Genomic DNA, 57,671 nt, shown 5'->3' with positions numbered 1-57,671 from the left:
TCGATAATGCTCTCCGCCTTCTCCGCTTGGGCCAGCGCGGCAAGGATTCGGCCGAGGCCCACGCCGGTGAAGTATTGGCCCAAGCGTTTGCGGCGCCCCATATCTGGCGCTTGGCCAGCAGGCAGTGGCTGATGAGCTTGCTTCATCGGTCTGCGGAGCTCCTGCGGGCCGAACTGACCTCTGCGCGCGCAAGGGCATAGAAGGCCTTGGCGTCCATCTCGACTTCACGGCCAAGCTGCAAGCACTTTCCGACGAATTGCGAATAGAGCAATTGCAGATCAAGCATCGAGCTTTTGCCTGCATCTCGAATCACTTCCGCTGCGATCTTGGAACTCGTCTTGCCACCTGCCCGATCAAGAGAGCGCTTCGACAGCAACAGCAATGGATCGCCTTTGACCGAAACGGTGGAGACGACCTGTTTGAAGCTCGCTTGAATCTTGTCCAAGACGCTCGTGGCTTCGACGGTGAAGCCAGCAGCCACGTAGGCCTGCGCGAGCGCCCGCCATACCTCCGAATGAGCGGAGTGAAATACTACCGTCGCCAAGCCCTCTGGTTTAAGAGCGCGCGAGATTTCCTTGAAGACGCTCGCCATCATGGCTCCATACTCCGAAACGCCTTTGGACTGCGAGGCACTTACGATCACTTCGCGTGCGCGGTCAGTAGTCTTGCCAAGCCAATGTTCATTGATCTGATTGAGTTCCGCATAGGGGATGTAGGCACCAAAAGGTGGGTCCGTAAAAACATAGTCCACTGAATGAGGTTCTAGCGACATGCTTTCACTGGTACCGTTGTGGACGACAACCGTGCTTCTGCTGCCATGGAGCATGTGGAAGGAATCGATGAACGCTTTGGACTTGCGCCGCACGCCTTCGAGAATATTCTTCTCCACCGGCAGTCCGCTTATGTAGAGCACGCCGCTCTGCGATCCCGTGAGCACGAAGTCGTTCTGCCCCTTTTTAAGGACCACGCGGGTCATGAGCGTTGAGTGGCTCGAGTTGTAGCTCAGGACCAGGAGTCGCAATGCGTCACGCACGTCTTCCGGAAAATCGGCGACGAGATCCAAAAGACCCGCCATCGCGATGAAGTTTCGCTTCGTGTAGAAGTGATGAAGCTTCTCTATGCCTACGTGATAGCCCGTGCGGCGCAGCTCGCCCCAAATGAGATCGGCGTTGGGAGCGGACTTCGGCGGACTCGCTTTGGCGATTCGCGCCAGGACTTCATGGTCTTCGGGCGTGGGTGGTCGTTGCCATTTGGTCGATCCAGTTCGGCCATGCACCCGCGCGATCACGCGCTTCTTTGTAAGTTGCTTACGCCCAAACGCGTCTAGGGATGATTCAAGCGCTCGCTCGCAATCTCCGACCGCGACCTGCTTTCGGCAGCTCTCGCAGCGAAACGTATTCGACATGCTCAGTGGCTTTGTTTTAACGCTCGCATCCCACAACGAGACTTCGTTGCCGCAATTCGGGCAAACGAGCACTTCGGACCAGATCATGTGGCGCAGCATTCCGGGAGAGCCACTCGCATCCTTCGCTTCATATAGCCAGGAGAGCGTTTCTTCGGCGCGCCGGTACAGCTCATTGACCGCCGCTTCGAATGTCTCTGGCTCTGGGGGATGGCAGAGAGTTTCTGAGACGAACGAGCCCAAAGTACCGATCTCGAAAAGATGGGCGTTGCGCGGCCCCCACTTTGGCTCGATTCCAAGCGCGTTGGCCATGCGCCGCATCTCATCGGTGGGACGATCGCATAGTAGTGTCGCGAGCCCTGTGGTTCCACTTCCTGCGAATGCGTCGAGAACAGTCTCGCCCGGCTTTGTATGTGCCGCAATAAAGACGGCGATCACCTCGGGCGAGATTTTCGTTGGATAGGAAAAGGCGTTGTAAAGCGGGCCCGTGCGCGTGGATGGCAACGGAGTACTGTAAAGCTCAGCGATCTTCGCCACAGGTGACTGATTTTCTTGGTTGTCGACCTCTTGCGGGTCCGAATGGACGCAGGTCGTTTTTCGCTCGAGGCTCATGGCAGTTCAGGCCACGGCTTTGACGTGCAGTTTTTTGTCGGCTCTCGTTTGAGTCGCACGCTCGGCAGGAACGGAGATATTCCTGGATTCGCAGAAAGCCGCGAGCAGAACTTCCAACATGTTCACCATACTTCGTTGCTCATGGTCGGCTGCAGCTTTCAAAGCACGTTTGAAGCTGGGCGACACCCTCAAATTAAGCGTATCGCTCTTAACGTCGTCAAATCTCATGGCGCCCCGCAGATGTCTGTGCATTTGCGTTATGGTATCAGAACTATGACGCAGGGCGCAGAGTTCTGCACACCAAATGCTCGACTGCAAAGCTGGTTATGCTGGACTGCCTGCGCCAGTTCAACCCTAAGCGACTGCTGGAGCCGACCAGGCATGTTCTGCCAGCGTAGGCCGACGCTATTCACTATCGGCAACAGGCGGATCAGGCCAAGGCGACCTGGCTCAATCAAAGGGCCTCCAGGAAGACGGGGCGATTTGCATCGTGAATCGCCCTCAGCTGGCCTAGAATCAACTTGATGCAGTTGCGACCCGCGTCATTTCGTCATACTGTTTCCTATCAACCCAATCCATCCACTGGAAGGTTCTTTCGATGACATTATTAGTTTGACCCGCCAAGCTTTCGATCGACTCATCGGTTATTTCAATAACATCTATAAATTTCCTCATTAAGCTCTGGCGATGTAATGACGCAACCCTTAAATCCAGCCTCCATTAGCTGACGAATATCGCCTCTCCGCTTTTGATACTTGAATGTGAGAAAAGTTTCAATCAGCTTGCGAGATAGGTTCGCGGTGAAAAGGGCTTCATCTCTAAGGCTCGTATGTTCTTTACATCCATAGAGCCTCTTGAAGATGTAGTGGCACTCCGAACTGTAATTCTTCAGAGAGTCGTTGGCACCCACAAGCAGGGATTGACTGGGCAGCCAGGTGGTGCGATGCAGAACGCCACCCGACCTTGCCAGATGAAAAAGCCAAAAGCCCGCAGTTTCGCGGGCTTCAGGGCATTTTTTGCTATATCGTGCTGCACATTGCCAGGCGTGGAATCACTCCCACTCGATCGTCGCCGGCGGCTTCCCCGAGATGTCATAGACAACCCGCGACACCCCCCGCAGCTCATTGATGATCCGGTTGCTCACCGTCCCCAGGAACTCATACGGCAGATGTGCCCAATGCGCCGTCATGAAGTCGATCGTCTCCACGGCCCTTAGCGCAATCACCCACTCATACGCCCGCGCATCACCCACCACGCCCACCGACTTCACAGGCAGGAACACGGCAAACGCCTGGCTGGTCTTGTCATACAGATCCGCCTTGCGCAGCTCATCAATGAAGATGGCATCGGCCTTGGCCAGCAGCTCGGCGTACTCGCGCTTCACTTCACCCAGGATACGCACGCCCAGGCCCGGGCCCGGGAACGGATGGCGGTAGACCATGCTGCGCGGCAGGCCCAGCTCAACGCCCAAGCGGCGCACTTCGTCCTTGAACAGCTCGCGCAGCGGCTCCACCAGGCCCAGCTTCATGTGCTCCGGCAGGCCGCCCACGTTGTGGTGGCTCTTGATCACATGCGCCTTGCCGGTCTTGCTGCCGGCCGACTCGATCACGTCCGGGTAGATGGTGCCCTGCGCCAGCCACTTGGCGTTCTTCAGCTTGTTGGACTCTTCATCGAAGATGTCCACGAACAGGTTACCGATGATCTTGCGCTTGGCTTCCGGGTCGCTCACGCCTTCCAGCTTGGCGAAGTAGCGGTCGGCGGCATTCACGCGGATCACCTTGACGCCCATGTGCTCGGCGAACATCGCCATCACCTGGTCGCCTTCCTGCCAGCGCAGCAGGCCGGTGTCGACGAACACGCAGGTCAGCTTGTCGCCGATCGCCTTGTGCAGCAGCGCGGCCACGACCGACGAATCGACGCCGCCGGACAGGCCCAGGATCACTTCGTCATCGCCCACCAGCCCGCGCACGCGGGCGATCTGGTCGTCGATGATGTTGGCGGCGGTCCACAGGGTTTCGCAACCACACACGTCCACCACGAAGCGGCGCAGCAGCGCCTGGCCCTGCAGGGTGTGGGTCACTTCCGGGTGGAACTGCACGCCGTACCAGCGCTTCTCTTCGTTGGCCATCGCGGCCACCGGGATGCGATCGGTCACGGCCGTCACGGTGAAGCCCGGCGGGGCGACGGAGACGTGGTCGCCGTGGCTCATCCAGACATTCAACTTCGGCTCGCCGCCGTGATCGCTCAGGCCCTTGAACAGCGCATCGGGGTGCACGACGTTGACTTCGGCATGGCCGAATTCACGCTGGTCGGCCGCTTCGGTGGCGCCACCGAGCTGCGCGGCCAGGGTCTGCATGCCGTAGCAGATGCCGAAGATCGGCAGGCCGCTGTCGAACACTTCCTGCGGCGCGGCAGGCGCGCCCGGCAGCGTGGTCGATTCCGGGCCACCGGACAGGATGATGCCCTTGGCGCCGAAGGCGGCAATCTCGGCCGGGTTGTGGTCCCACGCCCAGATTTCGCAGTACACGCCGAGCTCGCGGATGCGGCGCGCGATCAGCTGGGTGTACTGGGCACCGAAATCGAGGATGAGGATCTTGTCGTTATGGATGTTGGTCATGGTGCCCTGGGCGATGCAGGAAAGAAAACAGGAAACGAATACGAAAACCGGCGGCCGATAGAGAAAGAGGAACGGGAATCAGCTTCCTCGTTCCTCTTTGCTCATGCCGCATCAGGCGCGGTAGTTCGGCGGCTCTTTGGTGATCTGCACGTCGTGGACGTGGCTCTCACGCTGGCCGGCGCCGCTGATCTTGACGAACTTCGGCTTGCTGCGCATGTCTTCGACGGTGCCGCAGCCCACGTAACCCATGGTGGCGCGCAGGCCGCCCATCAGCTGGTGGATGATGCCGCCCACCGGGCCGCGATACGGCACGCGGCCTTCGATGCCTTCGGGCACCAGCTTGTCGGCGCTGGAGGCGTCCTGGAAGTAGCGGTCCTTGGACCCCTTCTCCATCGCGGCCAGGGAACCCATGCCGCGGTAGCTCTTGTAGGAACGGCCCTGGAACAGCTCGGTTTCGCCGGGCGATTCTTCGGTACCGGCCAGCAGGCCACCGATCATGATGGTGGAGGCACCGGCGGCCAGCGCCTTGCCGATGTCGCCGGAGTAGCGGATGCCACCGTCGGCGATCAGCGGGATGCGGTCCTGCAGCGCTTCGGCCACCAGGTCGATCGCGGTGATCTGCGGCACGCCGACACCGGCGACCACGCGGGTGGTGCAGATCGAGCCCGGACCGATGCCGACCTTGACCGCGTCCGCGCCGCAGTCCAGCAGCGCCAGCGCGGCTTCGCCGGTGCAGATGTTGCCACCCACGACCTGCACGTTCGGGAAGTTCTTCTTGACCCAGCGCACGCGGTCCAGCACGCCCTGCGAATGGCCGTGCGCGGTGTCCACCACCAGCACGTCCACGCCGGCGGCGACCAGCGCTTCGACGCGGCGGTCGGTGTCGCCGCCGACGCCTACCGCAGCACCCACCAGCAGACGCGTGGCGGTGTCCTTGGCGGCGTTGGGATAGTCGGTGTTCTTCTGGATGTCCTTGACGGTGATCAGGCCACGCAGGGCGAAATCATCGTTGACCACCAGGATCTTTTCGATGCGGTTGCGGTGCAGCAGCTGCAGCACTTCTTCCGACGCGGCGCCTTCCTTGACCGTGATCAGGCGATCCTTCTTGGTCATGATGTGGCGGACCGGATCGTCCAGCTCGGTCTCGAAGCGCATGTCACGGTGGGTGACGATGCCGACCAGCTGGCCGCCGCCGTCCACCACCGGCACGCCGGAGATGTTGCGCGCCTGGGTCAGGGCCAGCACGTCGCGGATGGTGGTTTCCGGGCCGACCGTGATCGGGTCGCGGATGACGCCGGCCTCGAACTTCTTGACCTGGGCCACTTCGGCGGCCTGCTGCTCCACGGTCAGGTTCTTGTGGATGATGCCCATGCCACCGAGCTGGGCCATGGCGATGGCCAGGCGTGCTTCGGTGACCGTATCCATGGCCGCGGAGAGGATCGGAAGCTTCAGCCGCAGGTCGCGGGTCAGCCGGGTTTCCAGGCTGACATCCTTGGGCAGGATCGTGGAGTGTGCGGGGACGAGCGAGACGTCGTCGTAGGTGAGAGCTTCAGCCTGGATGCGCAGCATCGGCATACCCGAGATGTGGGGAAGCGCGACATTTTACCCTGATTCGGCCCGCTTGGGCAGGGGGCCGGTGCGACGCTGTGTCGCGCCAACGAGCGGGTAGAGCCGACCGTTGGTCGGCTGCTGGATCCGGTAGAGCCGACCGTTGGTCGGCTGGACATTGAACGATGGGCCACCACGCCACCGCGACGATGGCAGCCGACCAACGGTCGGCTCTACCGGAGATGGCGGGCGCGGTGGGTGCGGACCGTTGGTCGGCACGGGGCGCGCGCCGCTTTGGCGTCCGGGCAATGTGCCGACCGAGGGTCGGCACAAGGCGGTCAGATCGCCGCTTCAGCCGCTTCCAAGGTGTTCTGCATCAGCGTGGCCACGGTCATCGGCCCTACCCCGCCCGGCACCGGGGTGATCCAGCTGGCGCGCTGGGCGGCAGCCTCGAAGCCGACGTCGCCGACCAGGCGGCCGTCATCCAGGCGGTTGATGCCCACGTCGATCACCACCGCGCCCGGCTTCACCCATTCACCCGGCACGATGCCCGGGCGACCCACCGCCACCACCAGGATGTCCGCGTCGCGCACGCTGCGCTCCAGCACATCGCGCGGGGTGAACTTGTGGCAGCTGGTCACGGTGCAGCCGGCGATCAGCAGCTCCAGGCCCATCGGACGCCCCACGTGGTTGCTCACCCCCACGATGGTGGCGTTGCGGCCGCGCACCGGCTGGTCGGTATGGCCCAGCAGGGTGACGATGCCGCGCGGGGTGCACGGGCGCAGGCCGAACTCGCGCAGGGCCAGGTGGCCCACGTTCTCGGGGTGGAAACCGTCCACGTCCTTGCGCGGGTCGATGCGGTGGATCAGCCGGCTGGCATCGGGAATGCCCGGCAGCGGCAGCTGCACCAGAATGCCGTGGATCTTGGGGTCGGCGTTGAGCTGGTCGATCAGCTCCAGCAGCTGGGCCTCGTTGGTGCCCGCTGGCAGATCGTAATCGAAGGCCTCGATGCCCACCTTCTCGGCGGCACGGCGCTTGTTGCGCACGTACACGGTCGAGGCCGGATCACCTCCCACCAGCACCACGGCCAGGCCCGGGCGGCTGCCACCGGCGGCCAGGCGGGCATCGACCCGGACCTTCAGGCTGTCCAGCAGGTCTTCGGCGATGCGGCGCCCATCCAGAATACGGGCGGGAACGGCGGGTGCGGGGGTCGGTGAGCTCATCGAGGGCGGCAGGCGGGGGCGGCGGGGACGCCATTGTCCCCGATTAGGCCCGCCCCGCCCACCGGCGCGTCATTCCTCTTCCGGCACTTCGTCGGCGTTGAGCGTGCGCGCCTTGCGCTTGGGCGCGGTGAACGGCGTGGGCGTGGGCACGCCTGGCAGCGCCGTACCGAACACCATGTGCGCCCCGGCGCGCAGGCTGCCGCCGGCCATTTCCAGCTCGAAGCGCTCGGCGTCGCGCTCGCGGATCTGCTCGGCGATCTCGCGCGCATCATCCTGGTCGGCGCCCAGTTCCATCAAGGCGACCTGGCCGAACTGCAACGCCGACTCGAAGGTCTCGCGGATCTGGTAGTCCACGCCGGCATGGATCAGCCGCAGCGAATGCTCGCGGTCGAACGAGCGCACCAGCAGCTTGGCCTGCGGGAACTGATGGGTGACCAGCTCCACGATGCGGTCGGCGTCCTGCGCATTGTTGACGCACACCGCGATGGCGCGCGCCGAGCCGGCACCGGAGGCGTGCAGCACGTCCAGGCGGGTGCCGTCGCCGTAGTAGATCTTGAACCCGAAGCGCTCGGCGTTGTGGATCATGTCCACGTCGTTGTCGATGATGGTCACGTCCACGTCGCGCGCCAGCAGCGACTGGCTGGCCACCTGGCCGAAGCGGCCGAAGCCGATCATCAACACGCTGCCGGACAGGCCGTCGGCTTCTTCAACGCCATCCAGCGACACTTCGCGGTCGGGCATCAGCTTGTCGTGCAACAGCACGAACAGCGGCGTGAGTGCCATCGACAGCACCACGATCGCGGTCAGGTTGGCGTTGACCTCCACCCCGATCACGCCGGCTGCCGCGGCCGCGGAAAACAGCACGAACGCGAATTCGCCGCCCTGGGCCATCACCACGCCGCGGTCGAGCGCCTGGCGGTGGTCGCTGCCCATGATGCGCGCCACGATGTAGATGCACACCGCCTTGGCCAGCATCAGCGCGAACACGCCCGACACGATCAGCGGCCAGTTGTTGGCCACCACGGTGAGGTCCAGCGCCATGCCCACGCTGAGGAAGAACAGCCCCAGCAGGATGCCGCGGAACGGCTCGATGTCCGCTTCGATCTGGTGGCGGAAGGTGGATTCGCTGAGCAGCACGCCGGCCAGGAACGCGCCCATCGCCATCGACAGCCCGCCCAGCTGCATCAGCAGCGCCGCGCCCAGCACCACCAGCAGTGCGGCGGCGGTCATCACTTCGCGCGCCTTTGCCGCGGCCAGGATGCGGAACAACGGGTTGAGCAGGAACCGGCCCACCAGCACCAGGCCGACGATGGCGCCGGCACCGATGCCCACGCTGAGCCAGCGCGAGCTGGCCCCCGCATCGGCCTGCACCGGGGCCATGAAGGCCACCACCGCCAGCAGCGGCACGATCAACAGGTCTTCAAACAGCAGGATCGAAACGATCTTCTGCCCGGACGGCAACGCAATGTCGCCGCGCTCGGCCAACAGCTGCATCACCACTGCGGTGGAGGTCAATACGAAGCCGAAGGCACCGATGAAGGCCACGTTGACCGGGAACCCGAACAACATGCACACGCCGGTCAGCACCGCGCCGCAGACCACGATCTGCAGCGTGCCGAGCCCGAAGATTTCGTTGCGCAGGCCCCACAGGTGCGAGGGCCGCATTTCCAGCCCGATCACGAACAGGAACATCACCACGCCAAGTTCGGCGGTGTGCAGGATCGCCTGCGGGTCGGAGAACCAGCCGAAGCCGAACGGGCCGATGGCCAGGCCGGCGGCGAAATAGCCCAGCACCGAGCCCAACCCCAGCCGTCGAAACAGCGGCACCATCACCACCGCCGCGCCCAGCAGCGCCACGACTTTCACCAGCTCACTGGCGCCTGCTTCGACCGCCATGCGGTTGTTTCCCCGGACTACATAGAGGGGTCAACGATAGGGCAAAGCGTCGGGCGGCAATAGCATCCATGTTGCGCATGATTGTGCCGAAAACAGAACGATGGGCCAGGTGGCGACGCGGATCGTCCTGAAATCACGTAGCGCCGGGCTCTTCCTGGCTGGCCCAATCCACCACGTAGCGCCGGGCTCTGCCCGGCTGGCCCGACCCAGCACGTAGCGCCGGGCTCTGCCCGGCTGGCCGGCACCCTGCGAAATGCAGCCGGGCAGAGCCCGGCGCTACGCGGTTGGGCCGTGTGCGTGACGGCCGGGCAGAGCCCGGCGCTACGTGGTTGGGCCATGTGCGTGACGGCCGGGCAGAGCCCGGCGCTACGCGGTTGGGCCATGTGTGCGACGGCCGGGCAGAGCCCGGCGCTACGCGGTCGTTCGGCGTTACGGGCCGCTGCAGAACGCCGCGTAGTCGATGTACCCGGGAAATGCCTTGCCCGGCGCGCAGAGCGGACAGGCCGGATCGGGGCGCAGGCGGGTCTCACGAAAACGCATGCCCAGTGCATCGAAGCTCAGCAACCGGCCGGTCAGCGGCTCACCCATGCCGAGCAGCAGCTTGAGGACCTCGGTGGCCTGCAGCAGCCCGACCATTCCCGGCAGCACGCCCAGCACGCCGGCTTCAGAACAGTTGGGGGCGAACTCGGGCGGCGGTGGCTCCGGGAACAGGCAGCGGTAGCACGGGGCCTGGCCACGCTGGCGGCCGGCGTCGAACACGCTGACCTGGCCCGTGAACCGCTCAACCGCGCCATACACCAGCGGAATGCGGTGCTGGATGCAGGCATCGTTGAGCAGGTAGCGCAGCGGGAAGTTGTCCGAGCCGTCCAGCACCACGTCCACCCCGTCCAGCAGTGCATCGACGTTGTCGGCGCTGACACGCACCTGCACGGCGTCCACATCCAGGTGCGGATTGAGCGCCAGCAGGCGGTCGCGTGCCGACAGTACCTTGGGCATGCCAACGCTGGCGTCGGTGTGCAGGATCTGGCGTTGCAGGTTGCTGCGCTCGACCACATCGTCATCGGCGATACGCAGGTGCCCTACCCCGGCCGCCGCCAGATAGAAGGCAGCGGGGGCACCCAGTCCACCGGCACCGAGCACCAGCACGCGCGAGGCCAACAGTGTCTGCTGGCCCGCCACGCCCACCTGGGGCAGCAGCAGGTGGCGCGCGTAGCGGGCGTTGAAGTCGCGCTCGGCGTCGGTCTGCAGCGGCTGCACCAGGGGCAGCCCGTCGGCACGCCAGGCGTTGGTGCCACCGCCCACCGACGCCAGAGCCGTGTAGCCCAGTTCGGCCAGTGCGCTTGCCGCGTCCAGCGATCGCCGGCCGCTCTGGCAGATCAACACCACCTCGCGATCGGTGGTGGGCAGGTGCGCTGAAGGCGATGCCAGCAGTTCGCCCTTGGCGATGCCCAGCGCGCCCTCAGCCATGCCGGCCGCGCGTTCATGCGCCTCGCGCACGTCGACGAGCAACGCGCCACGGGCGACGCGTTCGCGGGCCTGGGCGGGGGTGAGTTCGGGGATCGTGCTCATGCCGGGATTATCGCGCACCGGCGCGCACGCGGTGGGTTTGTCGCGGTTGCCGGCCAGCGGCCGGCACTACCGTCGCGTGCGCCTGGCAGCCGGCAACACGGAAATGAAAAGAGCCAGCTTTCGCCGGCTCTTCGTTGCATCACTTGCCCTTGACGTGCTTGATCAGGCGCCGTTTGCGCTTGACCTGACGTTCGGTGAGCACGTTCTTCTTGCCTTCGTATGGGTTCACACCCTCGCGGAAGATGAACTGCACCGGGGTACCGACCAGCTTGAAGCGCTTGCGGAAGAAGTTCTCCAAGTAGCGCTTGTACGACTCCGGCAGGTCCTTCAGGCGCGTGCCGTGCACGATGAAGGTCGGCGGGTTGGAGCCGCCCGGATGCACGTAACGCAGCTTGGAGACGTGACCACGGATCGCCGGCGGCGGGTTGGTCTCGTAGGCCACTTCCAGCGCCTTGTTGACTTCACTGGTGCTGAACTCATGCGTCGCCGAGGCATGCGCGGCATGGATGCAGCGGAACAGCTCGCGCAGGCCCGAACCGTGCTTGGCCGAGATGCGCACCACTTCAGCCCACGGCACGAAGCCGAGCTTGCGCGACACCAGCGCTTCAGCCTGCTCGCGCTGGTAGTCGGTCAGGCCATCCCACTTGTTGATCGCCACCACCAACGCGCGGCCGGCATCGAGCACCGCACCCAGCACGCTGGCGTCCTGGTCGGTCACGCCTTCGGACGCGTCCAGCATCAGCACGGCCACCTGGCACTGCTCGATCGCCTGCAGCGTCTTGATCACGCTGAACTTCTCGACCACCTCTTCAACGCGCGCCTTGCGACGCAGGCCGGCGGTGTCGATCAGGCGGTACTCGCGACCGTCGCGCTCCATGTCCACCGCGATCGAGTCGCGGGTGGTACCGGGCACTTCGGAGGCGATCATGCGCTCTTCGCCCAGCAGGCGATTGACCAGCGTCGACTTGCCCACGTTGGGCCGGCCCACGAAGGCAATGCGGATGCGGTTCGGATCGGTGTCGAGGGTTTCGGTGGTGCCCTCTTCGGGCAGCCGCTCCACGACTTCGTCCAGCAGATCGTCCAGACCCTGGCGGTGCGCGGCCGACACGGTCAGCATTTCGCCGAAGCCGTAACGGGCGAACTCCGAACGCACGGTGTCCTCGTTCATGCCGTCGATCTTGTTGATCAACAGCAGGGTCGGACGCGCGAGCTTGCGCAGCCAAGTCAGGATCTCGTCGTCCATCGGGCCCTCACGGGCATCGACCACGAACAGGATCAGATCCGCCTCGGCGGCGGCGGCGCGGGCCTGGCGTGCAGTAGCGCCGGCCAGACCTTCTTCTTCACCGGCGATACCGCCGGTATCGACCACCAGGAACGGGTGGTCTTCGTTAAGACGACAAACACCGTAATTACGGTCCCGGGTCACGCCGGGCTGGTCATGGACCAGCGCGTCGCGCGTACGGGTAAACGCATTGAACAGCGTGGACTTGCCGACATTCGGCCGTCCAACCAGGGCGACCAAGGGCAGCATCGCGGTAACTCCTTATTGTGCCAACCGGAATGCGGTCAGCTTTCCATCAACGTTCTGCACCAGCAGAATCCCATCAGCGGTGACCGGCTGCGCCAGGAGCGCGTCACCGCCACTCTTGGCGCGAGCGGCAAGCTCGCCATTATCCGTCCGCAACCAGTGCAGGTAGCCCTTGTAGTCGCCTACAACGACGTAGTCGCCCTGCACCGCCGGCCCGGTCAGCGAGCGGCGCGCCAAGGCGGTCTGCGACCACATCGCGCTGCCACTGCTCTTGTCCAGGCCGAACACGCCACCCTTGTTGTCGGTGACAAACACAGTGCCCGAGTTCAGGGCCACGCCACCGGCGCCGCCATGATCACGCGACCACAGCGGACGGCCCGTCGGGCCTTCGATCGCCATGGTCTGGTTCTTGAAGCTGCCCACGAACAGGGTGTTGCCTTCCAGCACCGGGGCGCCATCTACGTCGGACATGCGCTCCAGTTCGGTACGGCCTTCGCCGTTGGCGACCATCTGGTCCCACACGGTGCGGCCGTCGTTCATCGCCAGGGCCGACACGCTGCCATCGTCGTTGCCGACGAACAGCACGCCCGGGCCGGTCACCACGGCGGCATTGCCGCGCACGGTCAGCGCCGGCAGCTCACGCGGGTTGAACCAGCGCTGGGTGCCGTTGTCGGCATCCAGGGCGGTCACGCGACCGTCGTTGCTGCGCACGAAGACCATGCCCTGGCCGACGGCCGGAGCAGCGATGACTTCGCCGGGCACCTTGGCACGCCACTTCTCGGCGCCGTCTTCGGCACCCAGCGCGATCACCTGGCCGTCCAGCGTCCCGATCACCACCAGGCCGTCACCGACGCCGGGGCCACCGGACAGGCGCAGCTTGGGCTTCTTCTTTTCCTTGGCCGGCTCCCAGGTCCAGACCTTCTTGCCGGTCTGCAGGTCGATGGCGTGCACGCCGCCGTAAATGGCTGCCGCATACACGCGGCCATCGGCCACGGCCGGGCCCTGGCGAACGCCGATGCGCTTCTCGCCCTTGCCGACGTTCACGCTCCAGAGCCGGTCGACCTTGGCGGTCGGCTCGAACTTCACCAGTTCAGCCGGTTCCAGCGCCTTCTTGGCTGCTGCATCCTTGCCGGCGAACCACCCTTTAACGGTGGAGCAACCGGACAACGCCACGCCCAGCAGAACCAGGGTGGCAACGCGCTTGATCATGACCATATGCTTCATTACACCGACTCCGCAGCATCGGTGACGGTGCCACCGGCATCCATCACTTTGGTTTCAAGCAGGCGCCGCTGCGGCGCTGCCACGTCCAGCGTCTTGAGCGCCTTCTCATACTGTTGCCGGGCCGCATCACGCTTGCCCTGCGCCATCAGTGCATCGCCATGGATTTCCAGGCTGGCGCTGTCGCTGGCGGTGCCAAGCGCCTTGATCGCGTCGTCGGCCTTGCCGGTGGCCAGCAACAGGCGTGCGATGCGCTGCTCGATGACCGGCTGGAATTCCGGATCGGCCTTGATCGCACGCAGCGTTGCCAGCGCGTCTTCGTTCTTGCCTGCCTCAACCTGGGCCTTGGCCAGCTGCAGCGCCGCCAGATCCGAGTAAATGTTGGCCTTGCCGTCGTCGAGCGCCTTCACGCCCTTGGCCGCCTGGGCCAGATCCTTGTCCTGCAGGTGCTTGAGCACCGCCTGGTACTGGACGTTGGCGCCGGCCAGCTGGTTGCTGTGGTCCTTCTGCCACCACTGCCAACCGGCGATACCGCCGATTGCGATCGCCACGCCGGCGAGGATGCTGACACCATTCTTCCGCAGCCAGCCGCGGACGCGTTCACTTTGTTCGTGCTCGTCGAGCAGGTCGTCGATCGCCATGCGTACTCTCGCCCCGCCCGTAAGGAGGAGCTGTTTGAATTGGATTGGGAAACGCGACTCAGTGCGGAACTGGGGCCACGGAGCCGTCAGAGGATACCGTAAAGCGTGCCACGTTGGCTCGCTGGTACGGCGAAAGATCGACGATAGTGCCCGCCTGCTGAACCTCGACCGCCGAGGCATTGCCCAGCACCATGCGGCCTACCTGGCCCGGCGTGAAGCTGCGCGCTTCGCCGGATTTGATCAACGCCTTTTCCACGGTGCTGCCGTCGGGGGCGGCGATATCGACCCAGCTGTCGCCTTTGAACTGCAGGCTGAGCGCACCGGTCGGCACTGCCGCGGTGGGTGCCGGACGCGGCACCGGGGTCAGGGACGCCAGGTAAGGCGCCGAGGGGGTACCGGTGGCCGCACTGGTCGGTGCCGGTGCCGCCGGGGTCGCCTCGGCCGGAACGGGACCGCCAGCGACCGGAACGGCCGCCGGGATCACGTCCAGCGACGCGGTATTGGGGGTGTTGGCGCTGCCGTCGAAGTGGCCCCGGGTGGCAAACCAGACCGGCACGGCCAGCACGGCGGTGATGCCCACGTAGAGCACGCGGCGCCCGAGACTCTCGGCAATGCGCCGGGCCCGGGGGGTATGGGTGTGGCTGACCAGCTGCGGCGGCACGACCGGCCCGATCCGGGCCTGTTCCAGCACGTCGCCCAGATCGATCTTCAGCAGGCGCGCATAGCTGCGCAACTGGCCGCGCACGAACACCGGGGCGCCCAGGCGGTCCCACTGCTCGGCTTCCAGCGACTTCACCACCTGCACCGGCATGTGCAACTGCTGCCCTACCGCTTCAAGCGTCAGCCCTGCCGCTTCGCGCGCCTGGCGGAGACGGACCCCACAGCCGGCAGCGGCATCAAAAGCGTTCACAGTCTGGTCATCAATCACAATGCTTCAACCCCGGGGATTAGGAGCCGCATCCTGCGGAAATTCGTCGCGAATTCGCTGCAGATAGCGACCGGATGCAACCGTGTCACCCAACTGCGCCTCGATTTCAGAGGCAAGTTGTAACACGGAACGTGTGGCCGGTGCAGCCGCAAGACGACGTTGGGAGAAGGCCCGCGCCTCGAAATAGCGGCCTTGGGCGTATTCGCTGCGCGCCATCGACTCCAGCGCATAGGCGTTGCCCGGCTCGACCTGGAGGGCGGCACGCAGGTCGCGGGCGGCCCGTTCGGACTGGCCCGCGTCGAGTGCACAGCCGCCGGCATTGGCCAGCGCCGAGGCCGGCGTGGCATAGCCTGGCGCGGCAAGCGCGCGGTCAAACCAGACCAGCGACTCGGCCGCACGGCCATGAGTACATAGCCACGCACCATAATTGTTGAGCACATCGCCGCGTTCGGGCGCCAGCTCGGCGGCCTTGCGGTAGAGCCCGCCGGCGGCCGTATCCTCGCCGCGCCGGGCGGCCAGGGTGGCCAGAAGCAGATAGGCCTCCGGCCGGTCACCATCGAGCTTGAGCGCCGAGCGGGCATTTTTCTCGGCCGCCGCCAGCGAACCGGACTGATAGGCCCGGTCGGCCAGCGTCATCTGGTCCTGGTAATTGAACCGGCGACGCGTGGCGGCGTTGTCACGGACCTCATAGGTGGGGGCCACCCCCAGCGCGGAGGCGGGGGGCTTCATGCCTTGTTTGCCGCAGCCGACCGATGCCAGCGCGATGAAAACAACGGCTGGCAATCGGAAATCAGGCAGCGGCATCCCGGCTTTTCCCATCCTGGAGCGTCTTGTTGAACTCGGCCTGGCGGCGCGTGCGGTCCATCACCTGGCCCTTGAGCTGGCCACAGGCGGCGTCGATGTCGTCGCCGCGGGTGCGTCTGACCATCGTCAGGACCTGCGAATCCAGCAGGATCTTCTGGAAGGCACGGATCTCGGTGTCGCCGGAGCGCTCGTAGCGCGTGCCCGGGAACGGGTTGAAGGGAATCAGGTTGACCTTGCCCGAGTGCGACGCCTGCACGGCGTTGTCGAACTGGCGCATCAGCCGCGCCAGCTGGCGGGCATGTTCGGGCTGGTCGTTGATGCCCTTCATCAGGGTGTATTCGAAGGTGACTGATTCGCGGCGCTTGTTGGCACGCAGGTAGCGTGCGCACGAGGCCATCAGCTCGACGATCGGGTACTTCTTGTTGAGCGGCACCAGGGTCTCGCGCAGCGCATCGTTGGGCGCATGCAGCGACACCGCCAGCGACACGTCGCTCTCGGCGGACAACCGGTCGATCTGCGGCACCAGGCCGGAGGTGGACAGGGTCACGCGCTTGTTGGCCAGGCCATAGCCCAGGTCGTCGCGCATCACGCTCATGGCGCGCACGACGTTGTCGAAATTCATCAACGGCTCGCCCATGCCCATCATCACCACGTTGGTGAGACGACGCTGCTTGTGCGGGATGTTGCCCAGGTGGCGCGCCGCCACCCACACCTGGCCGATGATCTCGGCGGTGGACAGGTTGCGGTTGAAGCCCTGGGTAGCGGTCGAACAGAACGTGCAGTTCAGCGCACAGCCGACCTGCGAGGACACGCACAACGTGCCGCGGTTCTTGTCCGGGATGTAGACCGCTTCGATGGCGTTCTTGCCATCGTTGCCCATCGCCAGCAGCCACTTGTGGGTGCCGTCGTTGGACGGTTTGTCGAACACGATGTTGGGGACCAGGACCTCGGCATGCTGCTTGAGCTTGGCGCGCAACGCCTTGCCCAGGTCGGTCATCTCATCGAACTCGGTGACGTAGTGGTGGTGGATCCACTTCATGACCTGATGGGCGCGGTAGCGCGCTTCGCCGAGTGTCTCGGCGAAGAAGCGCTCCAGACCCTCGCGATCGAGGTCGAGCAGGTTCTGCTTGGCCACAGCCACGCTCGGAACGAGCACGGATGGGATGGCGGTTGGCTGTACGACCTCGTTCACGGCATCACTCTCAGCGCGAGACGACTTCAGTCGCGGCGAAGAAGTAGGCGATTTCGATCGCGGCATTCTCGACCGAGTCCGAGCCGTGGGCGGCATTGGCATCGATGGATTCAGCGAAGTCGGCGCGGATGGTGCCCGCAGCGGCTTCCTTCGGATTGGTGGCGCCCAGCAGGTCGCGGTGGGCCAGGACGGCGTTGTCGCCTTCCAGGGCCTGGATCATCACCGGGCCGGAGATCATGAACTCGACCAGCGCGTTGAAGAACGGACGCTCGCGGTGCACGGCGTAGAAGCCTTCGGCTTCACGGCGCGACAGCTGCTTGTACTTGGCGGCGACGACCTTCAGGCCGGCCTTTTCGAAGCGGGCGTAGATTTCACCGATGACGTTCTTGGCGACGGCGTCCGGCTTGATGATGGAAAGGGTGCGCTCCAGCGCCATGGGAATTCTCCGTTGGGCGGGCCACTGATCGGCCCGAGAGTAACATGAAAAAAACCCGCGTCGAAACGCGGGCTTAGCCTGATATACGTGAGGCAATTCTAACGTGTAACCCGCCCATGCGGTAGTGCCGGCCGCCGGCCGGCAACCCCATGGATGCCAAGCGAAGTCCCCCGTTCAGGCGGTACCGGGGTCGCCGGCCAGCGCATGGCACGACGATGAACGAATGCGCCACTTTTGTGCGCCGCACAATGCACCCGCGCAGCCCCGGGTCTAATATCAAACAATCGTTTGATTGAACTCTGCCCCACCCATGGCCAAGCCCGCTCATTTCTCCACCAAGGACCGCATTCTCGGCGCCGCCGAGGAGCTGTTCGCGCAGCATGGCTTCGCTGGCACCTCGCTTCGCCAGGTCACCAGCCAGGCCGATGTGAACATCGCGGCGGTCAACTACCACTTCGGCTCCAAGGAAAACCTGGTCAACGAGGTGTTCCGCCGGCGCATGGACGAGATGACCACCGCCCGCCTGGCGCAGCTGGACGCGGCCCGCCGCGAGCACCCCGGCCAGCTGCGCCCGGTGCTGGCCGCCTTCGTCGAGCCCGCCCTGGCGATGGCCCAGGACCGCCAGACCGGGGGTGCCTTCGTCCGCGTCATCGCCCGCGCCTACGCCGAGAAGAATGACAACCTGCGCAAGTTCCTGTCCGACCACTACGGCCACGTGCTGCGCGACTTCGGCAAGGCCATCGCGGCCTGCGTGCCGGAGCTCAGCAAGGAAGAGCTGTATTGGCGGCTGGACTTCCTGGCCGGCTCGCTGACCTATGCAATGGCCGACTTCGGTCTGATCAAGCGACCCGCCGGTGTCACCGAAGCGGCGCATCGTGCCCATGCCGCCCGCGAATTGATCCACTTCGCCGAAGCAGGTTTCCGCGCCAGCGCGGTCACCGACGCTGCGTCGACCCCACTTTCCACCCCGTAGAGCCGGGCTCTGCCCATTGAACCCTCCGTAGAGCCGGGCCCCGCCCGGCTGCCAGACCAACAAAGGCTTATCGACATGTCCAATTCCCTGCTAGTCCGCCGCGCCGCCGTGCTGGGTGCCGGCGTCATGGGTGCCCAGATCGCGGCCCACCTGACCAACGCCGGCGTCGACACCGTGCTGTTCGACCTTCCCGCCAAGGAAGGTCCGGCCGATGGCATCGTGCTCAAGGCAATCGCCAACCTGGGCAAGCTCAGCCCTGCCCCGCTGGCCAGCAAGTCCTACGCCGAGGCGATTACCCCGGCCAACTACGAGACCGGCCTGGAGCAGCTCAAGGACTGCGACCTGATCATCGAGGCCATCGCCGAACGGATGGACTGGAAGCAGGACCTGTACAAGAAGATCGCCCCGTTCGTGGCCGACCACGCCGTGCTGGCCTCCAACACCTCGGGCCTGGGCATCAACAAGCTCGCCGACGTGCTGCCCGAGCAGCTGCGCCACCGCTTCTGCGGCGTGCATTTCTTCAACCCGCCGCGCTACATGCACCTGGCCGAGCTGATCCCGGCCAGCACCACCGACGCCGCCGTGCTGGAAGGCCTGGAAGCCTTCCTGGTCACCACGCTGGGCAAGGGCGTGGTGTACGCCAAGGACACCCCGAACTTCATCGGCAACCGCATCGGCGTGTTCTCGATCCTGTCCACCATCCACCACACGCAGGAATTCGGCCTGGGCTTCGATGAAGTGGACGGCCTGACCGGTCCGCTGGTCGGCCGCCCGAAGTCGGCGACCTACCGCACCTCCGACGTGGTCGGCCTGGACACCATGGCGCACGTGATCAAGACCATGGGCGACACCCTGCCCAACGATCCGTGGCATGAATTCTTCAAGTCGCCGAAGTGGCTGGACGCGCTGATCGCCAAGGGCGCGCTCGGCCAGAAGACCGGTGCCGGCATCTTCCGCAAGGTGGGCAAGGACATCGTCGTCCTCGATCTGGCGAAGCAGGACTACCGTCCGGCTGACCGCGCCGCCGCACCGGAAGTGGTCGAGATCCTGAAGATCAAGAACCCGGCCGAGAAGTTCGCCAAGCTGCGCGAAAGCCAGCACCCGCAGGCGCAGTTCCTGTGGGCGACCTTCCGCGACCTGTTCCACTACAGCGCCTACCACCTGGCCGACATCGCCGAAACCGCGCGCGACGTCGACCTGGCCATCCGCTGGGGCTACGGCTGGTCGCTGGGTCCGTTCGAAACCTGGCAGGCCGCCGGCTGGAAGCAGGTGGCGCAGTGGATCGCCGATGACATCGTGGCCGGCAAGAGCATGAGCAATGCCCCGCTGCCCGATTGGGTGTTCGACGGCCGCGACGGCGTGCACGCCGCCGAAGGCAGCTACAGCCCGACCCGCAACGCCAAGCTGCCGCGTTCGGCGCTGCCGGTGTACCAGCGCCAGCGCTTCCCCGATCCGCTGCTGGGCGAGACGTTCGCCCCGGGCGAAACCGTGTTCGAGAACGACGGCGTGCGCATGTGGCACGACGGCGACGGGATCGCGGTGGTCAGCTTCAAGACCAAGATGAACACCGTCTCCGACCACGTGCTCAACGGGCTGCAGGAAGCGATCAAGCGCGCCGAGAAGGACTACAAGGGCCTGGTGATCTGGCAGCAGAAGGAACCCTTCTCCGCCGGTGCCGACCTGGCCGGCGCGCTTGGCCTGCTGCAGGCCGGCAAGGTCGACCAGTTCGAAGAGATGGTGCACAACTTCCAGCGCACCAGCCAGGCCATCAAGTACTCGCTGGTGCCGGTGGTGACCGCCGTGCGCGGCCTGGCCCTGGGCGGTGGCTGCGAGTTCCAGATGCACAGCGCCAAGAGCGTGGCCGCGCTGGAAAGCTACATCGGCCTGGTCGAGGCCGGGGTCGGCCTGCTGCCGGCCGGTGGCGGTCTGAAGGAACTGGCCGTGCGCGCCTCGCAGGCTGCCGGCCCGGGCGGTGACGTGTTCGCCGAACTGAAGAAGACCTTCGAAACCGTGGCCATGGCCAAGGTCTCCAACTCGGCGGTCAACGCCAAGGAACTGGGCCTGATGCGCGCCACCGACAAGGTGGTGTTCAACAGCTTCGAAGCGCTGCATATCGCCAAGGCCGAAGTGCAGGCGCTGGCCGAAGGCGGCTACCGTCCGCCGATGCCGGCCCGCCGCATCCAGGTGGCCGGCGACGTCGGCATCGCCACCTTCAAGATGATGCTGGTCAACATGCTGGAAGGCCGTTTCATCAGCCCGTACGACTACGAAATCGCCGTGCGCATCGCCACCGTGCTGTGCGGTGGCGAAGTAGACCGCGGCACCCTGGTCGACGAAGAGTGGCTGCTGACCCTGGAGCGCAAGCACTTCGTCGAACTGGCCCAGCAGGAAAAGACCCAGGCCCGCATCGCGCACATGCTCAAGACCGGCAAGCCGCTGCGCAATTGATGGCGCGCCGGGCGCGACGGCCCCCGTCCGCGCCCGGTCGGTGCCGACCGTTGGTCGGCACACCTGTCCCTACATTCAAGAGATCACTGCAATGACCAAGCAAATCCAGGACGCCTACATCGTCGCCGCCACCCGCACCCCGGTAGGCAAGGCGCCCAAGGGCATGTTCCGCAACACCCGTCCCGACGACATGCTCGCCCACGTGCTCCGCTCGGTGGTCGCGCAGGCCCCGGGCATCGACGTCAACCGCATCGATGACGCCATCATCGGCTGCGCGATGCCGGAAGCCGAGCAGGGCATGAACGTGGCCCGCATCGGCGTGCTGCTGGCCGGCCTGCCCGACACCATCGCCGCGCAGACGGTCAACCGCTTCTGCTCCTCCGGCCTGCAGGCCGTGGCCATGGCCGCCGACCAGATCCGCCTGGGCAATGCCGACCTGATGCTGGCCGGTGGTACCGAGTCGATGTCGATGGTGCCGATGATGGGCAACAAGATCGCCATGGCCCCGAGCGTGTTCGACAACGACCACGTCGCCATCGCCTACGGCATGGGCATCACCGCCGAGAAGGTCGCCGAAGAGTGGAAGGTCTCGCGCGAGGAGCAGGACGCCTTCGCACTGGCCTCGCACCAGAAGGCCATCGCCGCGATCCAGAACGGCGACTTCAAGGACGAGATCAGCCCCTACGACGTGCGTACTCGCCAGCCCGACCTGGCCGACGGCCGCCGCATCATTACCCGCGACACGATCGTCGATACCGACGAAGGCCCGCGCCTGGACTCGTCCGCCGAAGGCCTGGCCAAGCTGCGCCCGGTGTTCCGCAACGGCCAGTTCGGCGGCACCGTCACGGCCGGCAACTCGTCGCAGATGAGCGACGGCGCCGGCGCCGTGCTGCTGGCCTCCGAACAGGCGGTCAAGGACTACGGCCTGAAACCGCTGGCCCGTTTCGTCAGCTTCTCCGTTGCCGGCGTGCGCCCGGAAGTGATGGGCATCGGCCCGATCGCCGCGATCCCCAAGGCGCTCAAGCAGGCCGGCCTGACCCAGGATCAGCTGGACTGGATCGAGCTCAACGAAGCCTTCGCCGCGCAGTCGCTGGCGGTGATCCGCGATTGCGGCCTGGACCCGTCCAAGGTCAACCCGCTGGGCGGCGCCATCGCCTTGGGCCACCCGCTGGGCGCGACGGGCGCGATCCGTACCGCCACCCTGCTGCACGGCCTGCGCCGTCGCCAGCAGAAGTACGGCATGGTGACCATGTGCATCGGCACCGGCATGGGCGCAGCGGGCATCTTCGAGTCGCTGTGATGCAGCGGGCGGTGCCGGCCCCAGGGCCGGCACCCTGCCCCGCTGGACGGCATTGACCGTTGGTTGATGCGGGAACACCACCGAAATGCAAAAAGGACAGCCGCGAGGCTGCCCTTTTTGTTGGCGTGGGTACCGACCAACGGTCGGTACCTACCGGGGTTCCGCGTATCGACCAACGGTCGGTACCTACCGGGGATCGCGGTTGCGATCAGCCCTCGGCGAGCGCCTTCTTCATGATCTCGCGCGCCGGGCCGGCCAGCTTGTCGTTGTTCAACGCAAAGCGGATGGTGGCTTCGACCAGACCCAGGTGCGTGCCGCAATCGAAGCGCGTGCCTTCGAAACGGTACGCGTCCACGGGCTCGCTCTTGAGCAGCTCGGCGATGGCGTCGGTGAGCTGGATCTCACCGCCGGCACCGGTGCCGGTGGCTTCGAGCAGCTCGAAAATCTTCGGGCTCAGGACATACCGGCCGACCACGGCCAGGTCGCTGGGCGCGTCTTCCGGCTTGGGCTTCTCGACGATCGCGCTGATGTGGCCCTGGCGGCCATCGAACGCCTCGGTGGCGACGATGCCGTAGCTGCCGGTCTTCTCATGCGGCACGTCTTCCACCGCGATGACGCTGGCACCGCTGGCCTGGTTCGCATCGGCCATCTGCTTGAGCGCACCATCGCCACGGTTCCAGATCAGGTCGTCAGGCAGCAGCACCGCAAAGGGTTCGTCGCCGACAATCGCCTTGGCACACAGCACCGCGTGGCCCAGCCCCAATGCTTCGGCCTGGGTGACGAAGATCGCACGCACGCCATTGGGCAGCACGTGGCGTACCAGCTCCAGCTGTTCCAGCTTGCCGGCGCGCTCGAGCTTCTGCTCCAGCTCGTAGGCCTTGTCGAAGTAATCGGCCACCGCATGCTTGTAGCGGTTGGTGATGAAGATCAAGGTGTCGCAGCCAGCTTCGATCGCCTCGTCGACGGCGTACTGGATGAGCGGCCGATCGATGATCGGGAGCATCTCCTTGGGCACCGTCTTGGTTGCGGGAAGGAACCGGGTACCCAGTCCTGCCACGGGGAAAACCGCCTTGCGAATACGCTTGTTCGTCACAGCCTGTTGGCCTCTCGTGCCGGGAAGGGAAGTACTTTAGCCGAGGCGACGTGATCGTCTTGTTGCAGGGGCGAGAACTCCGGCATGGTCGCGAACAGGATGCTGTTGATGGCATCGGTGTCGTAGGTTGCGATGGCCTCGCGCAGGCGCGGCACGTTGCCCAGCACCTGATCGCGCGCGAACGTGCGCACACCGGCTTCGAGAATCTTGGGATGCGCGGTCGGCCGGTAGTCCTCGTCGGAATAGAACAAGGTCTCGTGCAGCTTCTCGCCCGGGCGCAGCCCGGTGTAGATGATGGCGATGTCCTTGTACGGCTGCTTGCCGGCCAGACGGATCATCTGCTCGGCCAGCACCCGGATCGGCACCGGCTCGCCCATGTCCAGCGTGTAGATCGCACCATGCGAAGCCGACGCGGCCGCCTGCAGGATCAACTGGCACGCCTCGGGAATGGTCATGAAGTAACGGGTGACTTCCGGATCGGTCACGGTCACCGGCCCGCCCTTCATGATCTGGTCGCGGAACAGCGGCACCACGCTGCCGGCCGAGGCCAGCACGTTGCCGAAGCGTACGGTGACAAACCGCGTGTGGCTGGTTTTCTGGTCCAGACTCTGGCAGATCATCTCCGCGTAGCGCTTGCTGGCGCCCAGCGCGTTGACCGGATCGACCGCCTTGTCGGTGGAGATGAACACGAAATGCTCGATGCGCGCTTCCACGCACGCCCGCGCCACCGTTTCGGTCGACAGGATGTTGTTGCGCACTGCTTCGCGAAGCTGGCGCTCCAGCACCGGCACCTGCTTGTACGCCGCCGCATGGAAGACCGCATCCACGCTTGCCAGCGACAGCGCATGCCGGATCACCGACGGATCACCGCAGTCGCCCAGCACGGCCTGCACGTCCAAGTCCGGGAAGCTGCGCGTGAGCTCGGCCTCGATGGTGAGCAGCAACAGTTCACTCATCTCGAGCAGGATGATGCGGCCGGCACCGTGGCGTGCGCACTGGCGGCACAGCTCCGAACCGATCGAGCCGCCTGCGCCGGTTACCAGCACGGTACGCCCGCCCAGCCAGCCGCGGATCAGCGACCAGTCCGGCAGGATCGGCTTGCGCCCGAGCAGGTCCTCGATCGCGACCTCTTTCAGTTCACCAGGCAGCGAATGCCCGAGCAGCACATCGTTGAGCTTGGGCACCATGCGGAAGGGAACGCCGGTGGCTTCGCACAGCGCGACCACCCGCTGCATGCCCACTGCATCCAGCGACGGAATGGCAATCACCAGCAGTTTGGCCGCGGTCTCGCGCACCACCGACGGGGCGTCGTCCAGAGTGCCCAGGATGGGCAGACCCTGCAGCTTGGCGCCCTGTAGGTGCGGCGCATCGTCGAGCAGGCCGACCGGGTGGAAGTCGCCCGAGCGGCGCAGGTCACGGACCAGGGCTTCGGCCGCCTGGCCGGCCCCCAGGATCAGCACGCGGCGGGCGCTGGCATCCGATTGCAGCGACTGGTAGTCCTTCCACGCGCGGTACAGCAGGCGCGGGGCGCCGAGCAGTGCCGACAGTGCGAACGGGTAGATCACCAGCACCGACATCGGCACGCCGGCGAAGCGCTTGTAGGCCAGGGCCACGACAATGGCCAACAGGCCGATGAAGCTGGCCTTGAAGATATTGAGCAGGTCGGCCACGCTGGCAAAGCGCCACAGGCCGCGGTACAGGCCCACCCGCCAGAACACCACCGCCTGGATCGCCAGCACCAGCGAGGTGTCGATGTTCCAGAGTGGAAGCGAGGGGGCGTCGGCCAGCATCGAATAGCGGCCGGCATGCAGCAGCTGCCAGCACGCCCAGACCATGAACAGGTCGTGGGCCACGATGGCGGCGCGCGGAAGCAAACTGGTGAGACGGTCCTGCCAAGGCGTCATAAAACAAACAATCCTTCTAGTTGCGCAATCCATTGCGCAGGAGTAGCCACAAGCCGGTCGCGAAGATCATCCACGCACCCGCTACGGCAGCCTCCCACCTCGGCTGCAGATCACTGCAAGCATTAAACACTGTAATACTGAACAGGCCAAAAACAAAATACAGCGCAGTCACCAAGGTGTGACTTGCACCACTCTTGATCGCACGCTGGTACAGATGTTGGGTGTGGGCGTCCATCCACCGTTGCCCGGACAGCATGCGCGACAGCAGTGTGAAGCCTGCGTCCACGAGGAAGGCCGACAGCGGCACCAGCAACAGCAGCCAGTTGATCTCCGTGACCACGCTGGCCAAGCACACCAAGGCAGCAATGGCGTAGCCCAGCGCGCCGCTGCCAACGTCCCCCATGAAGATGCGCGCCCGCGGGAAATTGAACGGCAGGAAGCCCAGGCAGGCCAGGGCCAGCACCACGCCGGCCAGCGCGAACGGGAGCGGCATCACCATGGCGAAGGCCAGCCCGGCCAGAATCGCCTGGGTGGTGGCGATGCCGTTGATGCCATCCATGAAATTCCAGATATTGACCAGCGAGGTGGTGAACAGCATCGCCAGTACCGCGTGCACCACGCTGCCGCTGGCCTGCCAGACCAGGGCGCCGATCAGGGTTGCGGCGACCATGTGCACCAGCAGCCGGCGGATGGCCGGCAGCGGGCGGTGGTCGTCCCACCAGCCAATGCCGGCCACCAGTGCCAGGCCCAGGCTGAACACCCCCAGCGTCATGCGGGCGGCCGGCCATGCCATCGCGGCCAAAGCGGCCGCCAGCAGCAGGGTCAGGACGATGGCGATACCACCCCCGCGCGGGGTGGCCACGCCATGACTGCGGCGTTCGCCGGGCTGGTCCATCAGGTTGCGGCGCAGCGCGTAGTGGCGCGCGCCCCAGGTGAGCGCCGCCGCGATCGCCAGCACCGCTGGCAGACCGATCATCCAGGCCACGGGCATGGCTTAAAGCACCGCGTAGTTCAGCAGCGGCTTCACGGTTCCCCACTCCTTGCAGCTGGGGCATTGCCAATGGTGGGTACGGGCGCCGAAGCCGCAGCGGGTGCAGCGGTAGGCGGGATTGCGCACCAGCAGCTGGTCGGTGATGTGCTTGAGGTCGTGCAGGGTGGCCGTGGAGTCGGCACCTTCGGCCAGGGTCAGGTCGATCAGCGCCGACTCGCCGCGCACCGACGGACGGTCCTTGAGCTGGCGGCCGAGGTAGGCACGGGCCGGGGCCACGCCCTCCTGCTCTTCCATCAACTGGGTCAACGCCAGCACCGGGGCGATGCCGCGATAGTGCTCGGTCATCTCCGACAGGAACGCACGCGCACCCCCGAGGTCGCCGACCTTGCGGTAATTCTGCATGAGCGGCTGCAGCACCTCGGGCAGGTACTCGGGGTCGTTGCGGGCAGCCCGCTCGAACGCGCGCACGGCCGCTTCGGCATTACCGGCATCGGTTTCCAGGCGCCCTTCGATGATGCCGGCGCGGACCGACATGGCATCGGCCTGGTAGGCGCGCGCGATCGCCGCCCTCGCCTCTTCGATCTTGCCGGCGCCGCGGAAGCGCTCGGCCAGCTCGCACTCGAACTGCCCGATCAGCTTGCCCATCGGCTCGCCGGTGACCTCTTCGAAGCGACTGGCGTTGTCGATCGCCTTTTCCCAGTCGCGCTCGGCCTGGTAGATGCCAATCAGGTGCTTGAGCGCCTGCGGCGCCCGCTGGTCGAGCTGGGCCAGTTCGGTGAACACGGTTTCGGCGCGGTCCAGCAGGCCGGACTTCATGTAGTCCTCGCCCAGCGCCAGCAGCGCCTGCACGCGTTGTGCATCGGTCAGGTCGGCACGGTTGACCAGGCCCTGGTGCAGGCGGATGGCGCGGTCCACTTCACCGCGGCGGCGGAACAGATGGCCCAGTGCGACCTGGGTCTCAAAGGTTTCCTTGTCCAGCTCGGCGATGTGCAGGAACAGCTCGATGGCCTTGTCCGGCTGCTCGTTGAGCAGGTAGTTCAAGCCACGGAAATAGGTACTGGACAGTCGGCTGACCTGGTTGTCGCCATGGCGCTGACCGCCGCGACGCCCGATCACCCAGCCGGACAACGCGGCCAGCGGAAGGAATAGGAAGAACCAGAACCACTCGGAGACAAATTCCATCGGGGCTCAGCGTCCGTCGAAAGGAGAAGAAGGGGTGGAAGCAGGTGCCACGACCACGGTCGGGCTGGCCTTCTGCGCTTTGCGCAGCTTGGCGTACAACGGGATCACCAGGCTGGCCAGCACGATGCCGCCGCCGATGATGGCACCGGACAACAGGGCGACAATGATCGCCAGGCCGGTGGTAGTGGTGATCTGGGTAAAGCCCAGACTCAGGACCATCTTGTCCGAGTTGAGCGCACCGATGATGAGCCCGGCGACGAGAACCGCCAGCAGGATAAGGAGACGTACGACTTTCATGGAGCAGCTCCAGTTCCGGGAGATTCAAGAGTAGCGGAATATAGAGCAGCGGGACAAAAGAGGCCCGGAGCGAAAAAGCAGCAGACCAATGGTCCGCTCTATGCGGGGTCGCTTTCCAGCGGCACCACGGCGCTGACGCGCTCGCGCAGTTCCTTGCCTGGTTTGAAGTGCGGGACATGCTTGCCCGGCAACGCGACCGATTCCCCGGTCTTGGGGTTGCGCCCCAGCCTGGGCGGCCGGTAGTGCAACGAAAAACTGCCGAACCCGCGGATCTCGATGCGATCCCCGCCAGCCAGCGCCCCACCCATCATTTCCAGCAACGACTTCACTGCCAGATCGACATCGTCCGACTTCAAATGCGCCTGTCGGCGCGCCAGGATTTCGATCAGCTCGGATTTGGTCATTACGGGCTCTTCGGGGGGAACTCAGACCCTGAAACGGCCCGGACTGATGTCCGGGCCGTCCAGGAAACTACGACAGCGTGAGGCCGATTACTCGGACTTGTTGCTGTTCAGCTGTGCACGCAGCAGCGCGCCGAGCTGGGTGGTGCCGCTAGATGCCGAAGAGGACTGGTATTCCTCCAGCACTTCGCGCATTTCCGCGTCGTCCTTGGCCTTGATGGACAGCTGCAGGGTACGACCCTTGCGATCCATGCCCACGAACTTGGCTTCCACCTTGTCGCCGACCTTCAGGAACTGGGTCGCGTCGTCGACGCGCTCGTTGGCAACGTCGCGTGCAGCCACGTAGCCTTCGATGCCGTCAGCCAGTTCGATGGTTGCGCCCTTGGCGTCCACTTCCTTGACCACGCCTTCGACCTTGGAACCCTTCGGATTGGCAGCCATGTACTGGCCGAACGGATCCTGCTCCAGCTGCTTGACGCCCAGGCTGATGCGCTCGCGCTCCGGATCGACGGCCAGGACGACGGCGTCCAGGTTGTCGCCCTTCTTGTAGTTGCGGACCACGTCTTCGCCGGTGGTGTTCCAGCTGATGTCGGACAGGTGCACCAGGCCATCGATACCGCCGTCCAGGCCGATGAAGATGCCGAAGTCGGTGATCGACTTGATCTGGCCCGACACCTTGTCGCCCTTCTTGTGGATGGCAGCGAAGGTTTCCCACGGATTGGCGGCAACCTGCTTCATGCCCAGCGAGATGCGGCGACGCTCCTCGTCGACGTCCAGGACCATGACTTCAACTTCGTCACCGACCTGCACAACCTTGGACGGGTTGACGTTCTTGTTGGTCCAATCCATTTCGGAGACGTGCACCAGACCTTCGACGCCCGGCTCGATCTCGACGAATGCGCCGTAATCGGTGACGTTGGAGACCTTGCCGAACACGCGGCTGTTGGCCGGGTAACGACGGGCGATGTTGTCCCACGGATCCTCGCCCAGCTGCTTCAGACCCAGCGAAACGCGGTTGCGCTCGCGGTCGAACTTCAGCACGCGGACGTCCAGCTCGTCGCCGACGTTCACGACTTCGGACGGATGGCGCACGCGCTTCCAGGCCATGTCGGTGATGTGCAGCAGGCCGTCGATACCGCCCAGGTCCACGAATGCGCCGTAATCGGTCAGGTTCTTGACGACACCCTTCAGGATCGCGCCTTCCTGCAGCTTGTCCATCAGCTGCTCGCGCTCTTCCGAGTGCTCGCTTTCGACGACAGCGCGGCGCGACACCACGACGTTGTTACGCTTGCGGTCCAGCTTGATGAGCTTGAATTCCAGCTCCTTGCCTTCCAGGTAGGCCGGATCGCGCACGGGGCGCACATCGACCAGGGAACCCGGCAGGAACGCGCGGACATCCTTGATGTCCACGGTGAAACCACCCTTGACCTTGCCGCTGATGCGACCGGTGATGGTTTCGTTCTTTTCCAACGCTTCTTCCAGCTCGTCCCACACCATCGCGCGCTTGGCCTTCTCGCGCGACAGGACGGTTTCACCGAAGCCGTTCTCGATGGAATCGAGGGCGACCTTGACGACGTCGCCTTCAGCAACGTCGATCTCGCCAGCGTCGTTACGGAACTGTTCGATCGGCACGATGCCTTCGGACTTCAGGCCGGCGTTGATCACCACGACATCGCCGCGGACTTCAACAACGACACCGCTGACGATCGAGCCCGGCTTCAGCTTGGCCAGATTGGCCTGACTGGCTTCGAACAGCTCTGCAAATGATTCGGTCATTAGATTTACTCTGTTGGACACATGGGCATTGGCCCCCGAAGGGAACCGCTTACTGCCCGCCTGTTGGTCGACCCCGGTACGGCGAGTCGTGTGTTAAGTAGGAAAACCGCCACGCACTATTGCGGGACGGAGCTTTTGTTGCCTTGCGATGTGCGACACCGCCGATGGGCTGGCGGCTCTCCTGTACAACGGATCAGGCACCCGAAACCGGAAGCAGATCCAACACATTGGCAACGACTGCGTCGATGCCGATGCCACTGGTGTCGATGATGACGGCATCGTCTGCCGGCTTCAGGGGCGCCACTGTGCGCTGTGCATCACGGGCGTCGCGGGCCATGATCTCGCGCAGGAGGTCTTCAAAGTTAACAGAAACCCCCTTGTCTTTCAACTGCTTATGCCGGCGCCCGGCACGCTCCTCGGCGCTGGCGGTCAGGAAGACCTTGAATGGGGCGTCGGGGAAGATCACCGTGCCCATGTCGCGGCCGTCGGCGACCAGGCCGGGCAGAACCCTGAATGCGCGCTGGCGCTCTTTCAAGGCGGCCCGCACCTCCGGGATGGCCGCAATGGCCGAGGCCAGCGCGCCGGTGGTCTCCAGGCGCAGCTCATCGGTGGCATCGGTATCGTTGACCACCACCCGCAGCCCGCCATCGGCCGATTCGACGAACCGGACATGGGTATCGAAGGTGCAGCGCACCAGCGCCGAGGCGTCGGAGGTGTCGATGTCGGCCCAGCTGGCGGCCACGCCCACGGCGCGGTACAGGGCGCCAGAATCCAGGTAATGCCAGCCCAGGCGGCGTGCGACAATGCGGCTGACAGTCCCCTTGCCGGCCCCGGACGGGCCGTCGATGGTGAGCACGGGAGGAAGCTGGTTCATGGGTTTCCCTGTGGAATGGACCGCCCATTCTAGCCCCCGCCCGGGGGCGCCCGAGACCTTTTTCGTGCAACCACTTGAAAGGATGGAAAAAAGACCGGTACAATTGCGGGCTTGAACGGGCGTCACCTGCCGATTGTCATCTGCATATCGCGGCCGCGCTCCAACCGAATCCAACGTTTACGCCGAGGTATGCAATGAAAGTCCTGTCTTCCCTGAAGTCCGCCAAGGCTCGTCACCGCGACTGCAAGGTCGTCCGTCGCCGTGGCAAGATCTTCGTGATCTGCAAGTCGAACCCGCGTTTCAAGGCTCGCCAGCGCTGAGCCTGAAGGCGTCACGGCCCCACGGCCGCGACCAACCTGAATAAAAAACCGCCTCCGGGCGGTTTTTTATTGCCGTTTTTGTTGTAATCGCCGGGTGGGCCACGACCGTCGGTCGTGGCCTCTTCCGTATTCTTGACCACTGGGGAGTAGATCGAGATGAAGCGTTACCTGACCACCCTGCCGTTGCTGGCCCTGCTGGCCTGCGCCAGCGCCCATGCCGACACGCTGCTGATCGACCGCAGCCAGGAAAAGCCCGCCACCGCCCTGCCCGTCCGCGGGCAGAGCATGCAGCAGGTGCAGTCGCAGTTCGGGGACCCGGGCGAGCGCCTGGAACCGCGCGGCGGACAGAAGCGCCAGTGGCCGACCATCAACCGCTGGGTGTACCCGCAGTTCACCGTCTACTTCGAAAAGCAGAAGGTGATCGACGTGGTGGCCAACAAGGCCGACGCCAACGAGGTCGGCCCGAAGCCGCCGATCCGCTGATTCTTTCCTTTCCCCCGCCCGCCGCACGGCGGGCCATCGCACCGAGACCATGAACGACACGCTCCGCTTTCCGGCCGAATGGGAAACCCAGTCCGCCATCCTGATCGCCTGGCCCCACGCCGACACCGACTGGGCCGACCGCCTGGGTGACGTCGAGGACACCTACATCGCCCTGGTGGCGGCCATCACCCGTTTCCAGCCGGTGCTGATCATCGTTGCCGACGATGACCTGGAGGCCTACGCCGATGCGCGCCTGCGCTCCAACCGGATCGACATGGACCGGGTCCGGTTCGTCACCGCGCAGTACGACGACACCTGGCTGCGCGATTCGGGCCCGATCACGCTCAAGCGCGCCGACGGCGGCTTCCGCCTGCTCGATTTCCGCTTCACTGGCTGGGGCGGCAAGTTCGACGCAAGCCTGGACGACCAGCTGGTCGGCGTCCTGCACGCCGCAGGCGTGTTCGCGCCGAACGCGGAGGTGCAGAGCATTCCGTTCGCACTGGAAGGCGGCGGGATCGAAACCGACGGTGCGGGCACGCTGCTGACCACCTGGCAGTGCCTGCACGAGCGCCACCCGGACCGCGAGCGCGCCTCGCTCAGCACCGACCTGGCCGGCTGGCTGCAACAGGATCGCGTGCTGTGGCTGGACCACGGTTACCTGGAAGGCGACGACACCGACGCCCACATCGACACGCTGGCACGCTTCGCCTCGGTGGACAGCATCGTCTACCAGGCCTGCGATGACAGCAGCGATTCGCACTTCGCCGAACTGCAGGCGATGGGCAACGAACTGGCCGCGCTGCGGACCGCCGACGGTGCGCCGTACCGCCTGTTCCCGCTGCCGTGGGCACAGCCGGTGATCGACGAGGGCCGCCGCCTGGCCGCGTCCTACGCCAACTACCTGATCCTCAACGGCGCGGTGCTGATGCCGGCCTACGGGGATGTCGCCGACGAAGCCGCCCGCGCGGTGCTGGCCCAGGCCTACCCGGACCGCGAAATCGTCCCGGTGCCGTGCCGCTCGCTGATCTGGCAGAACGGCAGCCTGCACTGCATCACCATGCAGTTGCCGGAAGGGTTGCTGGCGTAACGCCACCCCTGATCGACGTACCACCTGGCGCCGGGCCTTGCCCGGCGCTTTTGGTTTTCGGCGAAGCGCGGGCGTCTGCCTGCCCGCTGGGCTGGCCGTTGCTCTCCCGTGGCCGCCTGTACACCGTCGGGGGGGTCGGCGGGGACATTCACAGGCCACGGCGGTCCGCGTGGCGTGGTGAGGCAGCCGGGCAGAGCCCGGCGCTACGGATGCGTTCCAGCCGGGCAGAGCCCGGCGCTACGGATACGTTCCAGCCGGGCAGAGCCCGGCGCTACGGATACGTTCCAGCCGGGCAGAGCCCGGCTCTACGGACGGGCATCGCCGCGCATTTAGCGCCCAGCACGCTGCGTGCACCCATCCGCGATAAACTGCGTTTTTCCCCCTGCAGGACCGCACCCGGATGAGCTCACGCCACACCCTTTCCGTCGCCCTGATCCAGGAGCGCAACCACGGTGACGCCGCCGCCAATCTGGCCGTGATCGAAACGCGCGTGGCGGAAGCGGCCGCCCAGGGTGCCAAGCTGATCCTGCTGCAGGAACTGCACAACGGCGCGTACTTCTGCCAGCACGAATCGGTGGACGAATTCGACCTGGCCGAGCCCATCCCCGGCCCCAGCACCGAACGCCTGGGCGCACTGGCCAAAAAGCACGGCGTCGTCATCGTCGGCTCGCTGTTCGAACGCCGTGCCGCCGGCCTGTACCACAACACCGCCGTCGTCTTCGAAAAGGACGGCACCCTGCTGGGCAAGTATCGCAAGATGCACATCCCGGACGATCCGGGCTTCTACGAAAAGTTCTACTTCACCCCCGGCGACCTCGGCTTCACCCCGATCGACACCTCCGTCGGCCGCCTGGGCGTGCTCGTCTGCTGGGACCAGTGGTACCCCGAAGCCGCCCGCCTCATGGCACTGGCCGGCGCCGAACTACTGCTCTACCCCACCGCCATCGGCTGGGACCCGGACGACCAGCAGGACGAACAGGGTCGCCAGCGCGATGCCTGGGTCCTCAGCCACCGCGGCCATGCCGTGGCCAACGGCGTACCGGTCCTGAGCTGCAACCGCGTCGGCCATGAAGCCTCGCCGCTGGGTGCCTCGGGCATCCAGTTCTGGGGCAACAGCCACGTGCTCGGCCCGCAGGGCGAGTTCATCGCCGAAGCCGGCGGCGAGCCCACCGTGCTGCTGTGCGAGGTCGACCTGCAGCGCAGCGAGCACGTGCGCCGCATCTGGCCGTTCCTGCGTGATCGCCGCATTGATGCATACGGCGACCTGCTCAAGCGCTACATCGACTGACCCCCAGGACCCCCCACCCCGTGACCGTGCAGCTGCGCGACGCCCGCGACACCGACATCGATGCCATCACCGCGATCTACGCGGTGGAGGTCACCGACCTGGTCAACACCTACGAGTACGACGTGCCCGACGCGGCGGAAATGCAGCGGCGCATGCACGACATCGTGGGCCGTGGCTTTCCCTACATCGTGGCCGAGGTCGATGGCCAGGTGGCCGGGTATGCCTACGCCAACACCTACCGCGGGCGCATCGCCTACCAGTGGACCGTGGAAAATTCGGTCTACGTGGATGCTGCCTTCCAGGGCTGTGGCGTCGGCACCGCGCTGATGCAGGGTCTGATCGACGCCTGCGTCGCACGCGGGTACCGGCAGATGGTGGCGGTGATCGGTGAGCCGACCAACACCGCCTCGATCAAACTGCACGAGCGCTTCGGTTTCCACACCGTGGGCATTTTCCGCGGCCTCGGTCGCAAGCATGGCCGCTGGCTGGACACCGTCCAGATGCAGCGTGCGCTCGGCGATGGTGCCGACAGCGCCCCTTCGAATGAATGATGCAATGACTGAACCCCAACTCGATGACACCGGCGACACCCTGTTCGCCGGCCAGCCCGTGCGCGTGGTCGAACGCGACGGCGTGCGCTACACCCTGCTCGGCACCGCGCACGTGTCCCAGGCCAGCGTGGAAGCGGTGGAACGGGCGATCGGCAGTGGCCGCTTCGACGCCGTCGCCGTGGAACTGGACGCCCAGCGCCTGCAGGCACTGACCAACCCTGATGCCCTGGCCAAGCTGGATCTGGTCGAGGTGATCCGCAAGGGTCGCGTGGCGCTGTTCGCCGCCAACCTGGCGCTGGCCGCCTACCAGCGTCGCCTCGCCGAGCAGCTCGGCATCGAACCGGGCGCCGAACTCAAGCGTGCGGTGACCCTGGCCAACGAACACAACCTGCCGGTGCACCTGATCGACCGCGAAGTGGGCCTGACCTTCAAGCGCGCCTCGCAGCGGCTGGGGTTCTTCGGCCGGATCAAGCTGGTGATGGGCCTGGGCGCCGGCCTGTTCGCGTCCGACGAGGTCGGCGAGGACGAGATCGAAAAGCTCAAGCAGGGCGACATGCTGGAAGCCAGCTTCGGCGAGTTCGCCAGCGAAAGCCCTGCGCTGTATGAAACCATCATCGGCGAGCGCGACCGCTACATGGCCACGCGCCTGCGCGAAGTGCACGACCCGGCCCAGCGCGAGGTGCTGGCGGTGGTCGGTGCGGGGCACCTGGCCGGCCTGGCCAAGTACCTGGAAACCGACACCGATGCCCCCGGCCCGCTGCGCGAGTCGCTGGAAGCGGTGCCGAAGAAGCGCAACATTCCGTGGATCACCTTGACCATCCTGGCGGTGGTGCTGGCCGGGATTGCAGTGGGCTTCTACCGGGGTGGCCTGGGCATGGGCGGCGAGCTGCTGCTGACCTGGGCGATGTACACCGGCGGCCTGGCGGGCCTGGGCTGCCTGCTGGCGGGCAGCCATCCGCTGAGCATCCTGACCGCGATCGTGGTCGCGCCGTTCAAGCCGTTCCGGTTGAGCATTCCGACCGGCGCGTTCGCCGCGCTGGTGGAAACGCGCCTGCGCAAGCCGGCGTATGAGGATTTCCTCAAGCTGCGCGACGACGCGCAGAGCGTGAAGGGCTGGTACCGCAACCGGGTAACCCGGGTGGTGTTGACCTTCATGCTGACCAACCTGGGCAGCATGCTGGGGCTGTGGCTGACCGGCCTGCAGGTGTGGGGCAAGGTGGCCGGGTAAGCGCTGCGCGCCGACAACAGAAAAAGGCCACGCACTGCGTGGCCTTTTTTTTGTACCGGCCAGCGTCCGGTGTCCAAGCATTCCGGGAAGCCGGCCAGCGGCCGGCACTACCGGATTCTGTGGTGCCCGGCCGCTTACGCGGCCGTTGCTGCTTCGCCCTTGGCCGGCAGGCCGCGGGCGCGGCGGATGATGCGCGACACCGCGCTGCTCATGTCGTCGAGCATGGCGTAGATGGTCGGCAGGAACAGCAGGCTGACCACCGTGGAGAACGCCAGGCCGCCGGCGATGGCGCGGGCCATCGGGTAGTACGGCGGGCCGTCGCCGAGCAGCTGGGTGTCGGTCAGCGAGATCGGCACCATCGCCAGGATGGCCGTGCCCATGGTCATCATGATCGGGCGCAGGCGCTCGCGTGAGCCTTCCACCAGCGCCTGGGTGCGGCCCATGCCGCGCCTGCGCAGGTTGTTGATGTGCTCGATCATCACGATGCCGTTGTTCACCACCACGCCCATCAGCACCAGGATGCCGATGAAGGACATGATCCCGAACGAGGTGCCGGTGATCCAGAACAGCCAGAACACGCCGAAGATCGAGAACAGCACGCCGCTCATGATCGCCGCCGGGAACAGCAGCGATTCGAACACCGCGGCCATCACCACGTAGATCATCACCAGCGCGATGATCAGGTTGAACAGCATCTGCTGCATGGCCTCGTTGTCGTTGCCGTAATCGCCGCCGTCGAAAGTGAAGGTGTACCCGGCCGGGAAGCTCATCGGCGTGAGGGTTTCCTCCATCGCCTTGCGCGCTTCCGGCGCGGTGACCTTCTCGGCCAGGTTGGCCTTGATGGTCAGCGTGGTCTGGCGATTGGTGCGCCCCACCTGCGTGGCCGACGGCTTGATCGAGACATCGACCAAGCTCAGCAGCGGCACCGAGCGACCGTCGCCGGTGCGCACGGTGAAGCTGGCCAGGTCTTCCGGGCTGCTCTGCTCGGCCCCGGCGAAACGCACCCATACCGGCACTTCGCTGTCACCGCGGCGGAACTCGCGCATCGGCGCGCCACGCAGGGCCAGGCCGACGAAGCTGGCCACCTGTTCGGCATTGAAGCCGAACGCGGCCGCCCGTTCGCGGTCGACGTGGATGGACAGCTCGCTGCCCTTCTCGCCGTTGTCGATGCGCACGTCGCGCAGTTCCTTGCGCCGCGCCAGCAGCGGTACCACGTCTTCGCCGATCTCCTGCAGCATCTTGGTCGAGTCGCCCACCAGCTGCACCTGCACCGACTGGTTGCCACCGCCACCACCGCCGTCGCCGCCCTGGTTGCCCACGATGTAATCGGTGCGCGCCGAGCGCGGCAGGCCCTTGCGCAGCGCCTCCTGCACGGCGGGCAGGTTGTCGGCGTGCTTCTCGTCGAAGGTCACGGTGGTGCTGCTGCCTTCCTGCTCGCTGTACCAGGAATAGACCTGGGTGATGTGCAGCTTTTCGCGGTTCTCGTCCAGGTAGCGTTCGACGCGGGCGACTTCCTCGGACATCTGGCTGTAGGTGTAGGCACCCTTCCAGTTGTAGCCGATGAAGATGTCCTTGCCGCCTTCGCCGCCAAACATGTCGATCTTGGTCAGCTTCATCGGCACCAGGCTGATCAGCACCACCATGAGGATGCCGAACACGCTCCACCCGCGGTGCTCCAGCGTCCACTGCAGCACCTTGGCGTAACGGCGCTGCAGGCGGGCGATCACCCCGGTTTCCGAATGCACCAGCTTGGGCGTCTGCATGCGGGCGGACAGCATCGGGATCAGGCTGACCGCGACCAGCCACGAGGCCAGCAGCGACACCGAGATGGTGATCGCGATCTGGGCCATGAAGATGCTGATGTTGTTGGTTTCGCCGAACAGGTTGGGCACGAACACGATGCAGTGGCACAAGGTGCCGGCGCTCAGCGCGATGGCCACGTTGCGGGTGCCGATGATCGAGGCCAGCCGCGGCTGGTCGGGCATGCGCTCGCGTTCCTGGTAGATGCTCTCCACCACCACCACCGCGTTGTCCACCAGCATGCCCACCGCCAGCAGCAGCCCCATCATGGTCAGGATGTTGAGGGTGACCCCGGCGAAGTACATGAAGCCCAGCGTGATCACGAAACAGATCGGGATGGCCAGGGTCACCATCAGCGTGGACGGCCAATGGCGCAGGAAGAAGAACAGCACCGTCACCGACAGCAGCAGGCCGACCGCGCCGGCCTCGGCCAGTTCCAGCAGCGAGGAGGTCACGGTCTTGCCCTGGTTGTTGATGACCTTGATCTGCACGTCGCGCATCGACGGCTGGGTGCGGATCGCCTCCACCTCCGCCAACGCAGCGCGCGAAACCTCCACCAGGTTGGCGCTGCGCTCCTTGTAGATGTCCAGGCCCACCGCGGGATTGCCGTCCAGGCGACGACCGTAGTTCATGCGGGTGGGCTTGAGCCGGATCTCGGCGATATCGCCCAGGCGCAGGCCCTTGGTGTCGATCACCAGGTCGCGCAGCTCCTGCAGGTCGGTGATTTCACCCACCGGCTGGATCCGCACGCGCTGCCCGTTGTCGTCGATCTGCCCGGCGGAGATCGAGAAATTCAGCGTGCGCAGCCGGTCGCTGAGCTCGTTGATGCTCAGGTTGTGCGCGGTGAGCCGATCAGGGCTGATCGCGATTTCCACCTCGTTCGGCGGTGCGCCGGAGATGTTGACCCGGGCCACGCCGGGGATGCGTTCGATGCGCCGCTTGAACTCGCGGTCGAGCATGTCGTACGCGCCGGTCAGGTCGGTGCTGCTGGCCAGCCGCACCTTGAGCACCGGTTCGTCGCTGCTGGACCACTTGAACACGTTGTAGCGCTGCAGGTCGTCGGGCAGGTCGCTGCGGATCGCATCGATGCGCTCACGCGCATCGGAGGCGGCAATGGCGATGTCGCGGTCCCAGTCGGTGAACTCGATGAAGATGCTGGCGCCTTCGGAGGTGGCCGAGGAGCGCATGCGCTTGATCCCGGTCATGGTGGCCAGCGCTTCTTCGGTGGGGCGGATGATGTTGCGCTCCACCTCCTCCGGGGTCGAACCGGTGTACGGCACCTGCACGAACAGGAACGGCGCGGAGATGTCCGGCAGCGCTTCCAGCGGCAGCCGGAACGAGGCGATCAGGCCCACCACCACCAGCGACACGAAACACATGATGGTGGTGATGGGGCGGCGGATGGAGAACTCGGCGATGCTCATGCCGGCTCCTGCGCAGCGCCGCCAGCGGGCTCGACGTGGCCGGCGTGCTTGCGGCCGCGCTCGCGGTAATACGCATCACCGCGACGGTCGAGCAGGTCGTACACCACCGGGATCACCACCAGGGTGAGCAGCGTGGACACCAGCAGGCCACCAATCACGGTGATCGCCATCGGGGCGCGCACTTCGGCACCCTCGCCCATCGCCACCGCCAGCGGCAGGAAGCCGAACAGCGTGCACAGCGTGGTCATGATGATCGGACGCAGGCGCGAGCGCGCGCCTTCCACCAGCGCCTCCTGCTTGGGCACCCCGGCCTCGCGCAGCTGGTTGACCTTGTCGATCAGGATGATCGCGTTCTTGGTCACCAACCCCACCAGCAGGATCAGGCCGATGAACACCACCACCGAAATCGGCTTGCCGGTGAGCATCAGGGCCAGGATCGCCCCGACCAGCGCCAGCGGAATGGTGAACAGGATGACGAACGGGTGCAGTAACGACTCGAACTGCGAGGCCATCACCAGATACACCAGGAAGATCGCCAGGCCGAACGCGAAGATCAACGAACGCGCCGATTCAGCCAGTTCCTCGCCCTGCCCGCCGATGTGCATGCCTACACCGGCGCCCAGCGGCTGCTTGGCCACCATGTCGTGCACCTCGCGCACTGCGCCGCCCAGATCGATGTCGCGCAGGTTGGCCGAGACCACTGCCACGCGGGTCTGGTCAGCGCGATGGATCTCGCTGGGACCGTTGGTGGCGACCACTTCGGCCACCGCATCCAGCGTGACCGGACGGCTGCTGCCCGGGTTGACGATCAAGCGACGGATGCTCTCCACGCTGGCGCGGTCGCCTTCCTGCGCACGCACCAGCACGTCGATCTTGCGGTCGCGGAAGCTGTAGCGGGTGGCCACGTCGCCGCGCACCTTCTTCACCACCACATCGGCGATCTGCCGGGTGGTCAGGCCCAGCGCACCGGCGCGTTCCTGGTCGAAGCGGATCTGGATTTCCGGGAAGCCCTCTTCGACCGTGGATTTGACGTCGGCGTAGTGCGGGTTGTTGCGCAGCATCGCAGCGAGCGCCTGCCCGGCGCGCTCCAGCGTGGCCATGTCCTGGCCGCGCAGCTCCACTTCCAGCGGCGTGGAGAAACTGAACGGCGCCGGCCGTGCGAAGTCGACCTGCACGCCGGGGTGCTGCTGCATCGAATCGCGCAGGCGCTCGGTGATGGCCGCCTCGGTGCGCGCATCGCCGCCACCAGCCATCACCACGGTGAGTTTGCCGATGTTCTCACCGCTTTCGGTCGGGCTTGCATCCAGCCGCGTGCCACTGCCACTGACGCCATACAACGACGCGATCTGGTCGTCCTTGGCATGGGCCAGCTGCAGTTCGCGGACCAGCGCATCGGTCTGCTTCAGCGGCGTGCCGGCCGGCAGCTTGGCGGTCATTTCGAAGCGGTCCTGGGCCAGCTGCGGGATCAGGTCGGCACCCAGCATCGGCACCAGCGCCATGGTGGCCACGAAGGCCAGCGCGGCAAAGCCCAGCACCTTGCCCGGATGATGCAGCGCGCCCGGCAGCAGCTTGAGGTAACCGCGTTCGGCGCCCGCGTAGGGCTTCATCGCCACGTCGCTGGCCTTGCGCATCACCGGACCGACCACGGCCACGATGCCGCGCCACACACGGATGATCGCCCAGGCTACGCCGAAGCAGGCCCAGCGGACCAACGCACCGACGCCGCGGCGACCACTGGCCACCGGCTTGAGCCAGCGCTTTTCAGGCTGCCATGCCGCGTGCGCCGGCTCGTCCGGGAACGCCAGCGGCGGGCGGCCCTTGAGCGAGCTCAGCATCGGAATCAGGGTCATCGACACCAGCAGCGAGATCGCAATGGCGATCGCCACGGTCAGCGCCTGGTCGCGGAACAGCTGCCCGGCGATGCCATCGACGAACACCAGCGGCAGGAACACCGCAATGGTGGTCAGGGTCGAGGCGACCACCGCCATGCTCACTTCGCGGGTACCGGCAATGGCCGCCTGCAAGATACCCAGGCCGCGCTCGCGCGCCTTGGCGATGCTTTCCAGCACGACGATCGAATCGTCCACCACCAGGCCGGTGGCCAACGCCAGACCGCCCAGCGACATCACGTTGAGGCTCAGGCCCATCTGGCCCATGAAGAAGAACGTGGTGATGATCGAGACCGGCAGCGACAGGCTGATCACGAACGTGCTCCAGCCATCGCGCAGGAACAGGAAGATGATCAGGATGGCCAGCAGGCCGCCGATCACCGCGTCTTTCTTGACGTCGCTGATGGCGTGTTCGATGAAGCGCGACTGGTCTTCGATGGTGGTGAGCTGGGCGTCGCCGGGAATCTGCGCCTTGATCTGCTCCAGCTTCGCGCGCAGCGCCTCGGCGGTGGCCACGGTGTTGGCATCGCCTTCCTTGTAGATCGCCAGTTCCACCGCTTCCTTGCCGCCCAGGCGGATGATCGCCTCGCGTTCCTTGTAGCCCTGGCGCACGCTGGCCACGTCCTTCAGCCGCACCGGCACACCATTGGCGATGGTCGAGGAACTGCTGCTGGACGCACTCTGCGCGGCCGAGGCGGCGGCCACCGCCGCATCGGACCCGGTCGACGCGGCAATGGCGAACATCTGCTGCATGGCCGCGTCGGCGGCGCTGCCATTGCTGCCCTGGGTGGTCACCAGCAGGTTGCGGATGTCCTCCAGGTCGGCGAACTGGTTGACGGTACGCACCAGGAAGCGCTGAGAGCCTTCCTCCAGGCGACCGCCGGAGATGTTGATGTTCTCTTCCTTGAGCCGCTTGATCACGTTGTCGATCGGCAGGTTGAGCTGGGCCAGCTTCTGCTGGTCGATGTCGACCTGGATCTCGTCTTCCAGACCGCCGCCCACCTTGACCGCGGCCACGCCGGCCACCGGTTCGAGCTTCTTCTTCAGGTCTTCATCGGCATAGCGGCGCAGCTCGGTGAGCTGGCGGACCACATCGGCATCGGTGGCGGCGTCGGCCTTGGCCGAGATCACCAGGCGCATGATCGGTTCGGTGGACGGATTGAAGCGCAGCAGCACCGGGGCCTTGGCCTCCAGCGGCAGGTTCAGCGCTTCCATCTTGTCGCGCACCTCCAGGCTGGCCTGGTCCATGTTGGTGCCCCAGGCGAACTCGAGCACCACATCGCTCTGCCCGGTACGCGAGACCGACTTGAGCTTGCGCAGGTTCTTCACCACGCCCACGGCCTCTTCGACCGGTTCGCTGATCAGGGTTTCAATTTCGGTGGGGGCCGCGCCGGTGTATTCGGTGCGCACGGTCAGGGTGGGATAGCTCAGGTCGGGCAGCAGGTTGACCTTGAGGTTGCCCAGCGCGATGACGCCGAACAGCATCAGCGTCACCGTGCACATGGCGATGGTGACGCGGCGGCGGGTGGCGAATTCCACCAGCCCCCCGCCCTGTGCGCCCGGGCGGTCGCCGGGGTGCGGATCGTTACCGTGGTCGTTGCCGGCCGACGTCATTGACGGCTCTCCGCCTTCTTCGCCGGTTGCGCCGATGCGGTGGCGGTGGCCGGCTTGGCGCCGATCACCTGCACGGCGGTGCCATCACGCAGGGCCACCTTGCCGGCGGTCACCACCTGGTCGCCTTCGGCCAGGCCCTCGCGGATTTCCACCCACGGGCCTTCGGCATAGCCGAGCTTCACCGGCACCCGCGCCACCTTGCCGGCGCGCACCCGGAACACCGCCGGCTCGCCATCGTCGAGCAGCGCCAGGCGCGGCACCACCAGCGCGTCGGCGCGCTGGTCGTAGTCGATGCGGATACGGCCGAACATGCCCGGCTGCAGGCCCTGCGCGTCTTCACCGAAGCCACTGACCACGCGGAAGGTGCCGCTGCCGGCGTCGACCACCGGCGAGATGCGGTCGACCACGCCGGGGAACGACTTGCCCGGCAGCGCATCGGCCACCAGCGTCACCGGCTGGCCGGCGCGCAGCGTGGCCAGTTCGCGTTCGGGCACGTTGAGGGTGGCCTCCAGGCGCGAGTTGTCGATGATGCGGAAGATCGGCGTGTTGATCTGCACGAAGTTGCCGGTCTTGATCGAGCGCGAGGCGATCACGCCGGAGATCGGTGCGACCACGGTGGTGTAGGACAGTTCCAGCGTGGCCAGGCGGTACTGCGCCCGGGCGTTTTCCACGTCGTACTTGATCTGGTCCACATCGGCCGCGCTGACCATCTGCTGGCCGATCAGTTTCTGCGCACGCTGGTAGTTGTTCTCCAGCTTGCGCATCACCGCTTCGCTCTGCGCCACGGCCAGGCGCGCACGGTCCGGGTCCAGGCGCACCAGCGGCTGCCCGGCACGCACGGCCTGGCCCTCTTCGACCAGCACCGCCAAGGCCACACCGGAGGTCTTGGCCACCACCTGCGATTCGGCGCGCGCTTCCAGCGCGGCGGTGCCGGTGTAGCTGGCGGCGACGGCGCGACGGCTGGCGGCCACCGCCTCGACCGGCACGGCGTCGACGGCTTTTTCAGCCTTGGGATCTTTTTCGGCGGCTTGCGCATCGGCGGTGCCGGCGCCGGCGCCGCAGCCACTGAGCAGCAGCGAGGTGGTGATCAGCAGGGCAGCGGCGCAGGTTCCGGTGCGGCCGTGCAGGAAAGAAATTCGCGACATCGTCGTGTCCCTGAGGGATGCGTAGGCAGGTGTGGTAGCAAAGTAATGCACCACGTCACGATCACACCATATCCCAAAGGTCATGGTGACCTGCGGCGACGCCCGCGCCGCCCCCCCGGTTTCAGCTAGATGAAAACGCAGGCTATACTCGGGCCAGTTCCGTACCCCACGCCGGAACGACCAGACCCGTACACCGGAAAGGACATCATGCGCCCGCAGCCGCTCGCCGCTTGTCTTCTGGCCGTCCTCCTGCCCCTCGGGGCCGCCGCACAGGCCGCAACTGCTCCAGCAGTACCCGCCGCACCTGCCGCACCCGCCCCTGCCGCCACCCCGCCCGCCCCCGCCGCTCCGGCTGGGTTGACGGGCAGTTTCGACAATGGCCGGGTACTCGCCTACACCTGCCAGGGGTGCCACGGCATCACCGGCTACAAGAACGCCTACCCCAGCTACCGAGTGCCCAAGATTGGTGGGCAGACCCAGCAGTACCTCAGCCAGGCGCTGAGCGAGTACCGCCAGGGCAAGCGCAAGCATCCGACGATGCAGGCGCAGTCCATGAGTTTCAGCGAACAGGAGATCGCCGATCTCGCTGTTTACCTGTCCACCGTCAAGTAAGCACCGCCCATGACGAAAGCCGCGCCCTTCAAGCGTTATGCCATCGCCCTGTCCGTTGCCCTGCTGCTGGCTGCGTGTTCGCAGTCGCAGGTGGAAAACAGCGCAGATTCCGCCGCCGATCCGGGCCACGCCAGTGGCGAGCACGGGTCCGGCTCATCGGCCGGCCTACCCACCGGACGCATCGCCGCCGGCGAAGCCCGCGCCCAGGTCAAGGGCAAGGCCACCGGCCAGAGCTGCATCGACTGCCACGGCGCCGACGGCAACAAACCGATCGACGCGACCTACCCGAAGCTGGGTGGGCAGTACGGTGACTACCTGGCCCACGCATTGCAGGCCTACCGCGCCGGCGACCGCCAGCACGCGTTGATGACCCCGCAGGCGACCGACCTGAGCGATCAGGACATCGCCGACCTGGCCGCGTACTTCGGCTCACGGCCGACCCAGCTGCGGGATCTGCACGGGTTGAAGTGACGGCGGGCGCCCAGTGTCTGGTCGGGTGGGTCGTGCAGCCACGCATGGCGTGGCTCTACCCGGATTGTTGAACGGGTAGAGCCGACCGTTGGTCGGCTGCGTCCGCCCGGCGCCATGAACACCCACCCGGTAGAGCCGACCGTTGGTCGGCTGCGTCCGCCCAGCGCCATGAACACCCACCCGGTAGAGCCGACCGTTGGTCGGCTGCCTGTCGTCTGGCGTCATGCAGGTGTGACACGAGCCGGGCAGAGCCCGGCTCTACGGGGTTACGCGTCCAGTTCTTCCCAGCGCGCGTATGCCGCATCCAGCTCGGCCTGCACCTTGGCAAGCTTCGCGTTGTGGGCGGCCATGTCGGGCGCGCTGCGCTGGTAGAACGCCGGGTCGTTCATCGCGGCGGTGAGGCCTTCGACGTCCTTCTCCAGGGTCTCGATCTTCAGCGGCAACTGTTCCAGTTCGCGCGCATCCTTGTAGCTGAGCTTGCGCTTGGCCGCGGCCGGTTCGGCCGGTGCTGCCGCAACCGGGGCGGCCGGCTTGCCCGCCACCGCAGGTGCTGCGGCAGCGGCCGCCGCCACGCGCTCGGCCTGGCGCTGCCAGTCGCTGTAGCCACCGATGTATTCGCCCACCACGCCGTCGCCTTCCATCACCATCGTGGAGGTCACCACGTTGTCGAGGAAGTCACGGTCATGGCTGACCAGCAGCAAGGTGCCGCTGTAATCGCTGAGCAGCTCTTCCAGCAGCTCCAGCGTTTCCACGTCCAGGTCGTTGGTCGGTTCGTCCATCACCAGCAGGTTGGACGGCTGCGCGAACAGCTTGGCCAGCAGGAGGCGGTTGCGCTCGCCACCGGACAGGCGGGTGATCGGCGCGCGGGCGCGCTCGGGCGAGAACAGGAAGTCCTGCAGGTAGGCATGCACATGCTTGCGCTTGCCGTTGAATTCGATGAAATCGCGGCCTTCGGCCACGTTCTCGATCGCGGTCCAGTCTTCGCGCAGCACCGCACGGTACTGGTCGAAGTAGGCGATCTGCAGGTTGGTGCCGGCGCGCACTTCGCCGCTCTGCGGCTGCAGGTCGCCCAGCAGCAGCTTCAGCAGCGTGGTCTTGCCGCTGCCGTTGGGACCGATCAGGCCGATCCGGTCGCCACGCAGGATGACGGTACTGAAGTCCTTGACCATCACGCGTTCGCCAAAGGCGAAGGAGATGTCCTTGACGTCGATGACCTTCTTGCCGGAGTTCTCCGCCTGCGCCGCTTCCATGCGCACGTTGCCGCCCAGTTCGCGGCGCTGCGAGCGATCATTGCGCATCGCCTTGAGGCGACGCACGCGGCCTTCGTCGCGGGTTCGGCGGGCCTTGATGCCCTGGCGGATCCAGATTTCTTCCTGGGCCAGCAGCTTGTCGAAGCGCGCGTTTTCCTGCGCCTGCGCATTGAGGCGTTCTTCGCGGCGGCGTTCGTAGTTGGCCCAGTCGCCCGGCCAGCTGGTGACCTGGCCACGGTCGATCTCGACGATGCGGGTGGCCAGTGCGCGCAGGAAGCGACGGTCATGGGTGACGAACACCACGCTGCCGTTCCAGTTCTTGAGGAACATTTCCAGCCAGTCGATGGCTTCGATGTCCAGGTGGTTGGTCGGTTCGTCGAGCAGCAGCAGGTCCGGCGAGGACACCAGCGCGCGGCCGAGCAGCACGCGGCGCTTCATGCCGCCGGACAGGCGCGCGAATTCGGCTTCGCCGTCCAGGTCAAGTTTGGTCAGGGTTTCGCTGACGCGCTGGTCCAGGCCCCAGCCGTTGGCGGCGTCGATCTTGGCCTGCACGGCCGACAGGGCATCGCCGTCGAACTCGTCGGCCATGCTCAGGTGATGGAACTCGGCCAGCCACTGGCCCAGCTCGCCCAGGCCATCGGCCACCACGTCGAACACGCTGCCGGCGGCACCGTGCGGGACTTCCTGTTCCAGGCGGGTGATGCGCACCCCCTGCTGCACGCGGACTTCTCCGTCGTCGGGCTTGTGGTCGCCGGACAGCAGCTTGAGCAGGGTCGATTTGCCGGCGCCATTGCGACCGATCAGGGCGATACGCTCGCCCGGCTCGATCGACAGTTCGGCTTTTTCCAGCAACAGGGGGCCGCCGACGCTGAAGTCGACGTTTTGCAGAGTAATCAGAGGCATCCGACCATTGTACGGTGTGGCGGTGCGCGGCGTCGCTCAACCGGATGCGAAAGCGTCGTCAGCCAGCCCCAGCAGGGCGCGCAACGGCGGCGGCACGTGCTTGCCAGGGTGGTGGACCACCCACAACTGGCGCGACAGCGCCGGCAGCGGGGTGTCCAGGATGCGCAGGCTGCCCAGCGCCACCAGGTCGGCCACCGCATGCCGCGACAGGCAGGCCACGCCCAGCCCGGCCGCGGCGGCCTGCTTGATGGCTTCGGTGCTGCCCAGCTGCATGGCGCGGGCGAAGTGGTACAGGTGCGGCAGCAACGCCTGTTCCACCGCTTCGCGGGTGCCCGAGCCGGGCTCACGCAGCAACCAGCGCGCGGCAGACAATTCGGAAAGGTCGGGGCGGGCCCTCAGCGGGGACGCGGCGGCGGCCACGATGACCAGGGCGTCCTGCTGCCACGGCAGCACGTTCAGCCCGCTCTCGTGGCACGGGCCTTCGATGAGGCCCAGGTCGACCTCGAGCCGCTGCACCGCCGCGACCACCTCGGCGCTGTTGCCGATGCGCAGGTCCACGTCCACGTGCGGCTGGTCGGCCAGCAGGGCAGCGACCCGGCCGGGCAGCATGTAATTGCCGATGGTGGTGCTGGCCCCGATCCGCAGCTGCAGCGGCACCCCGGTGGCCGATGCCGGTCGCCCTGCCCCGGCCATCGCCTCCAGGTCCGCGGCCGCGGCCAACAGCCCGCGTGCCGGGTCCAGCAGGGCCCGGCCCTGCGCATTGAGGATCAGGCGGCGGCCGATGCGGTCGAACAGCGGCGACGGCAGCTGCGCCTCCAGTTCGTTGAGCGCCGCACTGGTGGCCGACTGCGACAACGCCAGCTGCTCGCCGGCAGCGGCGGTGGTGCCCGCGTCGGCGACGGCCACGACTACCTGCCATTGGCGAAGGCTGATGCGCATGGCGCCATTAACCCATAAAACCGGTTGAAATCACATAAACAATGCGTTTTACAGGTTTATCGGGTGGGCGCAGGCTGGAGGCCATCTGAAAGGAGCCGCACCGTGAACGCGTCCCGTCCCACGATTTACCTGCCCACCCTCGCCCACCGTTGGCGGGGGCGCCTGCCCGGCCTGCTGCTGGCCGGCGGTGTCGCGCTGGCGGCGATGGCGCTGGCCACCCTGCCCTGGCTGCAGGCGCACGGCATCAGTGCGCTCACCCTTGCGATCGTGCTCGGCATTGCGCTCGGCAACAGTGTGTACCCGCGCCTGGCACCGCAGGCGGCGGCGGGCGTGGGCTTTTCCAAGCAGTGGCTGCTGCGCGCCGGCATCGTGCTGTATGGCCTGCGCCTGACCTTTCAGGACATTGGCCAGGTCGGCGTTGGCGGCGTGCTGATTGATGCGCTGGTGCTGACCAGCACCTTCGCGCTGGCGTGGTGGGCCGGCACGCGCTGGTTCGGGATCGACAAGGAGAGCGCCCTGCTGATCGGTGCCGGCAGCGCGATCTGCGGCGCGGCAGCGGTGATGGCGGCCGAGCCGGTGGTGCGCGGGCGTGCGGAACAGGTCACCGTGGCGGTCTCTACCGTGGTGGTGTTCGGTACGCTGGCGATGTTCCTGTATCCGGCGCTGTACCCGCTCACCCTGGCGCATGGCGTGTTGCCGATGAGCGAGCAGGCCTATGGTGTGTTTACCGGCTCCACCGTGCACGAAGTGGCACAGGTGGTCGCGGCCGGACGCGCGGTCAGCGAAGGGGCCGCCGATACCGCGGTGATCGCCAAGATGGTGCGGGTGATGATGCTGGCCCCGTTCCTGGTGGCGCTGTCGTTGCTGCTGGCCCGCGGTGGCCGCGCCCAGGCCGGGGCGGCGCGCGCGAAGATCGTGGTGCCGTGGTTTGCGTTCGGCTTCGTCGCGGTGGCCGGGTTGAATTCGCTGCACCTGCTGCCTGCCACGTGGGTCGCCCTCGCCATCGATGTGGATACGGTGCTGCTGGCCATGGCCATGGCGGCGCTGGGCTTGACCACGCACGTGTCGGCGCTGCGCCAGGCCGGCATGAAGCCGCTGCTGCTGGCCCTGCTGCTGTTTGGCTGGTTGCTGGCCGGTGGCCTGGGCATCAACCTGGGCGTGCACGCGCTGCTGGGGTGAGCGGGTGCCGCATGCCACACTGGTGCGATGAAGCGTGAGCGTGTTCCCCCCGTCGATCGCCGTCGTCTGCACATACCGTACCGTCAGGTGCTGGAGCGCTACGGGGCGGTCGATGACGCCGAAGACGACCTGCTCGACCTGCTGCAGCGGGTGCTGGGCCCGGAGGTCGTGGTCCGCTGGGAGCAGGACATCAGCCACCCCAACCCCTGGTTCCACACGCTGATTCTGGATATCAGCGACGGCCCGGGCGAGTTCAGCCATGCCCAGCACACCGCGTTGATGGCGGGGCTGCGGGCGCTGGATCTGGCCTGAGCAGCGTCGGCACACGCCCGACAGGCGGCACAGCGGGTAGAATGCGCCATGAATGAATTCTCCGAACTGCCCCTGTCGGCCTCGCTGGCGGCGGGCATCGACGCGCTGGGCTATACCCAGATGACCCCCGTGCAGGCGCAGAGCCTGCCGGCGATCCTTGAGCGCCGCGACCTGATCGCCCAGGCACCCACCGGCAGCGGCAAGACCGCCGCCTTCGGGCTGGGCCTGCTGCAGGCCCTGGACCCGTCGGTGATCCGCGCCCAGGCACTGGTGCTGTGCCCCACCCGCGAACTGGCCGACCAGGTGGGCAAGCAGATCCGCAAGCTCGCCACCGGCATCCCCAACCTGAAGCTGGTGGTGCTGACCGGCGGCATGCCGCTGGGCCCGCAGCTGGCCTCGCTGGAAGCGCACGACCCGCACGTGGTCGTGGGAACGCCTGGGCGCATCCAGGAGCTCGGCCGCAAGCGCGTCCTGAAGCTGGGCGGTGTCACCACGCTGGTGCTGGACGAAGCCGACCGCATGCTGGACATGGGCTTTGAAGAGCCCATCCGCGAGATCGCCGGGCGCACCAGCAAGGACCGCCAGACGCTGCTGTTCTCGGCCACCTACCCCGACGAGATCCGCGAGATCGCCCGCGTGCTGCTGCGCGATCCGGTGGAAGTGACCGTCCAGGGTGCCGACAACGCACCGGCGATTCGCCACCTGTTCTGCGAAGTGGACCTGGCCAGCAAGCAGAAAGCGCTGGCCGGCCTGCTGCTGAAGTACACCCCCGAATCGACCGTGGTGTTCTGCAACACCCGCCGCGACGTGGATGACGTAGCCAATTCGTTGCAGCAGTTCGGCTTCTCGGCGCTGCCGTTGCACGGCGAAATGGAACAGCGCGACCGCGATGAAGTGCTGGTGCGCTTCGCCAACCGCAGCTGCAACGTGCTGGTGGCCAGCGACGTGGCCGCGCGCGGGCTGGACGTGCAGGACCTGGCGGCGGTGATCAACTACGAGTTGCCGACCGACATCGAAACCTACGAACACCGCGTGGGCCGTACCGGCCGGGCCGGTGCGTCGGGCCTGGCGGTAAGCCTGGTGACCGGCCGCGAGCGCAACCGCGCCGATGCGCTGGAAGCCGCGCAGGGCAAGCCGCTGGACTGGCAGAAGACCCCGCTGGCGACGGCACGCCCCGCCGTGCTGCCACAGGCGGCGATGGAAACCCTGCGCATCGATGGCGGCAAGACCGACAAGCTGCGCCCGGGCGACATCCTGGGGGCGTTGACCGGTGAAGCCGGGCTGTCGGCCAAGGTGATCGGCAAGATCGACATCTACGCCACGCGTTCGTACGTGGCGATCGCGCGCGAGCAGGTAGGCCGCGCGATCGACCGGCTGGAAGCCGGCAAGATCAAGGGCCGTCGCTTCCGCGTCCGCCGCATGTAACCGGGGGTAGAGCCGACCGTTGGTCGGCTTGCGCCCTGCCGAACAGCCGGGCAGAGCCCGGCGCTACGTGCTTAGCCGGTAGAGCCGACCGTTGGTCGGCTTGCGCCATGCCGAACAGCCGGGCAGAGCCCGGCGCTACGTGCCTCCCCGGTAGAGCCGACCGTTGGTCGGCTTGCGCCATGTCGAACCGCCGGGCAGAGCCCGGCGCTACGGCGGGGTGTTCCGGGTCAATACACCAGGTTGGCCAGCAGCGGCACGTTGCCGTCCCAGCGCTCGCGCCCGCCCAGCCCGGCCAGTTCCACCAGCACCGCCGCGCCCACCACCTCCACCTGCAACTGGCGCGCCAGCGACAACGCCGCCAGCAACGTGCCGCCGGTGGCCAGCACATCATCGACCACCAGCACGCGCGCACCGGCCGGCAAGGCGTCGGCGTGCACTTCGATGGTGTCGGTGCGGTACTCCAGCGTGTATTCCTGCTTCAGCGTGCGGCCCGGCAGCTTGCCCGGCTTGCGCACCGGCACGAAGCCGACGCCCAGCACGCGCGCCATGGCCGCGCCCAGGATGAAGCCACGCGATTCGATGCCCATTACCGCCTGCAGGTTCGCCGTGCGCCACGGCTGCACCATCGCATCGATGGCCGCGGCGAAATCATCGCCATTGGCCAGCAGCGGCATGATGTCCTTGAACAGGATGCCCGGCTTGGGGAAATCGGCGATATCGCGCAGGCGGCCGGCCCAGGCGGGCGTGGCGGAAGACTCGGTCATGGGGCGGGCAACGAACGGGGTGGCATAGGGTAAACGCTTCGGCGCGGCACTGCCCGCGCGGCCGGGCGCTGCGTTGCTGTGTTCCATCGGTGGCACCACGGGTTCACGCGTAAATCGCACACCGGTGCGATAATCGCCCTAACCGGTCGTTCACTCCCTTTCCGCGATAAGCAGCGAAGCATTCCCGCGCCCGTGCCGGGCAAGGCAATGCCGGGGTGTGAAGGCCAACGGTCCCCGCCACGCATGGCGCGCGCGGGCCTGCCCGGTACCGGTCGGTACCGGGTTTCCTGTAGAGGTTCATGCAACGTGGACGAGAACACGAAACCGTCGGCCCTGTGCCGCACCCTGGTGGTCCTGATTGGCATCGTGGTGATGCTGTTCGGCCTGGTTCTGCTGGTAGGCGGTGTGCGGCTGGCCCAGCTGGGCGGTAGCTGGTACTTCCTGCTGATGGGCGCCGCGTCGCTGGTGGCCGGCGGCCTGCTGGCCCTGCGCCGCCCATCGGGCGCGCTGTTGTATGGCGTGGCGTTCGTCGCCACCGTGGCCTGGGCGCTGGCCGATGCCGGGCTGGAATTCTGGCCGCTGGTGTCGCGGCTGGTGATGCCCGCCGTGCTGGCGATGCTGGTCGCCCTGACCTGGCCGGTGCTTCGGCGCAACCGTGGCCAGCGCCCCGGGCGTGCGGCCTACGGCGTGGCCGCGCTGTTGCTGGTGGGCCTGCTGGGTACCGCAGTGTCGGCGTTCCAGCCGCGCCCGGTGGTCACCGCGCAGGGCGCCCGCCCGGCCGTGGTGCCGGTCGCCAAGGGCAGCGAGCAGCGCGACTGGCAGCACTGGGGCAACACCACTGCCGGCACCCGCTTCGCCGCGCTGGACCAGATCACCCCGGCCAACGTCACCCAGCTCCAGGTGGCCTGGACCGCGCATACCGGCGACGTGCCGCAGAGTGATGGCTTCGGCGCCGAAGACCAGAACACCCCGCTGCAGATCGGCGACACGCTGTACCTGTGCACGCCGCACAACCAGGTGGTGGCGCTGGACGTGGACAGCGGCAAGCAGCGCTGGGCGTTCGATCCCAAGGCGAGCGCGCCGAACTGGCAGCGCTGCCGTGGCCTGGGCTATTTCGACGCAGGCCAGCCGCTGGTCGGCGCGCCCACCGTCGCCGCCGTACCCGGCCCTGCCGCACCGGCTACCGTCGCCGCAGTACCGGCGCCGGCGTTGTGCGAGAAGCGCATCCTGATGACCTCGATCGACGCGCGCCTGTTCGCGCTGGATGCCACCACCGGCGCGCCCTGCCCGGACTTCGGCGAGGCCGGCGTGGTGGACCTCAAGCGGGGCATGGGCGAGATCAAGCCCGGCTTCTACACGCTGACCGCCGCGCCCCTGGTGGCCGGCGAACTGGTGATCGTGGGCGGCCGCGTGGCCGACAACATCGAGGTCAACGAACCCTCCGGCGTGGTGCGTGCCTACAACGTGCGCAGCGGCGCGCTGGCCTGGGTCTGGGACCTGTCCAGGGAAACCCCGGACGTGCCGCTGGATCCCTCGATCCACTACACCCGCGCCACCCCGAACGTGTGGACCTCGATGGCCTACGACCCGCAGTTGGGCCTGGTCTACCTGCCCACCGGCAACACCACGCCGGACCAGTGGGCCGGCGAACGCACCCCGCAGGATGACAAGTACAGCTCGGCAGTGGTGGCACTGGACGTGGCCACCGGCAAGGAGCGCTGGGTCTACCAGACCGTGCACCACGACCTGTGGGATTACGACCTGCCCGCGCAGCCGACCCTGACCGACGTGCCCGACGGCAAGGGCGGCACGCTGCCCGCGCTGCTGCAGATCACCAAGGCCGGCCAGGTATTCATGCTCAACCGCGCCACCGGCCAGCCGATCACCGAGGTGCGCGACATCGCGGCACCGCAGGGCAACGCTGCTGGCGAGCGCTATTCGCCCACCCAGCGCCTGTCGGTGGGGCTGCCGCAGATCGGCGCGCAGACGCTGACCGAATCGGACATGTGGGGTGCCACGCCGATCGACCAGATGCTGTGCCGCATCCAGTTCAAGGGCTTCCGCTACGACGGCATGTTCACCCCGCCGGGCGAGGACCTGGCCCTGCAGTGGCCCGGCTCGCTGGGCGGCATGAACTGGGGCAGCGCATCGGTGGATCCCACCACCGGCTACCTGTTCGTCAACGACATGCGCCTGGGGCTGTGGACCAAGCTCATTCCGCGCGCGGAAATGACCACCGGTGCCGGCGGCGTGGAAATGGGCGCGGCCTCGCAGACGGGCACGCCGTATGGCTCGCTGCGCGACCGCTTCCTGTCCAAGCTGGGCATTCCCTGCCAGAAGCCGCCGTTCGGCACGCTGTCGGCGATCAACCTGGCCACCCACCAGCTGGTCTGGCAGGTGCCGGTGGGCACGGTGAAGGACACCGGTCCGATGGGCGTCAAGATGCGTCTGCCGATTCCGATCGGCATGCCCACCCTGGGCGGCTCGCTGGCCACCCAGTCGGGCCTGCTGTTCTTCGCCGGCACCCAGGATTACTACCTGCGCGCGTATGACAGCCGCACCGGCGAGGAAGTATGGAAGGCGCGCATGCCGGTGGGCAGCCAGGGCACGCCGATCACCTATGTGTCGCCGAAGACCGGTCGCCAGTACGTGGTGATTTCCGCCGGCGGTGCGCGCCAGTCGCCGGATCGTGGTGACTACGTGATCGCCTACGCGTTGCCGGCCACGCGCTGAGCCCCGCGCGCCACGGTCTTCCCACCGTGGCGCGCCGCTTCGCTTCGTCGCGTGCAGCCCTTACCATGCACGATCACCGAGCACGAACCACCGCCATGTCTGCCGCACCTCCCAGCCGTCGCCCCAAGCGCGCCCCTGCCCCGCCGCAGGATCGCGGGCTCAGCCATGAGCTGATGCAGCTGATCCAGGACAACCAGGGCGATCCGGATTTCATGACCTCGCTGGGCCGCGGGCTGGTGGTGCTGAGCGTGTTTTCGCAGCACCCGCGCGAAGTGACCATGTCGCAGATCAGCACCGAAACCGGCATCTCGCGCGCGGCGGTGCGGCGCGTGCTGTACACGCTGGAGAAGCTCGGCTACGTGGGCGAACAGGGCCGCGGCTTCGTGCTGCTGCCGCGCGTGCTGGGCATGGGCGGGGCGTATGTCGCGTCGTCGTCGATGACGGCGGCCGCGCAGCCAGTGCTGGACGCCCTGCGCGACGACGTGCACGAGTCATGCTCACTGGGCGTGCTGGATGGCGATGACGTGCTGTACGTGGCCCGCGCTGAAACCGTGCGGATCATGTCGATCGGGCTGCGCGCCGGCAGCCGGCTGCCGGCGTACTGCACCTCGATGGGCCGCGTGCTGCTGGCCGCGTTGCCGCACGACACGCTGGAAAGCTACCTGGAACGCAATCCGCTGCGGCCGCGTACCGAGCGCACTGTGACGCGCATGGACGAATTCCTGGACACGCTGGACCGCGTGCGCCGCGACGGCGTGGCGCTGGTGGACCAGGAGCTGGAGATCGGGCTGCGCTCGATCGCCGTGCCCGTGCACGCGCGCAGTGGTGCGGTGGTGGGCGCGCTGAACATCGGCACGCAGGCCGGGCGCATCAGCCTGGGGGTGATGCAGTCGCAGCTGCTGCCGCGGCTGCGGGAAGCGGCGCAGCGGCTGGGTACGTTGCTGCATTGAGGCGGGGTATTGGTCGGCGGTATCCGGTTTCGTTCGAGTTTTCGTTCGGGTTGCCGGCCAGCGGCCGGCATTACCGGGTGATGCGGGCAGTGGCCGGCATCAACGGGGCGGCTCGTTGGCCTGTTCCTCGAGGATGGGCTTGGCCAGCGCGAAGGCGTGGTTGGCGGCCGGCACGCCGCAGTAGATGGCGGCCTGCAACAACACCTCTTTGATCTCGTCCGGGGTGACGCCGTTGTTGCGCGCGGCGCGGATGTGCAGCTTGAACTCTTCGTCGTGCCCCAGCGCCACCATCATCACGATGGTCAGCAGCGAGCGGGTGTGGCGCGGCAGGCCGTCGCGGGTCCACACCGTGCCCCATGCGGTGCGGGTGATGAAGTCCTGGAATTCGTGGGTGAAGTCGGTGCGCGCCTGCAGCGAGCGCTCGACGTGGGCCTCGCCGAGTACGGCGCGGCGCACGGCCAGGCCGGCTTCGTAACGTTCCTGTTCGTCCATTGGGATGCCTCGTTTCGGGTGGGGCGTACCGACCAATGGTCGGTACCTAGGTCAGGTGGGCAGTGAGGGCGGCGGTGAATGCGTCGGCCGATTCGATGTTGCAGATGTGGCGGCCGGGCACCGTGACGGCGTGGCCGTGGGCGACTCCGCGTGCGATGGCCTGCAGGTCTGCGGGAGGGCAGACCGGATCGTCGTCGCCGGCGATGGCCAGGGTCGGCACGCGGATCTGCGCCAGCGCGTCACGGAAGTCCGCGGTGGCCACGGCGTGGCAGCAGCCGACGTAGCCTGCAACGGTGGTGGCGACGAAGCGCTGCAGGATGTCCTCAACCCGCGCCGGTTCCGCTGCAGTGAAGGCCGGGGTGAACCAGCGTTCGGCGGTGCCGTCGCGCAGCGGCACCAGTCCGTGCGCACGCACCTGCGCGATGCGCGCGTCCCAGCTCTCGGCCGTGCCGATCTTCGCAGCGGTGGCCGCCACCGTCAGCGTGTGCAGGCGTGTGCCGGCATGCACGCCCAGCCACTGCCCGGTCAGGCCGCCGATCGACAGCCCGCAGAAATGGCTGCGCGCCACGCCCAGGTGGTCCCACAGCGCCAGTACGTCCGCGCCCAGGTCGGCCACGCTGTACAGGCCCGGCGGCGCGCTGGACTGGCCATGCCCGCGGCGGTCGTAGCGCAGGATCCGGAACCGCGCCGACAGCGCCGCCACCTGTGGGTCCCACATGTGCAGGTCGGTGCCCAGCGAGTTGCAGAAGGTCAACCACGGCGCATCGTCCGGCCCGTCGATGCGGTAATGCAGGCGATGCGTATCAAGCTCAAGAAATTGCATTGCAACACTCCAATAGAGTTCAGCGCTGCGCCAGCACGCGGTTGATCCAGGTGTCGGCCATGCCGCGCCAGCTGTCGTGCGCGAACAACGCCGCCAGCTGCGTCGGCGACAGCTGCGCGCTCACCGCCGGCATGTCCTGCAGCACCTCGCGCAGGTGCCGTGACTGGGCAAGCGCCTGGCGTGCGGCCTGCTCCACCAGCGCATGCGCGGCGACCTTGCCCAGCGTTTCAGCCAGCGTCACCGCCACCGCTTCGGCGTACAGCAGGCCGCCGTGGCTGTCCAGGTGATCGCGCATGCGCGCCCGGTCCAGCTGCAGGCCCTGCACCACCACGGTCACCTGGGCCAGGCTGCCGGCGCACAGGCGCACGATCTCCGGCACGGTTTCCCACTCGGCATGCCATTGCCCGGCCGCCCGCTCATGCGGCTGTGGCATCGCCACGAACAAGGTGGACAGCAGGCCGGGCACCCGGGTGGCTGCGGCAATGGCCGCCACGCAGCCCACGGGATTGCGCTTGTGCGGCATCGCCGATGACCCGCCCCTGCCCTCGCCGGCCGGCTCGAACGCTTCGGCCACTTCGGACTGCATCAGCAGCACGATATCCGTGGCGATCTTGCCCAGCGTGCCGGTGAGCAGCGCGAACGTGCTACCGAGCTCGGCCACCCGGTCGCGCGCGGTGTGCCACGGCAGCGCCGGCACCGGCAAATGCAGTTCCTCGCCCAGCGCCTGGGCCACGTCCAGGCCGCGCGCCTGCAGTGAGGCCAGGGTGCCGGCCGCACCGCCGAACTGCAGCACCAGCGTGTCGGCGTGCAACGCCTGCAGACGCCGTTGGCTGCGGTGCAATGCGTCGAGCCAACCGGCGGCCTTCAGCCCGAAGGTCACCGGCACCGCCTGCTGCAACAACGTGCGCCCGGGCAGGCCGGTATCGCGTTCGGCATCGGCCAGCACCGCCAGCGCGGTGCACAGCACATGCAGCCGCTCCTGCACCAGGCCCACCGCTTCACTCAGTTGGAGTACCGCGCCGGTGTCGATGATGTCCTGGCTGGTGGCGCCCCAGTGCACCCAACGCGCGGCGTCGGCATCGGCGTGGCGCACCTGTGCGGTCAGCGCCTTGACCAGCGGAATGGCCGGGTTG

Annotated in this window: 47 protein-coding genes and 1 pseudogene (2 of these 48 cut by a window edge); 16 read left to right on the top strand and 32 right to left on the bottom strand. The window is 66.6% G+C overall.

Translation table 11 applies throughout. The features are described 5' to 3' along the window. From ABIA71_RS02140 to ndk, 15 genes and pseudogenes are all read right to left on the bottom strand, one after another. A protein-coding gene (locus ABIA71_RS02140) for an N-6 DNA methylase (RefSeq protein ID WP_354282699.1) crosses the window boundary here: on the bottom strand, window positions 1-146 show its start. The gene continues 1,939 nt to the left of window position 1, outside the view; 146 of the gene's 2,085 nt are visible here — the first part of the coding sequence; it begins with the start codon at window positions 144-146; its stop codon lies off the left edge, out of view. Further along, on the bottom strand, window positions 143-2,014 hold the full coding sequence (locus ABIA71_RS02135) for a DNA methyltransferase (protein ID WP_354282697.1): 1,872 nt from the start codon (window positions 2,012-2,014) through the stop codon (window positions 143-145). Before ABIA71_RS02135 ends, ABIA71_RS02140 begins: the two co-directional genes overlap by 4 nt. Window positions 2,015-2,663: 649 nt before the next feature. Further along, window positions 2,664-3,005 (bottom strand): annotated as a pseudogene (locus ABIA71_RS02130) (AAA family ATPase); the annotation flags it as partial. 60 nt (window positions 3,006-3,065) lie between these two features. Further along, complete coding sequence (guaA, locus tag ABIA71_RS02125) at window positions 3,066-4,631, bottom strand: glutamine-hydrolyzing GMP synthase (RefSeq protein ID WP_354282695.1); 1,566 nt, start codon at window positions 4,629-4,631, stop codon at window positions 3,066-3,068. 111 nt (window positions 4,632-4,742) lie between these two features. Next, complete coding sequence (gene guaB / locus ABIA71_RS02120; protein WP_038692289.1) at window positions 4,743-6,200, bottom strand: IMP dehydrogenase; 1,458 nt, start codon at window positions 6,198-6,200, stop codon at window positions 4,743-4,745. A 317-nt stretch (window positions 6,201-6,517) separates the two neighbouring features. Further along, window positions 6,518-7,402 (bottom strand): bifunctional methylenetetrahydrofolate dehydrogenase/methenyltetrahydrofolate cyclohydrolase FolD, encoded by an 885-nt coding sequence (gene folD / locus ABIA71_RS02115; RefSeq protein WP_354282693.1) that lies wholly within the window; start codon window positions 7,400-7,402, stop codon window positions 6,518-6,520. 69 nt (window positions 7,403-7,471) lie between these two features. Further along, entirely contained in the window at window positions 7,472-9,298 is a 1,827-nt protein-coding gene (locus ABIA71_RS02110) for a monovalent cation:proton antiporter-2 (CPA2) family protein (RefSeq protein ID WP_354282691.1), read from the bottom strand. A gap of 429 nt (window positions 9,299-9,727) precedes the next feature. Further along, window positions 9,728-10,867, bottom strand: coding sequence for a molybdopterin-synthase adenylyltransferase MoeB (gene moeB, locus ABIA71_RS02105; RefSeq protein ID WP_354282689.1), 1,140 nt, complete (start codon window positions 10,865-10,867; stop codon window positions 9,728-9,730). A 139-nt stretch (window positions 10,868-11,006) separates the two neighbouring features. Then, window positions 11,007-12,398 (bottom strand): ribosome biogenesis GTPase Der, encoded by a 1,392-nt coding sequence (der, locus tag ABIA71_RS02100; protein WP_354282687.1) that lies wholly within the window; start codon window positions 12,396-12,398, stop codon window positions 11,007-11,009. 12 nt (window positions 12,399-12,410) lie between these two features. After that, a complete protein-coding gene (gene bamB / locus ABIA71_RS02095; protein WP_354282685.1) occupies window positions 12,411-13,619 on the bottom strand; it encodes an outer membrane protein assembly factor BamB in 1,209 nt (402 codons plus the stop codon). Then, window positions 13,619-14,257 carry a YfgM family protein gene (locus tag ABIA71_RS02090; protein WP_128097241.1) on the bottom strand — a complete coding sequence of 213 codons (639 nt, stop codon included), beginning with the start codon at window positions 14,255-14,257 and terminating at the stop codon, window positions 13,619-13,621. Before ABIA71_RS02090 ends, bamB begins: the two co-directional genes overlap by 1 nt. Window positions 14,258-14,315: 58 nt before the next feature. Beyond that, window positions 14,316-15,185, bottom strand: a complete 870-nt coding sequence (locus tag ABIA71_RS02085) for a RodZ domain-containing protein (protein ID WP_354282683.1) — start codon at window positions 15,183-15,185, stop codon at window positions 14,316-14,318. Window positions 15,186-15,191: 6 nt separating this feature from the next. Then, on the bottom strand, window positions 15,192-15,989 hold the full coding sequence (locus ABIA71_RS02080) for a tetratricopeptide repeat protein (protein ID WP_354282681.1): 798 nt from the start codon (window positions 15,987-15,989) through the stop codon (window positions 15,192-15,194). Next, window positions 15,976-17,181, bottom strand: a complete 1,206-nt coding sequence (gene rlmN, locus ABIA71_RS02075; RefSeq protein ID WP_502960663.1) for a dual-specificity RNA methyltransferase RlmN — start codon at window positions 17,179-17,181, stop codon at window positions 15,976-15,978. The genes ABIA71_RS02080 and rlmN overlap by 14 nt, the downstream gene beginning before the upstream one ends. Window positions 17,182-17,191: 10 nt before the next feature. Further along, window positions 17,192-17,617, bottom strand: coding sequence for a nucleoside-diphosphate kinase (gene ndk / locus ABIA71_RS02070; protein ID WP_038688788.1), 426 nt, complete (start codon window positions 17,615-17,617; stop codon window positions 17,192-17,194). A 310-nt stretch (window positions 17,618-17,927) separates the two neighbouring features. On the opposite strand from ndk, the gene ABIA71_RS02065 reads away from it, so the two are divergent. The 3 genes from ABIA71_RS02065 (at window position 17,928) to ABIA71_RS02055 (ending at window position 22,338) form a co-directional block, all read left to right on the top strand. Continuing rightward, window positions 17,928-18,590 (top strand): TetR/AcrR family transcriptional regulator, encoded by a 663-nt coding sequence (locus ABIA71_RS02065; protein WP_324812399.1) that lies wholly within the window; start codon window positions 17,928-17,930, stop codon window positions 18,588-18,590. Window positions 18,591-18,665: 75 nt separating this feature from the next. Continuing rightward, entirely contained in the window at window positions 18,666-21,038 is a 2,373-nt protein-coding gene (locus ABIA71_RS02060; protein WP_354282679.1) for a 3-hydroxyacyl-CoA dehydrogenase/enoyl-CoA hydratase family protein, read from the top strand. A 91-nt stretch (window positions 21,039-21,129) separates the two neighbouring features. Next, window positions 21,130-22,338, top strand: coding sequence for an acetyl-CoA C-acyltransferase (locus tag ABIA71_RS02055; RefSeq protein WP_349985233.1), 1,209 nt, complete (start codon window positions 21,130-21,132; stop codon window positions 22,336-22,338). A 208-nt stretch (window positions 22,339-22,546) separates the two neighbouring features. Here the strand turns inward: ABIA71_RS02055 and galU are convergent, their stop codons facing one another. The 8 genes from galU to cmk form a co-directional block, all read right to left on the bottom strand. Then, window positions 22,547-23,431, bottom strand: coding sequence for a UTP--glucose-1-phosphate uridylyltransferase GalU (gene galU / locus ABIA71_RS02050; protein ID WP_128097234.1), 885 nt, complete (start codon window positions 23,429-23,431; stop codon window positions 22,547-22,549). Then, a complete protein-coding gene (locus ABIA71_RS02045; protein ID WP_354282676.1) occupies window positions 23,428-25,335 on the bottom strand; it encodes a polysaccharide biosynthesis protein in 1,908 nt (635 codons plus the stop codon). Before ABIA71_RS02045 ends, galU begins: the two co-directional genes overlap by 4 nt. A 16-nt stretch (window positions 25,336-25,351) precedes the next feature. Continuing rightward, on the bottom strand, window positions 25,352-26,326 hold the full coding sequence (locus ABIA71_RS02040; RefSeq protein ID WP_502960658.1) for an MraY family glycosyltransferase: 975 nt from the start codon (window positions 26,324-26,326) through the stop codon (window positions 25,352-25,354). Window positions 26,327-26,329: 3 nt separating this feature from the next. Beyond that, a complete protein-coding gene (lapB, locus tag ABIA71_RS02035) occupies window positions 26,330-27,508 on the bottom strand; it encodes a lipopolysaccharide assembly protein LapB (protein WP_038688802.1) in 1,179 nt (392 codons plus the stop codon). A 6-nt stretch (window positions 27,509-27,514) separates the two neighbouring features. After that, a complete protein-coding gene (locus tag ABIA71_RS02030) occupies window positions 27,515-27,805 on the bottom strand; it encodes a LapA family protein (protein ID WP_128097232.1) in 291 nt (96 codons plus the stop codon). Between the two features lie 98 nt (window positions 27,806-27,903). Further along, on the bottom strand, window positions 27,904-28,209 hold the full coding sequence (locus tag ABIA71_RS02025) for an integration host factor subunit beta (RefSeq protein WP_017355596.1): 306 nt from the start codon (window positions 28,207-28,209) through the stop codon (window positions 27,904-27,906). Between the two features lie 87 nt (window positions 28,210-28,296). Then, the gene (rpsA, locus tag ABIA71_RS02020) at window positions 28,297-29,982 is read right to left on the bottom strand and encodes a 30S ribosomal protein S1 (protein WP_038688807.1); all 1,686 of its coding nucleotides are present in this window, start codon (window positions 29,980-29,982) and stop codon (window positions 28,297-28,299) included. A 193-nt stretch (window positions 29,983-30,175) separates the two neighbouring features. Continuing rightward, on the bottom strand, window positions 30,176-30,856 hold the full coding sequence (cmk, locus tag ABIA71_RS02015; RefSeq protein WP_354282909.1) for a (d)CMP kinase: 681 nt from the start codon (window positions 30,854-30,856) through the stop codon (window positions 30,176-30,178). A 194-nt stretch (window positions 30,857-31,050) separates the two neighbouring features. Here cmk and ykgO point away from each other — a divergent pair, with 194 nt between their 5' ends. The 6 genes from ykgO (at window position 31,051) to ABIA71_RS01985 (ending at window position 35,813) form a co-directional block, all read left to right on the top strand. Continuing rightward, window positions 31,051-31,176, top strand: coding sequence for a type B 50S ribosomal protein L36 (ykgO, locus tag ABIA71_RS02010; RefSeq protein ID WP_005409283.1), 126 nt, complete (start codon window positions 31,051-31,053; stop codon window positions 31,174-31,176). A 156-nt stretch (window positions 31,177-31,332) separates the two neighbouring features. Then, window positions 31,333-31,659, top strand: a complete 327-nt coding sequence (locus ABIA71_RS02005) for a hypothetical protein (RefSeq protein WP_038688813.1) — start codon at window positions 31,333-31,335, stop codon at window positions 31,657-31,659. Window positions 31,660-31,708: 49 nt separating this feature from the next. Next, window positions 31,709-32,746: an agmatine deiminase family protein gene (locus tag ABIA71_RS02000; RefSeq protein ID WP_354282671.1), complete on the top strand. Its 1,038-nt coding sequence runs from the start codon at window positions 31,709-31,711 to the stop codon at window positions 32,744-32,746. A gap of 400 nt (window positions 32,747-33,146) precedes the next feature. After that, entirely contained in the window at window positions 33,147-34,034 is an 888-nt protein-coding gene (locus tag ABIA71_RS01995; protein WP_354282669.1) for a carbon-nitrogen hydrolase, read from the top strand. A 20-nt stretch (window positions 34,035-34,054) separates the two neighbouring features. After that, window positions 34,055-34,585 (top strand): GNAT family N-acetyltransferase, encoded by a 531-nt coding sequence (locus ABIA71_RS01990; RefSeq protein ID WP_354282667.1) that lies wholly within the window; start codon window positions 34,055-34,057, stop codon window positions 34,583-34,585. Further along, on the top strand, window positions 34,578-35,813 hold the full coding sequence (locus ABIA71_RS01985; protein WP_502960652.1) for a TraB/GumN family protein: 1,236 nt from the start codon (window positions 34,578-34,580) through the stop codon (window positions 35,811-35,813). The genes ABIA71_RS01990 and ABIA71_RS01985 overlap by 8 nt, the downstream gene beginning before the upstream one ends. Window positions 35,814-35,947: 134 nt before the next feature. On the opposite strand, the gene ABIA71_RS01980 is transcribed toward ABIA71_RS01985, so the two are convergent. The 3 genes from ABIA71_RS01980 to ABIA71_RS01970 are packed head-to-tail and all read right to left on the bottom strand — an operon-like array spanning window position 35,948 to window position 43,685. Further along, on the bottom strand, window positions 35,948-39,037 hold the full coding sequence (locus tag ABIA71_RS01980; RefSeq protein WP_354282663.1) for an efflux RND transporter permease subunit: 3,090 nt from the start codon (window positions 39,035-39,037) through the stop codon (window positions 35,948-35,950). Next, window positions 39,034-42,540: an efflux RND transporter permease subunit gene (locus ABIA71_RS01975; protein WP_354282661.1), complete on the bottom strand. Its 3,507-nt coding sequence runs from the start codon at window positions 42,538-42,540 to the stop codon at window positions 39,034-39,036. Before ABIA71_RS01975 ends, ABIA71_RS01980 begins: the two co-directional genes overlap by 4 nt. Beyond that, a complete protein-coding gene (locus tag ABIA71_RS01970; RefSeq protein ID WP_354282659.1) occupies window positions 42,537-43,685 on the bottom strand; it encodes an efflux RND transporter periplasmic adaptor subunit in 1,149 nt (382 codons plus the stop codon). The genes ABIA71_RS01975 and ABIA71_RS01970 overlap by 4 nt, the downstream gene beginning before the upstream one ends. 207 nt (window positions 43,686-43,892) lie before the next feature. Between ABIA71_RS01970 and ABIA71_RS01965 the strand changes: the two genes are divergently transcribed. Together ABIA71_RS01965 and ABIA71_RS01960 are read left to right on the top strand one after the other, a co-directional pair. Beyond that, a complete protein-coding gene (locus ABIA71_RS01965; RefSeq protein ID WP_354282657.1) occupies window positions 43,893-44,297 on the top strand; it encodes a c-type cytochrome in 405 nt (134 codons plus the stop codon). A 9-nt stretch (window positions 44,298-44,306) separates the two neighbouring features. Further along, window positions 44,307-44,768, top strand: coding sequence for a c-type cytochrome (locus ABIA71_RS01960; RefSeq protein WP_128097390.1), 462 nt, complete (start codon window positions 44,307-44,309; stop codon window positions 44,766-44,768). Between the two features lie 266 nt (window positions 44,769-45,034). On the opposite strand, the gene ABIA71_RS01955 is transcribed toward ABIA71_RS01960, so the two are convergent. Together ABIA71_RS01955 and ABIA71_RS01950 are read right to left on the bottom strand one after the other, a co-directional pair. Further along, window positions 45,035-46,921: an ATP-binding cassette domain-containing protein gene (locus ABIA71_RS01955; RefSeq protein WP_354282655.1), complete on the bottom strand. Its 1,887-nt coding sequence runs from the start codon at window positions 46,919-46,921 to the stop codon at window positions 45,035-45,037. Between the two features lie 36 nt (window positions 46,922-46,957). Further along, window positions 46,958-47,860, bottom strand: coding sequence for a LysR family transcriptional regulator (locus tag ABIA71_RS01950; RefSeq protein ID WP_354282653.1), 903 nt, complete (start codon window positions 47,858-47,860; stop codon window positions 46,958-46,960). A 102-nt stretch (window positions 47,861-47,962) separates the two neighbouring features. On the opposite strand from ABIA71_RS01950, the gene ABIA71_RS01945 reads away from it, so the two are divergent. The 3 genes from ABIA71_RS01945 to dbpA are packed head-to-tail and all read left to right on the top strand — an operon-like array spanning window position 47,963 to window position 50,776. Beyond that, window positions 47,963-49,039 (top strand): YeiH family protein, encoded by a 1,077-nt coding sequence (locus ABIA71_RS01945; RefSeq protein WP_354282651.1) that lies wholly within the window; start codon window positions 47,963-47,965, stop codon window positions 49,037-49,039. A gap of 27 nt (window positions 49,040-49,066) precedes the next feature. Next, window positions 49,067-49,351, top strand: coding sequence for a hypothetical protein (locus ABIA71_RS01940; RefSeq protein WP_354282649.1), 285 nt, complete (start codon window positions 49,067-49,069; stop codon window positions 49,349-49,351). 48 nt (window positions 49,352-49,399) lie between these two features. Next, a complete protein-coding gene (dbpA, locus tag ABIA71_RS01935; RefSeq protein ID WP_128097387.1) occupies window positions 49,400-50,776 on the top strand; it encodes an ATP-dependent RNA helicase DbpA in 1,377 nt (458 codons plus the stop codon). A gap of 227 nt (window positions 50,777-51,003) precedes the next feature. On the opposite strand, the gene ABIA71_RS01930 is transcribed toward dbpA, so the two are convergent. Continuing rightward, window positions 51,004-51,540, bottom strand: coding sequence for an adenine phosphoribosyltransferase (locus ABIA71_RS01930; RefSeq protein WP_354282647.1), 537 nt, complete (start codon window positions 51,538-51,540; stop codon window positions 51,004-51,006). Between the two features lie 306 nt (window positions 51,541-51,846). Between ABIA71_RS01930 and ABIA71_RS01925 the strand changes: the two genes are divergently transcribed. Together ABIA71_RS01925 and ABIA71_RS01920 are read left to right on the top strand one after the other, a co-directional pair. Further along, on the top strand, window positions 51,847-54,273 hold the full coding sequence (locus ABIA71_RS01925) for a membrane-bound PQQ-dependent dehydrogenase, glucose/quinate/shikimate family (RefSeq protein WP_354282645.1): 2,427 nt from the start codon (window positions 51,847-51,849) through the stop codon (window positions 54,271-54,273). Between the two features lie 95 nt (window positions 54,274-54,368). After that, entirely contained in the window at window positions 54,369-55,223 is an 855-nt protein-coding gene (locus ABIA71_RS01920) for an IclR family transcriptional regulator domain-containing protein (RefSeq protein WP_128097385.1), read from the top strand. Between the two features lie 99 nt (window positions 55,224-55,322). On the opposite strand, the gene pcaC is transcribed toward ABIA71_RS01920, so the two are convergent. The 3 genes in view from pcaC to ABIA71_RS01905 are tightly spaced (at most 46 nt apart) and all read right to left on the bottom strand, a layout consistent with a single transcriptional unit that may run on beyond the window. Beyond that, on the bottom strand, window positions 55,323-55,715 hold the full coding sequence (pcaC, locus tag ABIA71_RS01915; protein WP_128097384.1) for a 4-carboxymuconolactone decarboxylase: 393 nt from the start codon (window positions 55,713-55,715) through the stop codon (window positions 55,323-55,325). A gap of 46 nt (window positions 55,716-55,761) precedes the next feature. Continuing rightward, window positions 55,762-56,538 carry a 3-oxoadipate enol-lactonase gene (pcaD, locus tag ABIA71_RS01910; RefSeq protein WP_354282642.1) on the bottom strand — a complete coding sequence of 259 codons (777 nt, stop codon included), beginning with the start codon at window positions 56,536-56,538 and terminating at the stop codon, window positions 55,762-55,764. A gap of 19 nt (window positions 56,539-56,557) precedes the next feature. Continuing rightward, window positions 56,558-57,671, bottom strand: the 3' portion of a protein-coding gene (locus ABIA71_RS01905; RefSeq protein WP_354282640.1) for a 3-carboxy-cis,cis-muconate cycloisomerase. It continues 230 nt past the right edge of the window; only the last 1,114 of its 1,344 coding nucleotides appear in the window; its start codon lies off the right edge, out of view — the gene reads right to left on this strand; the stop codon is at window positions 56,558-56,560.

The organism is Stenotrophomonas sp. 2619, from assembly GCF_040548725.1.
Lineage (GTDB): Bacteria > Pseudomonadota > Gammaproteobacteria > Xanthomonadales > Xanthomonadaceae > Stenotrophomonas > Stenotrophomonas maltophilia_AP.
This window is presented reverse-complemented; position numbering and strand designations above follow the sequence as displayed.

Excerpts from the sequence above, each read along its gene's own strand:
- ABIA71_RS01920 (WP_128097385.1), top strand. The coding sequence starts at position 54,369 with ATGTCTGCCGCACCTCCCAGCCGTCGCCCCAAGCGCGCCCCTGCCCCG.
- ABIA71_RS01930 (WP_354282647.1), bottom strand. The coding sequence starts at position 51,540 with ATGACCGAGTCTTCCGCCACGCCCGCCTGGGCCGGCCGCCTGCGCGAT.
- ABIA71_RS01985 (WP_502960652.1), top strand. The coding sequence starts at position 34,578 with ATGAATGATGCAATGACTGAACCCCAACTCGATGACACCGGCGACACC.
- pcaC (WP_128097384.1), bottom strand. The coding sequence starts at position 55,715 with ATGGACGAACAGGAACGTTACGAAGCCGGCCTGGCCGTGCGCCGCGCC.
- ABIA71_RS01980 (WP_354282663.1), bottom strand. The coding sequence starts at position 39,037 with ATGAGCATCGCCGAGTTCTCCATCCGCCGCCCCATCACCACCATCATG.
- guaB (WP_038692289.1), bottom strand. The coding sequence starts at position 6,200 with ATGCTGCGCATCCAGGCTGAAGCTCTCACCTACGACGACGTCTCGCTC.
- ABIA71_RS02040 (WP_502960658.1), bottom strand. The coding sequence starts at position 26,326 with ATGCCCGTGGCCTGGATGATCGGTCTGCCAGCGGTGCTGGCGATCGCG.
- ABIA71_RS02005 (WP_038688813.1), top strand. The coding sequence starts at position 31,333 with ATGAAGCGTTACCTGACCACCCTGCCGTTGCTGGCCCTGCTGGCCTGC.
- ABIA71_RS01965 (WP_354282657.1), top strand. The coding sequence starts at position 43,893 with ATGCGCCCGCAGCCGCTCGCCGCTTGTCTTCTGGCCGTCCTCCTGCCC.
- ABIA71_RS01955 (WP_354282655.1), bottom strand. The coding sequence starts at position 46,921 with ATGCCTCTGATTACTCTGCAAAACGTCGACTTCAGCGTCGGCGGCCCC.
- ABIA71_RS02055 (WP_349985233.1), top strand. The coding sequence starts at position 21,130 with ATGACCAAGCAAATCCAGGACGCCTACATCGTCGCCGCCACCCGCACC.
- ABIA71_RS01995 (WP_354282669.1), top strand. The coding sequence starts at position 33,147 with ATGAGCTCACGCCACACCCTTTCCGTCGCCCTGATCCAGGAGCGCAAC.
- rpsA (WP_038688807.1), bottom strand. The coding sequence starts at position 29,982 with ATGACCGAATCATTTGCAGAGCTGTTCGAAGCCAGTCAGGCCAATCTG.
- ABIA71_RS01960 (WP_128097390.1), top strand. The coding sequence starts at position 44,307 with ATGACGAAAGCCGCGCCCTTCAAGCGTTATGCCATCGCCCTGTCCGTT.
- folD (WP_354282693.1), bottom strand. The coding sequence starts at position 7,402 with ATGAGCTCACCGACCCCCGCACCCGCCGTTCCCGCCCGTATTCTGGAT.
- ykgO (WP_005409283.1), top strand. The coding sequence starts at position 31,051 with ATGAAAGTCCTGTCTTCCCTGAAGTCCGCCAAGGCTCGTCACCGCGAC.
- ABIA71_RS02025 (WP_017355596.1), bottom strand. The coding sequence starts at position 28,209 with ATGACCAAATCCGAGCTGATCGAAATCCTGGCGCGCCGACAGGCGCAT.
- ABIA71_RS02030 (WP_128097232.1), bottom strand. The coding sequence starts at position 27,805 with ATGAAAGTCGTACGTCTCCTTATCCTGCTGGCGGTTCTCGTCGCCGGG.
- pcaD (WP_354282642.1), bottom strand. The coding sequence starts at position 56,538 with ATGCAATTTCTTGAGCTTGATACGCATCGCCTGCATTACCGCATCGAC.
- der (WP_354282687.1), bottom strand. The coding sequence starts at position 12,398 with ATGCTGCCCTTGGTCGCCCTGGTTGGACGGCCGAATGTCGGCAAGTCC.
- ABIA71_RS02065 (WP_324812399.1), top strand. The coding sequence starts at position 17,928 with ATGGCCAAGCCCGCTCATTTCTCCACCAAGGACCGCATTCTCGGCGCC.
- ABIA71_RS02080 (WP_354282681.1), bottom strand. The coding sequence starts at position 15,989 with ATGCCGCTGCCTGATTTCCGATTGCCAGCCGTTGTTTTCATCGCGCTG.
- ABIA71_RS02090 (WP_128097241.1), bottom strand. The coding sequence starts at position 14,257 with ATGGCGATCGACGACCTGCTCGACGAGCACGAACAAAGTGAACGCGTC.
- ABIA71_RS01950 (WP_354282653.1), bottom strand. The coding sequence starts at position 47,860 with ATGCGCATCAGCCTTCGCCAATGGCAGGTAGTCGTGGCCGTCGCCGAC.
- moeB (WP_354282689.1), bottom strand. The coding sequence starts at position 10,867 with ATGAGCACGATCCCCGAACTCACCCCCGCCCAGGCCCGCGAACGCGTC.
- ndk (WP_038688788.1), bottom strand. The coding sequence starts at position 17,617 with ATGGCGCTGGAGCGCACCCTTTCCATCATCAAGCCGGACGCCGTCGCC.
- ABIA71_RS01975 (WP_354282661.1), bottom strand. The coding sequence starts at position 42,540 with ATGACGTCGGCCGGCAACGACCACGGTAACGATCCGCACCCCGGCGAC.
- lapB (WP_038688802.1), bottom strand. The coding sequence starts at position 27,508 with ATGGAATTTGTCTCCGAGTGGTTCTGGTTCTTCCTATTCCTTCCGCTG.
- ABIA71_RS02135 (WP_354282697.1), bottom strand. The coding sequence starts at position 2,014 with ATGAGCCTCGAGCGAAAAACGACCTGCGTCCATTCGGACCCGCAAGAG.
- ABIA71_RS02000 (WP_354282671.1), top strand. The coding sequence starts at position 31,709 with ATGAACGACACGCTCCGCTTTCCGGCCGAATGGGAAACCCAGTCCGCC.
- ABIA71_RS02060 (WP_354282679.1), top strand. The coding sequence starts at position 18,666 with ATGTCCAATTCCCTGCTAGTCCGCCGCGCCGCCGTGCTGGGTGCCGGC.
- ABIA71_RS02110 (WP_354282691.1), bottom strand. The coding sequence starts at position 9,298 with ATGGCGGTCGAAGCAGGCGCCAGTGAGCTGGTGAAAGTCGTGGCGCTG.
- ABIA71_RS01970 (WP_354282659.1), bottom strand. The coding sequence starts at position 43,685 with ATGTCGCGAATTTCTTTCCTGCACGGCCGCACCGGAACCTGCGCCGCT.
- ABIA71_RS01940 (WP_354282649.1), top strand. The coding sequence starts at position 49,067 with ATGAAGCGTGAGCGTGTTCCCCCCGTCGATCGCCGTCGTCTGCACATA.
- cmk (WP_354282909.1), bottom strand. The coding sequence starts at position 30,856 with ATGAACCAGCTTCCTCCCGTGCTCACCATCGACGGCCCGTCCGGGGCC.
- guaA (WP_354282695.1), bottom strand. The coding sequence starts at position 4,631 with ATGACCAACATCCATAACGACAAGATCCTCATCCTCGATTTCGGTGCC.
- bamB (WP_354282685.1), bottom strand. The coding sequence starts at position 13,619 with ATGAAGCATATGGTCATGATCAAGCGCGTTGCCACCCTGGTTCTGCTG.
- ABIA71_RS02045 (WP_354282676.1), bottom strand. The coding sequence starts at position 25,335 with ATGACGCCTTGGCAGGACCGTCTCACCAGTTTGCTTCCGCGCGCCGCC.
- dbpA (WP_128097387.1), top strand. The coding sequence starts at position 49,400 with ATGAATGAATTCTCCGAACTGCCCCTGTCGGCCTCGCTGGCGGCGGGC.